Origin of the sequence: Delftia sp. WSY_16, from assembly GCF_043104415.1 — a bacterium.
Classification (GTDB): Bacteria; Pseudomonadota; Gammaproteobacteria; order Burkholderiales; family Burkholderiaceae_C; genus Comamonas; species Comamonas tsuruhatensis.
Genome location: NZ_JBICKS010000011.1, coordinates 55,156 through 110,585, shown reverse-complemented (window position 1 = coordinate 110,585; position 55,430 = coordinate 55,156). Strand labels below are relative to the sequence as shown.

General features: G+C 67.5%; 49 protein-coding genes and 1 pseudogene (1 of these 50 running past the window's edge). 24 read left to right on the top strand and 26 right to left on the bottom strand.

From position 1 onward, the window contains the following. The first annotated feature begins 148 nt into the window (after positions 1 to 148). The 5 genes from phnD to phnX are packed head-to-tail and all read left to right on the top strand — an operon-like array spanning position 149 to position 4,789. Positions 149 to 1,036, top strand: coding sequence for a phosphonate ABC transporter substrate-binding protein (phnD, locus tag ACF8O7_RS06890; protein WP_047325747.1), 888 nt, complete (start codon positions 149 to 151; stop codon positions 1,034 to 1,036). Further along, positions 1,033 to 1,911, top strand: coding sequence for a phosphonate ABC transporter ATP-binding protein (gene phnC / locus ACF8O7_RS06885; RefSeq protein WP_034391485.1), 879 nt, complete (start codon positions 1,033 to 1,035; stop codon positions 1,909 to 1,911). Before phnD ends, phnC begins: the two co-directional genes overlap by 4 nt. Beyond that, positions 1,911 to 2,756: a phosphonate ABC transporter, permease protein PhnE gene (gene phnE, locus ACF8O7_RS06880; RefSeq protein ID WP_126311711.1), complete on the top strand. Its 846-nt coding sequence runs from the start codon at positions 1,911 to 1,913 to the stop codon at positions 2,754 to 2,756. Before phnC ends, phnE begins: the two co-directional genes overlap by 1 nt. A gap of 47 nt (positions 2,757 to 2,803) precedes the next feature. Beyond that, on the top strand, positions 2,804 to 3,892 hold the full coding sequence (gene psrA, locus ACF8O7_RS06875) for an iron-containing alcohol dehydrogenase PsrA (protein WP_046240397.1): 1,089 nt from the start codon (positions 2,804 to 2,806) through the stop codon (positions 3,890 to 3,892). A 54-nt stretch (positions 3,893 to 3,946) separates the two neighbouring features. After that, positions 3,947 to 4,789 carry a phosphonoacetaldehyde hydrolase gene (gene phnX, locus ACF8O7_RS06870; protein WP_126311710.1) on the top strand — a complete coding sequence of 281 codons (843 nt, stop codon included), beginning with the start codon at positions 3,947 to 3,949 and terminating at the stop codon, positions 4,787 to 4,789. Positions 4,790 to 4,933: 144 nt separating this feature from the next. On the opposite strand, the gene fghA is transcribed toward phnX, so the two are convergent. Continuing rightward, positions 4,934 to 5,806 (bottom strand): S-formylglutathione hydrolase, encoded by an 873-nt coding sequence (gene fghA / locus ACF8O7_RS06865; protein WP_046240405.1) that lies wholly within the window; start codon positions 5,804 to 5,806, stop codon positions 4,934 to 4,936. A gap of 204 nt (positions 5,807 to 6,010) precedes the next feature. After that, entirely contained in the window at positions 6,011 to 7,120 is a 1,110-nt protein-coding gene (locus ACF8O7_RS06860) for an S-(hydroxymethyl)glutathione dehydrogenase/class III alcohol dehydrogenase (protein ID WP_012204334.1), read from the bottom strand. A 238-nt stretch (positions 7,121 to 7,358) separates the two neighbouring features. On the opposite strand from ACF8O7_RS06860, the gene ACF8O7_RS06855 reads away from it, so the two are divergent. Continuing rightward, complete coding sequence (locus ACF8O7_RS06855) at positions 7,359 to 8,396, top strand: GlxA family transcriptional regulator (protein ID WP_016450194.1); 1,038 nt, start codon at positions 7,359 to 7,361, stop codon at positions 8,394 to 8,396. Positions 8,397 to 8,407: 11 nt separating this feature from the next. On the opposite strand, the gene ACF8O7_RS06850 is transcribed toward ACF8O7_RS06855, so the two are convergent. The 10 genes from ACF8O7_RS06850 to ACF8O7_RS06805 form a co-directional block, all read right to left on the bottom strand. After that, positions 8,408 to 9,724, bottom strand: coding sequence for a DEAD/DEAH box helicase (locus tag ACF8O7_RS06850; RefSeq protein ID WP_151019452.1), 1,317 nt, complete (start codon positions 9,722 to 9,724; stop codon positions 8,408 to 8,410). 255 nt (positions 9,725 to 9,979) lie between these two features. Then, complete coding sequence (locus tag ACF8O7_RS06845) at positions 9,980 to 10,489, bottom strand: hypothetical protein (protein WP_016450196.1); 510 nt, start codon at positions 10,487 to 10,489, stop codon at positions 9,980 to 9,982. Beyond that, positions 10,486 to 11,139 (bottom strand): peptidoglycan recognition family protein, encoded by a 654-nt coding sequence (locus ACF8O7_RS06840; protein WP_223275249.1) that lies wholly within the window; start codon positions 11,137 to 11,139, stop codon positions 10,486 to 10,488. Before ACF8O7_RS06840 ends, ACF8O7_RS06845 begins: the two co-directional genes overlap by 4 nt. Positions 11,140 to 11,379: 240 nt before the next feature. Next, the gene (locus tag ACF8O7_RS06835; RefSeq protein ID WP_016450198.1) at positions 11,380 to 12,690 is read right to left on the bottom strand and encodes a citrate synthase; all 1,311 of its coding nucleotides are present in this window, start codon (positions 12,688 to 12,690) and stop codon (positions 11,380 to 11,382) included. Between the two features lie 25 nt (positions 12,691 to 12,715). Next, positions 12,716 to 13,015: a succinate dehydrogenase assembly factor 2 gene (locus ACF8O7_RS06830; RefSeq protein WP_012204343.1), complete on the bottom strand. Its 300-nt coding sequence runs from the start codon at positions 13,013 to 13,015 to the stop codon at positions 12,716 to 12,718. Continuing rightward, a complete protein-coding gene (locus tag ACF8O7_RS06825) occupies positions 13,015 to 13,719 on the bottom strand; it encodes a succinate dehydrogenase iron-sulfur subunit (protein ID WP_012204344.1) in 705 nt (234 codons plus the stop codon). Before ACF8O7_RS06825 ends, ACF8O7_RS06830 begins: the two co-directional genes overlap by 1 nt. Before the next feature lie 27 nt (positions 13,720 to 13,746). Next, positions 13,747 to 15,552, bottom strand: coding sequence for a succinate dehydrogenase flavoprotein subunit (gene sdhA, locus ACF8O7_RS06820; protein ID WP_016450199.1), 1,806 nt, complete (start codon positions 15,550 to 15,552; stop codon positions 13,747 to 13,749). 33 nt (positions 15,553 to 15,585) lie between these two features. Further along, complete coding sequence (gene sdhD / locus ACF8O7_RS06815) at positions 15,586 to 15,951, bottom strand: succinate dehydrogenase, hydrophobic membrane anchor protein (RefSeq protein ID WP_012204346.1); 366 nt, start codon at positions 15,949 to 15,951, stop codon at positions 15,586 to 15,588. A gap of 35 nt (positions 15,952 to 15,986) precedes the next feature. After that, entirely contained in the window at positions 15,987 to 16,409 is a 423-nt protein-coding gene (sdhC, locus tag ACF8O7_RS06810; RefSeq protein WP_016450200.1) for a succinate dehydrogenase, cytochrome b556 subunit, read from the bottom strand. A 134-nt stretch (positions 16,410 to 16,543) separates the two neighbouring features. Then, positions 16,544 to 17,332 carry a GntR family transcriptional regulator gene (locus tag ACF8O7_RS06805; RefSeq protein ID WP_016450201.1) on the bottom strand — a complete coding sequence of 263 codons (789 nt, stop codon included), beginning with the start codon at positions 17,330 to 17,332 and terminating at the stop codon, positions 16,544 to 16,546. A gap of 218 nt (positions 17,333 to 17,550) precedes the next feature. Here ACF8O7_RS06805 and ACF8O7_RS06800 point away from each other — a divergent pair, with 218 nt between their 5' ends. From ACF8O7_RS06800 to acnB, 5 genes are all read left to right on the top strand, one after another. Beyond that, entirely contained in the window at positions 17,551 to 18,537 is a 987-nt protein-coding gene (locus ACF8O7_RS06800) for a malate dehydrogenase (RefSeq protein ID WP_012204349.1), read from the top strand. Positions 18,538 to 18,551: 14 nt separating this feature from the next. After that, complete coding sequence (gene tam / locus ACF8O7_RS06795) at positions 18,552 to 19,358, top strand: trans-aconitate 2-methyltransferase (protein WP_013803434.1); 807 nt, start codon at positions 18,552 to 18,554, stop codon at positions 19,356 to 19,358. Continuing rightward, positions 19,355 to 20,374 carry a CoA ester lyase gene (locus ACF8O7_RS06790; RefSeq protein ID WP_012204351.1) on the top strand — a complete coding sequence of 340 codons (1,020 nt, stop codon included), beginning with the start codon at positions 19,355 to 19,357 and terminating at the stop codon, positions 20,372 to 20,374. Before tam ends, ACF8O7_RS06790 begins: the two co-directional genes overlap by 4 nt. Before the next feature lie 31 nt (positions 20,375 to 20,405). Continuing rightward, positions 20,406 to 20,987, top strand: a complete 582-nt coding sequence (locus ACF8O7_RS06785) for a hypothetical protein (RefSeq protein WP_016450203.1) — start codon at positions 20,406 to 20,408, stop codon at positions 20,985 to 20,987. 63 nt (positions 20,988 to 21,050) lie between these two features. After that, positions 21,051 to 23,642: a bifunctional aconitate hydratase 2/2-methylisocitrate dehydratase gene (acnB, locus tag ACF8O7_RS06780; RefSeq protein WP_016450204.1), complete on the top strand. Its 2,592-nt coding sequence runs from the start codon at positions 21,051 to 21,053 to the stop codon at positions 23,640 to 23,642. Positions 23,643 to 23,718: 76 nt separating this feature from the next. On the opposite strand, the gene ACF8O7_RS06775 is transcribed toward acnB, so the two are convergent. After that, positions 23,719 to 24,537, bottom strand: coding sequence for a helix-turn-helix domain-containing protein (locus ACF8O7_RS06775; protein WP_047218608.1), 819 nt, complete (start codon positions 24,535 to 24,537; stop codon positions 23,719 to 23,721). A gap of 131 nt (positions 24,538 to 24,668) precedes the next feature. Here ACF8O7_RS06775 and ACF8O7_RS06770 point away from each other — a divergent pair, with 131 nt between their 5' ends. Beyond that, positions 24,669 to 25,091, top strand: a complete 423-nt coding sequence (locus ACF8O7_RS06770) for a hypothetical protein (protein WP_392442836.1) — start codon at positions 24,669 to 24,671, stop codon at positions 25,089 to 25,091. On the opposite strand, the gene ACF8O7_RS06765 is transcribed toward ACF8O7_RS06770, so the two are convergent. Then, positions 24,995 to 25,540 (bottom strand): hypothetical protein, encoded by a 546-nt coding sequence (locus ACF8O7_RS06765; protein WP_392442834.1) that lies wholly within the window; start codon positions 25,538 to 25,540, stop codon positions 24,995 to 24,997. The two genes, ACF8O7_RS06770 and ACF8O7_RS06765, sit on opposite strands and share 97 nt — an antisense overlap. 456 nt (positions 25,541 to 25,996) lie before the next feature. On the opposite strand from ACF8O7_RS06765, the gene ACF8O7_RS06760 reads away from it, so the two are divergent. Next, positions 25,997 to 26,416, top strand: a complete 420-nt coding sequence (locus ACF8O7_RS06760) for a hypothetical protein (RefSeq protein WP_016450208.1) — start codon at positions 25,997 to 25,999, stop codon at positions 26,414 to 26,416. A gap of 177 nt (positions 26,417 to 26,593) precedes the next feature. Further along, positions 26,594 to 29,479 (top strand): aconitate hydratase, encoded by a 2,886-nt coding sequence (locus tag ACF8O7_RS06755; RefSeq protein WP_392442831.1) that lies wholly within the window; start codon positions 26,594 to 26,596, stop codon positions 29,477 to 29,479. A gap of 142 nt (positions 29,480 to 29,621) precedes the next feature. Here the strand turns inward: ACF8O7_RS06755 and ACF8O7_RS06750 are convergent, their stop codons facing one another. Next, positions 29,622 to 30,521: a LysR substrate-binding domain-containing protein gene (locus tag ACF8O7_RS06750; protein WP_392442828.1), complete on the bottom strand. Its 900-nt coding sequence runs from the start codon at positions 30,519 to 30,521 to the stop codon at positions 29,622 to 29,624. A gap of 136 nt (positions 30,522 to 30,657) precedes the next feature. Between ACF8O7_RS06750 and ACF8O7_RS06745 the strand changes: the two genes are divergently transcribed. From ACF8O7_RS06745 to ACF8O7_RS06735, 3 genes are all read left to right on the top strand, one after another. Beyond that, on the top strand, positions 30,658 to 32,361 hold the full coding sequence (locus tag ACF8O7_RS06745; protein WP_392442827.1) for an acyl-CoA dehydrogenase family protein: 1,704 nt from the start codon (positions 30,658 to 30,660) through the stop codon (positions 32,359 to 32,361). 75 nt (positions 32,362 to 32,436) lie between these two features. Then, entirely contained in the window at positions 32,437 to 33,441 is a 1,005-nt protein-coding gene (locus tag ACF8O7_RS06740) for a tripartite tricarboxylate transporter substrate binding protein (protein ID WP_198822213.1), read from the top strand. 13 nt (positions 33,442 to 33,454) lie between these two features. Continuing rightward, positions 33,455 to 34,576: a CaiB/BaiF CoA transferase family protein gene (locus ACF8O7_RS06735; protein ID WP_392442824.1), complete on the top strand. Its 1,122-nt coding sequence runs from the start codon at positions 33,455 to 33,457 to the stop codon at positions 34,574 to 34,576. 14 nt (positions 34,577 to 34,590) lie between these two features. Here ACF8O7_RS06735 and ACF8O7_RS06730 read toward each other — a convergent pair whose 3' ends face one another. Both ACF8O7_RS06730 and ACF8O7_RS06725 read right to left on the bottom strand, forming a co-directional pair. Further along, positions 34,591 to 36,246, bottom strand: a complete 1,656-nt coding sequence (locus ACF8O7_RS06730) for a GDYXXLXY domain-containing protein (protein ID WP_392442822.1) — start codon at positions 36,244 to 36,246, stop codon at positions 34,591 to 34,593. Then, positions 36,243 to 37,214: a DUF2157 domain-containing protein gene (locus tag ACF8O7_RS06725; protein WP_016453918.1), complete on the bottom strand. Its 972-nt coding sequence runs from the start codon at positions 37,212 to 37,214 to the stop codon at positions 36,243 to 36,245. Before ACF8O7_RS06725 ends, ACF8O7_RS06730 begins: the two co-directional genes overlap by 4 nt. Before the next feature lie 192 nt (positions 37,215 to 37,406). On the opposite strand from ACF8O7_RS06725, the gene ACF8O7_RS06720 reads away from it, so the two are divergent. The 6 genes and pseudogenes from ACF8O7_RS06720 (at position 37,407) to ACF8O7_RS06695 (ending at position 43,611) form a co-directional block, all read left to right on the top strand. After that, positions 37,407 to 37,982: a hypothetical protein gene (locus ACF8O7_RS06720; RefSeq protein WP_046239453.1), complete on the top strand. Its 576-nt coding sequence runs from the start codon at positions 37,407 to 37,409 to the stop codon at positions 37,980 to 37,982. Positions 37,983 to 38,118: 136 nt separating this feature from the next. Beyond that, on the top strand, positions 38,119 to 39,588 hold the full coding sequence (gene ccoG, locus ACF8O7_RS06715; RefSeq protein WP_392442819.1) for a cytochrome c oxidase accessory protein CcoG: 1,470 nt from the start codon (positions 38,119 to 38,121) through the stop codon (positions 39,586 to 39,588). Between the two features lie 297 nt (positions 39,589 to 39,885). Continuing rightward, positions 39,886 to 40,268, top strand: a pseudogene (locus ACF8O7_RS06710) (type II toxin-antitoxin system RelE/ParE family toxin). Beyond that, a complete protein-coding gene (locus ACF8O7_RS06705) occupies positions 40,252 to 40,554 on the top strand; it encodes a DNA-binding transcriptional regulator (RefSeq protein WP_016450218.1) in 303 nt (100 codons plus the stop codon). Before ACF8O7_RS06710 ends, ACF8O7_RS06705 begins: the two are co-directional and overlap by 17 nt. A 117-nt stretch (positions 40,555 to 40,671) precedes the next feature. Continuing rightward, complete coding sequence (gene ilvD / locus ACF8O7_RS06700) at positions 40,672 to 42,537, top strand: dihydroxy-acid dehydratase (protein WP_392442817.1); 1,866 nt, start codon at positions 40,672 to 40,674, stop codon at positions 42,535 to 42,537. Between the two features lie 81 nt (positions 42,538 to 42,618). Next, positions 42,619 to 43,611 (top strand): Bug family tripartite tricarboxylate transporter substrate binding protein, encoded by a 993-nt coding sequence (locus ACF8O7_RS06695; RefSeq protein WP_012204371.1) that lies wholly within the window; start codon positions 42,619 to 42,621, stop codon positions 43,609 to 43,611. Positions 43,612 to 43,849: 238 nt separating this feature from the next. Here ACF8O7_RS06695 and ACF8O7_RS06690 read toward each other — a convergent pair whose 3' ends face one another. From ACF8O7_RS06690 to ACF8O7_RS06670, 5 genes are all read right to left on the bottom strand, one after another. Next, positions 43,850 to 46,012 (bottom strand): TonB-dependent receptor family protein, encoded by a 2,163-nt coding sequence (locus tag ACF8O7_RS06690; protein WP_392442815.1) that lies wholly within the window; start codon positions 46,010 to 46,012, stop codon positions 43,850 to 43,852. 248 nt (positions 46,013 to 46,260) lie between these two features. After that, positions 46,261 to 47,706: a PLP-dependent aminotransferase family protein gene (locus tag ACF8O7_RS06685; RefSeq protein WP_279492921.1), complete on the bottom strand. Its 1,446-nt coding sequence runs from the start codon at positions 47,704 to 47,706 to the stop codon at positions 46,261 to 46,263. Between the two features lie 25 nt (positions 47,707 to 47,731). Beyond that, positions 47,732 to 48,604 carry a plasmid replication/partition related protein gene (locus ACF8O7_RS06680; protein ID WP_392442814.1) on the bottom strand — a complete coding sequence of 291 codons (873 nt, stop codon included), beginning with the start codon at positions 48,602 to 48,604 and terminating at the stop codon, positions 47,732 to 47,734. Between the two features lie 112 nt (positions 48,605 to 48,716). Continuing rightward, on the bottom strand, positions 48,717 to 50,105 hold the full coding sequence (yegQ, locus tag ACF8O7_RS06675; protein ID WP_016453913.1) for a tRNA 5-hydroxyuridine modification protein YegQ: 1,389 nt from the start codon (positions 50,103 to 50,105) through the stop codon (positions 48,717 to 48,719). A gap of 21 nt (positions 50,106 to 50,126) precedes the next feature. After that, entirely contained in the window at positions 50,127 to 51,038 is a 912-nt protein-coding gene (locus tag ACF8O7_RS06670) for a LysR family transcriptional regulator (protein ID WP_338497263.1), read from the bottom strand. Positions 51,039 to 51,183: 145 nt separating this feature from the next. Between ACF8O7_RS06670 and ACF8O7_RS06665 the strand changes: the two genes are divergently transcribed. After that, positions 51,184 to 51,954 carry a sulfite exporter TauE/SafE family protein gene (locus ACF8O7_RS06665; protein WP_392442856.1) on the top strand — a complete coding sequence of 257 codons (771 nt, stop codon included), beginning with the start codon at positions 51,184 to 51,186 and terminating at the stop codon, positions 51,952 to 51,954. Between the two features lie 10 nt (positions 51,955 to 51,964). On the opposite strand, the gene prfH is transcribed toward ACF8O7_RS06665, so the two are convergent. The 4 genes from prfH to ACF8O7_RS06645 all read right to left on the bottom strand — a co-directional run. Then, complete coding sequence (gene prfH / locus ACF8O7_RS06660) at positions 51,965 to 52,564, bottom strand: peptide chain release factor H (protein WP_043792355.1); 600 nt, start codon at positions 52,562 to 52,564, stop codon at positions 51,965 to 51,967. Then, positions 52,555 to 53,841 carry an RNA ligase RtcB family protein gene (locus ACF8O7_RS06655; protein ID WP_392442813.1) on the bottom strand — a complete coding sequence of 429 codons (1,287 nt, stop codon included), beginning with the start codon at positions 53,839 to 53,841 and terminating at the stop codon, positions 52,555 to 52,557. The genes prfH and ACF8O7_RS06655 overlap by 10 nt, the downstream gene beginning before the upstream one ends. Positions 53,842 to 54,240: 399 nt before the next feature. After that, positions 54,241 to 55,392 carry a cell envelope integrity protein TolA gene (gene tolA / locus ACF8O7_RS06650; RefSeq protein ID WP_070080547.1) on the bottom strand — a complete coding sequence of 384 codons (1,152 nt, stop codon included), beginning with the start codon at positions 55,390 to 55,392 and terminating at the stop codon, positions 54,241 to 54,243. A 24-nt stretch (positions 55,393 to 55,416) separates the two neighbouring features. Next, on the bottom strand, positions 55,417 to 55,430 hold the end of the coding sequence (locus ACF8O7_RS06645) for a biopolymer transporter ExbD (RefSeq protein WP_016453907.1). The gene runs 412 nt beyond the window's last position; the window shows 14 of its 426 coding nt (coding positions 413-426); its start codon lies beyond the right edge, outside the window; its stop codon occupies positions 55,417 to 55,419.

The window sequence follows — 55,430 nt, the reverse complement described above, 5'->3', positions numbered from 1 at the left end:
GCTGTCAAAACCGATTCTGAAACTTTCACATGGCAGAAATATGTCGCTCCTAGCATTCAGCCATCCCCACCCGCTTGGCGATTTGACCGGCGATTCACGGATCCACCGATCCGCCGATGTGCCTGACCTGATGCAAAGGAACACTCCCATGAAGATGAACCGCAAGACCTGGCTGCGCCATGCCGGCGCCGTGCTGGCCCTGGCCGCCACCGCCTCCACCGCTACCACTGCCGCCTTTGCCCAGAGCGCCGAGCTGCGCGTGGGCCTGATCCCCTCGGAGGACGCGCAGGCCATGATCCGCGCCAGCCAGCAGGTCATGGACCAGTTGGCCACCCGCACCGGCATGAAGGTGCGGCCCTTCGTGGCCAATGACTACAACGGCGTGATCGAGGCGCTGCGCTCCAACAAGATCGACATCGCCTTCCTCGGCCCGTTCTCGTACGTGCTGGCCAGCCAGGTGGCAGGCGCCGAGGCCTTTGCCGTGGCCGTGACCAAGAAGACGGGCAAGAGCGCGTACCACAGCATGGTGATCTCCCGCAAGGACAAGGGCCCGGCCAGCGTGGCCGATCTCAAGGGCCGCAGCTTTGCCTTTGTGGACCCGACCTCGGCGTCGGGCCACCTGTTTCCCAAGGCCGGGTTGATGGCCGAGGGCTTCGATGCGGACAAGGGCTTTTCGCGCGTGATCTTCTCGGGCTCGCACGACGCCAGCATCATGGCTGTGGCCAACGGCAAGGTGGATGCGGCGGCCGTGGCCGACCGCATCTTCGACTCCGCCGTGAACAAGGGCCTGGTCAAGCGCGAGGACTTCCAGATCGTCTGGCGCTCCCAGCCCATCCCCGAGTCGCCCATGACCTGGCGCAAGAACCTGGACGCCGGCACCAAGCAGAAGGTGGCTGCGGCCCTGGCCGAGGTCAAGGACCTGCCCTGGGGCGACCAGGGCGTGCTCGACGGCTTCGCGGCCACGGATGACAAGGCCTACGACGTGGTACGCCAGACGGCCAAGGCCCTGAAGCTGGACCTCGGGAGCATGAAATGATCCGCATCCGCCAATTGCGCAAGAGCTATGGCAGCAACCATGTGCTGCATGGCATCGACCTGGATGTGCAGCCCGGCGAGTTCGTCGTCATGCTGGGCCTGTCGGGGGCCGGCAAGTCCACGCTGCTGCGCTGCATGAACGGCCTGGCCCGCGCCGACAGCGGCACGCTGGAGGTGGGCGGCATGGACCTGATGCTGGGCGGCGGCAGGCACAGCCGGCGCGAGCTGGCTCGCCACGTGGCCATGGTCTTCCAGCACCACAACCTGGTGCCGCGCCTGTCGGTGCGCAAGAACGTGCTGACCGGGCGCCTGGGCCAGACCGGCACCCTGGCCTCGGTGCTGCAGCTGTTCCGCGAAAGCGATATCCGCCTGGCCGACCAGTGCCTGGAGCGCGTGGGCCTGGCCCACAAGGCGCTGGAGCGCACCGAGGCGCTGTCGGGCGGGCAGATGCAGCGCGTGGGCATTGCCCGCGCGCTGGCCCAGCAGCCCCAGGTCATCCTGGCCGACGAGCCCGTGGCCAGCCTGGACCCCAAGACCGCGCGCAGCGTGCTGCAGTACCTGCGCGATGCCACGCGCGAACTGGGCATTGCCGTGGTCTGCAACCTGCACCAGGTGGACTACGCGCGGGAGTTCGGCGACCGTGTGCTGGGCCTGGCCCAGGGCCGCATGGTCTTTGACGGATCGCCGCAGGCGCTGGACGAGGCCGCGCTGCAGGCCATCTACCATGCGCAGCCCACTGCAGGGCAAGGCGCAGGGCAGGGCGCAGAGCCGGACACACCTCCGGGCACGGCGGCCATAGGGCCTGCCGGCCTGCATGCGCAGGCGCCGGTGCCTGCCTCGTGGATGCGGGCCAGCGCGCCCGCAGGAGGACTGTGATGACCAGCGCCAGTTCCTGGAGCCCCGAGCCGCGCGACCGCTGGCAATGGACCGCGCCGCGCCCCCATGGCGCCCTGGGCTGGACCGGCTATGCGGCTGCGGCCCTGGCCATCGCCTGGGTGCTGCACTGGAGCGCGGGCGGCGCGCAGATGAGCTGGGGCGAACTGGCGGCAGGCATGCCCCAGATCGGGGATTTCGTGGCGCGCTCCGTGCCGCCGGACTGGAGCATGCTGCCGCGCCTGATGGCGCCCGCGCTGGAGACGGTGCAGATCGCCATCTGGGGCACGATGCTGTCCGTGGTGCTTGCGCTGCCGCTGTCTTTCATCGCCGCCAGCAACCTGCATGGCTGGCACTGGCTGCGGCGCATCACGCGGCAGTTCCTGAACGTGGTGCGCAGCATCAACGAGCTGATCCTGGCGCTGGTCTTTGTCTCGGCCGTGGGCCTGGGGCCGTTTCCCGGCGTGCTGGCCCTGGCGCTGCATGGCATGGGCATGCTGGGCAAGTTCTTCGCCGAGAGCATCGAAGAGATCGACGACGGCCCGCTGCAGGCCCTGCGCAGCGCAGGCGCCACGCAATTGCAGCTCATCGTCTTCGGTGTGATACCGCAGGCCATCACGGCCTGGATCGCGGTCGTGCTCTACCGCTTCGAGGTCAACCTGCGCTCGGCCACGGTGCTGGGCATGGTGGGCGCGGGCGGGCTGGGGTTCGAGCTGGTCGGCAGCCTCAAGCTGTTCCGCTACCAGGAGACGGCCACCTGCATCGTGGTCATCACCGTGATGGTGATCGCCGCCGATCTCATCTCCCACTGGCTGCGCCGCCGCATCCAGCAGGGCACCCGCCATTGAGGGCTGCGCTTTTCCCGGCGCCCCCGTTTCATTCAAAGGACCGATTTGTGTGGACCTATCACAACCCCGTTGCCATCCATGCCGGCCCCGGCCGCCTGGACCGCCTGCCCGAGCTGCTGGCCGGGCGCGACTGCCTGCTGGTGACGTTTCCCGAGGCCGAATCCCTGGGCCTGGTGCAGCAGCTGCGCCAACGGCTGGGCAGCCAGCTGCGCGGCGTGGTGGACGGCATTGCGCCCAATCCCGATGTGCAGTGGCTGGCCCCGCTGTATGACCGCGTGCACCGCGAATACGCCGAGGTCCCGTGCATCGTGGCCCTGGGCGGCGGCAGCGCCATCGACTCGGCCAAGGCGCTGATGTGCGCCACGCCCACGCGGCGTTTCGGCGAGCTGCTGCAGGCCCTGGAGCAGGGGCTGGCCCTGCCGGCCGCAGGCCACAAGGCGCTGATCGCCATTCCCACCACGGCCGGCACGGGCAGCGAGGTCACGCCCTGGGCCACGATCTGGGACCAGGCCGCTGGCCGCAAGCACTCGCTGCACCAGCACTGGACCTGGCCCGAGGCCGCCATCATCGACGCGCAGCTCATGCAAAGCCTGCCGGCCGGCGCCACGCTGGCATCGGGGCTGGATGCGCTGTCGCATGCGCTGGAGTCCATCTGGAACCGGCACCGCAATCCCGTCTCCACCACCTTGGCCGTGGGCGCCGCGCGTCGCACCCTGGCCACGCTGCCCGCGCTGATGCAGGACCTGGGCAGCCTGCCGCTGCGAAGCCGCATGGCCGAGGCCGCCCTGATGGCCGGCCTGGCCTTCTCCAACACCCGCACGGCGCTGGCGCATTCGCTGTCCTACGACATCACGCTGCGCCATGGCGTGGCCCACGGCATTGCCTGCTCGTTCAGCCTGCCGCTGGTGCTGGAGATGGCCCTGGGCGCCGATGACGAGGCCGACGCGGCCCTGCTGTCCATCTTCGATGCCGCCACGGGCGAGCTGGCCGTGCAGCGCCTGCGCAACTTCCTCGAAGGCCTGGGCGTGGCCACCGATCCCGCCCACTACGGCGTGCCCGGGGATGAGTGGCAGCAGCTGCTGCAGTCGGCCGCATCCGGCCCGCGCGGGCGCAATTTCATCCGCACGCTGGAATGAACAGGCGCGTGCGGCCCTCTTCTGTTTGAACCTCTTTCCTAGTCAAAAAGCACCATGAACCACACCACCGTCTCCACCGCCGCCGATCTGTCGCCGCTGCAGGCCGTCATCTTCGACTGGGCCGGCACCCTGGTCGATTTCGGCTCGCTGGCACCCACGCAGATCTTTGTCGAGGCCTTTGCCAGCTTCGGCATCACCATCACCCTGGCCCAGGCACGTGGCCCCATGGGCCTGTCCAAGTGGCAGCACATCCATGAACTGCTGCAAGACGAGGGCATCCGCGCGCAATGGCACAAGGCCTTCGGCCAGCCGCCTGGCGACGCCGACGTGGATGCCATCTACGCCCGCTTCATGCCCATGCAGATCGCCAAGGTGGGCGAGTTCTCGGCACCCATCGAAGGCGCGCCTGAATTGCTGGGCTGGCTGCGCGCGCAGGGCCTGAAGGTGGGCTCGTGCTCGGGCTATCCGCGTGAAGTCCTGAACCAGCTGCTGCCCCAGGCAGCGGCCAACGGCCTGGCTCCCGACCATGTGGTGGCGGGCGATGAAATGGCCGCAGGCGGCCGCCCCGGCCCCTTCATGGCGCTGGCCAATGTGCTGGCGCTGGGCATCGGCGACGTGCGTGCCTGCGTGAAGGTGGACGACACCGTGCCCGGCATCGAGGAAGGCCGCAACGCCGGCATGTGGACCGTGGGCCTGACCCTGTCCGGCAACGAAGTCGGCTACTCCCCGGCCGAACTGGCCGCCGCCCCCGCCGAAGAAGTGCGCGAGCGCGTGGCCCGTGCCGAAGCCAAGCTGCGCGCAGCCGGCGCCCACCACGTGATCGCCAGCGTGAAGGAGCTGCCGCAGGTACTGGAGCGTATTGCGCAGGACATGCGCGCTGGCCATAGGCCAGGTTGAGGCAAGCTGCCCTGCACCTGTTGGGCGCATCACCCTTTGAAACTGGCGCGGCCAAAAAAACAGGGACGCCGAGCAAGAGCCGCCTCGCGGCGATGGCGTCGTCCCTCTCCCGCGAAGCGAGAGAGGGAGAAGGCGCGAAGCGCCTCAGGGGGTACTCAACTGCTCTGCATGATGGCGCAGATGGTCATCAATGAAGCTCTGGATGAAGTAGTAGCCGTGGTCGTAGCCCCCGTGGCGGCGCAGCGTCAGCGGCTGGCCGGCCTGGGCGCAGGCGGCCTCGAAGGCTTCGGGCAGCAGCTGCTTTTCGATCAGGAACTTGTCGGCCAGGCCCTGGTCCACGAGGATGCCGGCCGGGTAGGGCGCCTGGGTCTGCGCGGCCATCAGGCAGCTGGCGTCATGCGCTTCCCAGGCCTTGCGGTCATCGCCCAGATAGCCTGAGAAGGCTTTCTGTCCCCAGGGGCAGTTGACGGGGTTGGCGATGGGCGCGAACGCCGACAGGCTCTTGAAGCGGCCCGGATGGCGCAGCGCCAGCGTGAGCGCGCCGTGGCCGCCCATGGAGTGGCCGAAGATGCCCAGCCGCTGCGCGTCAATGGGCAGGCGTGCGGCGATCAGCGGCAGCAGCTCGCCCAGCAGATAGCTTTCCATGCGCCAGTGCAGTGCCCAGGGCCTGGTGGTGGCGTCCAGGTAGAAGCCCGCGCCCACGCCGAAGTCCCAGGCATCGGCCTCGCCGGGCAGGCCTGCGCCGCGCGGGCTGGTGTCGGGCGCGATCAGGGCGATGCCCAGCTCGGCGGCCAGGCGCTGGGCGCCGGCCTTGGTCATGAAGGTCTCTTCGGTGCAGGTCAGCCCGGCCAGGTAGAGCACGGCGGGCACCTTCTCGCCGGCCACGGCCTTGGGCGGCAGGAAGACCGAGAACTTCATGTTCAGGCCGATCTCGGCGGAGAAATGCTCGTAGAAACGCTGTGCGCCGCCGAAGCATGCATGGGCGTTCTTGAGTTCCAGGGGCGGCAGTGCGGACATGGTGTTCCTCAAAAAAGAAAAATGCTACGAGCACCTTGGCAAGCGGTGCGTGCAGCATTCAAAGATGGGAGTTGATACGCTATACACGGTCAACGGCCCATGAAACTGGCGCTGCCCAGGCGAGGGCGCCGTCCTCCTCCCTCGCGTAGCGAGTAGAGAGGCGCCGTGCAACGGGGGAGGGCGCGCAGCGCCTCAGGGGGAGCTTCAGTACACGACGACGGAGCGGATGGACTTGCCTTCGTGCATCAGGTCAAAAGCCTCGTTGATCTCCGGCAGGCCCATGGTGTGCGTGACGAAGGGGGCCAGCTGGATCTCGCCGCTCATGGCCTGCTCGACCATGCCGGGCAGCTCGCTGCGGCCCTTGACGCCGCCGAAGGCCGTGCCCAGCCACTTGCGGCCCGTCACCAGCTGGAAGGGGCGTGTGGAGATTTCCTGGCCCGCGCCGGCCACGCCGATGATGACGGACTGGCCCCAGCCGCGGTGCGCGCATTCCAGGGCGGCACGCATCACGTTGACGTTGCCGATGCATTCGAAGCTGTGGTCCACGCCCCAGCCCGTCATCTCGACGATGACCTGCTGGATGGGCTTGTCGAAATCCTTGGGATTCACGCAGTCGGTGGCGCCGAAGGTGCGGGCCAGGTCGAACTTGGAGGGGTTGGTGTCCACGGCGATGATGCGGCCGGCCTTGGCCAGCTTGGCGCCCTGGATCACGGCCAGCCCGATGCCGCCCAGGCCGAACACGGCCACGGTGTCGCCTTCCTGGACCTTGGCGGTGTTCTTGACGGCACCCAGGCCCGTGGTCACGCCGCAGCCCAGCAGGCAGACCTGCTCGGGGTTGGCATCGGGGTGGATCTTGGCCAGCGAGACTTCGGCGACCACGGTGTATTCGCTGAAGGTGGAGCAGCCCATGTAGTGGTAGATGGGCTCGCCGTTGTACGAAAAGCGCGTGGTGCCGTCGGGCATCACGCCCTTGCCCTGGGTGGCACGCACGGAAACGCACAGGTTGGTCTTGCCGCTCTTGCAGAACAGGCATTCGCCGCATTCGGCGGTGTACAGCGGGATCACGTGGTCGCCGGGCTTGACGCTGGTCACGCCTTCGCCGACCTCGACGACGATGCCCGCGCCTTCATGGCCGAGCACGGCGGGGAAGATGCCTTCCGGGTCGTCGCCCGACAGCGTGAACGCGTCGGTGTGGCAGACGCCGGTGTGGGTGATCTTGATCAGGACCTCGCCCTTCTTCGGGGGGGCCACGTCGATCTCGACGATCTGCAGGGGTTCTCCAGCCTTGAAGGCGACGGCGGCTTTGGATTTCATGGGCGTGTCTTTCTGTCGGGGTGGCTCAGGAGCGGCAGTGCGCGCGCTCCGCGAAGCCTTGAATGTAGGCCATGGCCGCGCGGACCGGCCGCATCATGGCCGCAGCCTCAGGTGATATGTCCGAATCTGAGGGGTGTGGCCGGCGTCGGCCGGGCCTGCAGGCCGTGGGTGCTTGCGTCTTTTCGTATAGTCCGCCCCATTCTTTCCACCCTGACCGCCTCCGAGCCCGCCGTTTCCCATGGACCACCGCCACGCCAGCGCCCACCGCATCGATCTTGTCGTCTACCCCGGCTTCAAGGCGCTGGAGGCCATAGGACCCATGTCGGTGTTCGACTATGCCAACGTGCACCTGCGCGCGCGCGGCCAGAGCGACGGCTACGAGGTGCGCGTGGTCTCGCAGCGGCAAGGGCCCGTGCGCTCGGACACGCTGATGTCGCTGGAGGCCACCCACACGCTGGCCGGGCTGGAGGCTGCAGGCATGGGCTGCACCGTGGTCGTCGTGGGCTCGCGCCATATCGAGCAGGTGCTGGGCGGCTCGGCCGAGCTGGTCGCCTGGCTGGGCCGCGTGGCGCCACGCGTGCAGCGGCTGATTGCGCTGTGCTCGGGCAGCTTCTTCCTGGCCGAGGCGGGCTTGCTGGACGGCCGGCGCGCGGCCACGCACTGGAGCGTGACGGCGCAACTGGCCCAGCGCCATCCGCGCGTGCAGGTCGATGCCGATGCCATCTACCTGCGCGAGGAGATCCGCGATGGCGAAGGCAGCCGCCAACTGTGGACCTCGGCCGGCGTGACGGCCGGCATCGACCTGGCCCTGGCCGTGGTGGAAGAGGATTTCGGCCACGCGCTGGCGCTGGAGGTGGCGCGTGACCTGGTCATGTACCTCAAGCGTCCCGGTGGCCAGTCGCAGTTCAGCGTGCCGCTGGCGGCCCAGGCCGCGCAGCACGGCGGCGTGCAGGCCGTGCAGCAGTGGGTGATGGCCCATCTGGCCGAGCCTCTGACCCTTGCGCAGATGGCCGAGCAGGCCCATATGAGCGAGCGGCACCTGCGCCGCGTGTTCCAGCAGGAAACCGGGCAAAGCCCCACGGCCTTTGTGGAGAGCGCGCGGCTGGAGGCGGCCAAGCAACTGCTGGAAAGCCAGGCCCATCTGCCGCTCAAGACCGTGGCCGCGCGCGTGGGCCTGGGCTCGGAGCAGGCGCTGCGCCACCTGTTCGTGCGCCACCTGGGCATCACGCCCGTGGCGTACCGGGATCGCTTTGGCGGGCGAGGCGGCGCGGGCTGAACCGGAAACGCTCAGTTCTTTTTTGCGGTCTCGGCTGCTTCGGCGGCCGCAGCGCGCAGCTTGTCCTTCTTGCTGGGGCGGCGGCCCTTGATGCCGCCGTTGCCGTCCTGCGCCACCGGAGGCGGCGGCACGGGCTCGGTGGGCTCGAAGCCCGGCAACTGCTCCAGTTCAAGGTCCAGCTGGTTGCGCTTGCAGATCAGCGCCCAGTGCGCCTGGTCGGCCGGCGTCACGAAGCTGATGGCCGTGCCGTCCTCGCCCGCGCGGCCCGTGCGGCCGATGCGGTGCACATAGTCGGTGGCCGAGCGCGGCAGGTCGTAGTTGACGACCAGGGGCAGCTGGGTAATGTCGATGCCGCGCGCCGCCAGGTCGGTGGTGATCATCACCTGCCAGCGCCTGGCCTTGAAGTCGGCCAGCGCTTCCTTGCGTGCGCCCTGGCTCAGGTCGCCATGGAAGGCCGTGGCGAAGATGCCGGCCTTGTAGAGCTTTTCCGCCACCAGTTCGGCCGTGTGGCGCGTGGCCACGAAGACCAGGGCGCGCTCCAGCGTGGCGGGGTCGGTGCCGGGCGCCGTCTCCCCCTGTACCAGTGTGCGCAGCAGCTGGGTGCGGCGCGCACGGTCCACGGCAATGGCGCGCTGGGCAATGCTCTGGGGGCTGGCGGCATCCTGGCCTTCGGCGGCATCGACGCGGGCCTGAACGGGATCGTGCAGCAGGCCTGTGGCCAGCGATTGCACGGCATCGGGATAGGTGGCCGAGAACAGCAGGGTCTGGCGCTGCTTCGGCAGCAGGGCCAGCACACGCTGCAGCTCGTCCTGGAAGCCCAGGTCCAGCAGGCGGTCGGCCTCGTCCAGCACCAGATGGCGCACGGCGGACAGGCGCACGGCGTTGTGCTCCACCAGGTCCAGCAGGCGGCCCGGCGTGGCCACGAGGAAATCGGCACTGCCGCGCAGCATCATCATCTGCGGGTTGATGGACACGCCGCCATAGACCACGCCGATGCGCGGCGGCTGCCTGAGCGTGCGGCCCAGGTCGGACAGCGTCTCGCCCACCTGCTGGGCCAGCTCGCGCGTGGGCACCACGATCAGCGTGGTCAGGGTTCGCACAAAGCCGCCCTGGGCACCTTGGGCCTTGCCGCCATCCATCCAGCGCTGCAGCAGCGGCAGCAGGTAGGCGGCCGTCTTGCCCGAGCCCGTGGGCGCGCAGGCCCAGAGGTCGCGGCCCGCAAGCACGGGGGCGATGGACTGGGTCTGTATGGGCGTGGGATCGACCAGGCCCAGGTCTTGGAGGCTGGAGACCAGCGCCGGGCTCAGGCCGAGGGAGGCAAAGTTCATGGTGTGCAGGGAGTGGCTGGGGCCGGAACCCCGGCGCAAGAAAGGGCCGGCCACGAGGGCCGGGGGGGCATTGTCGGCGAAACCGCGCCGCTGCGTGAAGCAGGGGGCTTGGCCCGGGCGCTCAGGCCAGGCGGCGCTGCCGACCAGCAGGCTGTTCACCAGGCCGCCAGCCGTTGCAGCCGGGCCGGTGGCGCGTGCCTGTCCAGGGATCGGGCATCGCCGAAATGAGTGCCCAGAAGATCGAATGGAGGCGGCTCATGGAGGAAGTCGTCCCTGCCTCTTCAGCTCCTTGAGCCGTCGTTCGGTTGCGCGGTCCAGGGCGTCCTGCAGCAGGTCCATCTTGCGTTTGTTGCAGGGTTGGCAGTCGTAGAAGCTTCCAGGTACTCCAATAGGGTCCAGCTTTTTGTTGGCCTCGAAAAGATTAATACGTCCTGTGGGTTCGATTCCCATGACGATGATTTTTCCGCTCTTGAACTTGACGGACGCTCCTCCTGAACACCCTGTTCTTTCCATATATTCACCGAAGTAGTGCTTCTCTGAAATTTTGCGCATGTGCTGCAGCGCATATCGCACATCCTCTTCGGTCAATATCACATCGTTGCAATCAAGCCAGTTCTTGTCTTCCCAAGAAGAGCCGCCTGAGGGCTCGATGATGTCGATTTTCTGTACTTGCCTGACTGGGTATCTGGCATCGGCCGCATGGAGCATCGATGCCATGGCCATGGCCGAAATCACAGTCACAGTGCGAAAGAAAATGAAGCTCATGGTGCCATTTCCCAGTTTGCGCCTTCTGCCTCGGACAGGTTCTTCCGGCTTACTTCAGGGTGCTTGAAGATTTCACTGGGCGATAGTTGCATGGAATCTTGCAGTGCTTCAACCAGCCATGTCAGAGCACGGTTTTGTGCCTCAGTCGGTGTGGGGTAGACGCCAAATTCTCCCCGAATCCCTTCCGGACTCAGTTCCTTTCGTCGCTGAGGGGGCTTGAACCCTTTCGGCAGCACAGCCCTGCCAACCATCTCGATGCCTATGGCTTCCATGTTGCTCGGATAGCGATCGCCAGGGGCTTTCATCATCTCGATGCGGTGCATTCCCTTTACGCCTGCTCCTTCATAGTCCTTGGCCCTGCATTTCCCCACAAGCAGGCATCTTGCCTTCAGCGGCCCCACATGGTTGGTGCGCTGGTAGATGGCCGCCGTCTGGTAGATGGTGCCGTCCTTGTCGATGAGAAAGTGTGCCGCATTGGCCTTCGGGTTTTTGTAGCTGTTGAGCGAAGACTGGGCCGTGTTGGCATCGGTCTGGTGCACGACGATGCCGGTGATGGCGGCGGTCCGCTTTCCTCTCTCGATGGCGGGGCTGCGCGCATTCTTGACGCGCGCATGGATGAGCATTCCGTCCTTGGTGATTTCGACAAGCATGTGAGTCCCGGGGTTGCGTTGAACGGCAGCGGGCATTGCGCTGCGCCTCCATCCCGTTTCAGGGAGGGTCAACGGTCACCTTAGGGTAGATGTGATCAATCGAGGTCCATGCCACGATAGCCAGAATGGTGTTCCTAGGAGTGGCGTGGCCTTCTGGAACGGTGGACTCGCCCATGAAAAAAGCCCCATGCAAAGGCATGGGGCTTTTGGGTGCCGGGCCGCTGAGGCCCGGACCTGCGATCAGCGCTGGCCGATCGGCTTGACGTCGCGGGACACGGAGCCCGTGAACAGCTGGCGGGGACGGCCGATCTTGTACTCGGGGTCGGCCATCTGCTCGTTGAGCTGGGCGATCCAGCCCACGGTGCGGGCCAGGGCGAAGATGCCGGTGAACAGGTTCACGGGCACGCCGATGGCGCGCTGCACGATGCCGGAGTAGAAGTCCACGTTCGGGTAGAGCTTGCGCTGCACGAAGTAGTCGTCTTCCAGGGCGATCTTCTCGACTTCCTTGGCCAGGGCGAACAGGGGGTCCTTTTCCAGGCCCAGTTCGGCCAGCACTTCATTGCAGGTTTCCTGCATGAGCTTGGCGCGGGGGTCGTAGTTCTTGTAGACACGGTGGCCGAAGCCCATCAGCTTGACGCCGCTGTTCTTGTCCTTGACCTGTTCCATGAACTCGCCGACCTTGGCAACGCCGCCGTTGGCCTGCAGGTATTCCAGCATGTTCAGGCAGGCTTCGTTGGCGCCGCCGTGGGCAGGGCCCCACAGGCAGGCCACGCCGGCCGAGATGGCGGCGAAGGGGTTGGTGCCCGACGAGCCGCACAGGCGCACGGTGGAGGTGGAGGCGTTTTGCTCGTGGTCTGCGTGCAGGATGAAGATGCGGTCCAGCGCGCGCTCGACCACGGGGTTCACCTTGAACTCCTCGCAGGGGTTGCCGAACATCATGCGCATGAAGTTGCCGGCGTAGCTCAGGTCGTTCTTGGGGTACATGTACGGCGCACCGATGCCGTACTTGTAGGCCATGGAGACCAGCGTGGGCATCTTGGCGATCAGGCGGATCGCGGCGATGTCGCGGTGCTCGGCGTTGTTGATGTCCATGTTGTCGTGGTAGAAGGCCGACATGCCGCCGACCAGACCCGTCAGGACGGCCATGGGGTGGGCGTCACGGCGGAAACCACGCAGGAAGAACTGCATCTGCTCGTTGACCATGGTGTGCTTGGTCACTCGCTCGACGAAGTCGGCCTTCTGCGACTCGTTGGGCAGCTCGCCGTACAGCAGCAGGTAGCAGGTCTCGAGGTAGTCGCAGTTCTTGGCCAGCTGCTCGATGGGGTAGCCGCGGTACAGCAGCTCGCCCTTGTCGCCATCGATGTAGGTGATGGCGGACTGGCACGAGGCGGTAGAGAGGAAGCCCGGGTCATAGGTGAACATGCCGGTCTGCGCGTACAGCTTGCGGATGTCCACCACGTCGGGACCGACGTTGCCCTGGTAGACGGGCAGCTCGACGCTGGGGGCGCCGTTGCTGAAAGACAGCGTTGCTTTGTTGTCTGCGAGTTTCATTTCCAAACTTCCTTCTCTAGATTGCCTAGCCTACTAGCGGGAGAGAACCGGGCTTGCGCTTGCGCACCAGTTCCAGAACTTCCCTGATTTCTTGGGTATCGAGTTCACCTTCAGGCTCCTTGCGGCGCAAGAAGAGGTCCATCAGGTCGTTGTCTGCCAGGTCCATCAAGGCAGACAGACCGCTCGCGTGTCTCCGCGTGAGCTGGTCTCCGTAGGTGGCGAAGAACTGCGCGATGAACAGGTCGTTCTCGACCAGGCCGCGCCGGCAGCGCCAGCGCAGCAGGTCTCGCTCGCGTTCGTCGAGCAGAGTATTCGTCATGGTCATCAGATGGCCCGGCGGACCATCAGTTCCTTGATCTTGCCAATGGCCTGCGTGGGGTTCAGGTGCTTGGGGCACACGTCCACGCAGTTCATGATGGTGTGGCAACGGAAGAGGCGGTACGGATCTTCCAGGTTGTCAAGGCGGTCACCCGTGGCCTCGTCGCGGCTGTCCGCGATGAAGCGGTAGGCCTGCAGCAGGCCGGCCGGGCCCACGAACTTGTCGGGGTTCCACCAGAAGCTGGGGCAGCTGGTGGAGCAGCTGGCGCACAGAATGCACTCGTACAGGCCGTTGAGCTCTTCGCGCTCTTCAGGCGACTGCAGGCGTTCCTTGGTGGGAGACGCGAAGCTGTCGTTCTGCAGGTACGGCTTGATCGAGTGGTACTGCTTGAAGAACTGCGTCATGTCCACGATCAGGTCGCGGATCACGGGCAGGCCGGGCAGGGGCTTGAGAACGATGTCGCCCTGCAGGGTCTTCATGTTCGTCAGGCAGGCCAGGCCGTTCTTGCCATTGATGTTCATCGCGTCCGAGCCGCACACGCCTTCGCGGCAGGAGCGGCGGAACGAGATGGAGGGGTCCATCTCCTTGAGCTTGACCAGGGCGTCCAGCAGCATGCGCTCGTGGCCGTCCAGCTCGACCTCGACGGTCTGCATGTAGGGCTTGGCATCCTTGTCCGGGTCGTAGCGGTAGATCTTGAAAGTGCGCTTCATTTGTCTGTTCTCTCGTGGGCTGCTGGATTAGAACGTGCGGACCTTGGGCGGCACGCTGTCCACCGTGAGGGGCTTCAGGTTCACGGGCTTGTAGTCCAGGCTGTTGGTGGCGCTGTACCACAGGGTGTGCTTGAGCCATTCCTTGTCATTGCGGCCCAGCGGGAACTCGGCGTGGTCGGCAGGATGCTCGTAGTCGTACACGGTGTGGGCGCCGCGGCATTCGTGGCGGGCAGCGGCCGAGATCATGGTGGCCTGGGCCACTTCGATCAGGTTGTCCACTTCCAGCGCTTCCATGCGGGCGGTGTTCCAGACCTTGGACTTGTCCTTGAGGGTCACGGAGCCCACGCGTTCGCGAATGGCGTTGATCTTGACTTCGCCTTCGTCCATGCTCTTTTGCGTGCGGAACACGCCGGCATGCTGCTGCATGGTGGCGCGGATGTCGCCAGCCAGGTCCTGGGCGTAGGTGCCTTCCTTGGAGTCGTCGAGCTGGTTCAGGCGCGTGAGCGTGCGCTCCGAGCCATCGGCCGGCACGGGCTTGTGGTCGCCGAAGCCGTTGACGAACTGCACGATGTGCTTGCCGGCCGACTTGCCGAAGACCAGCAGGTCCAGCAGCGAGTTCGTGCCCAGGCGGTTGGCGCCGTGCACCGACACGCACGAGCATTCGCCCACGGCGTACAGGCCATTGACCACGTTGTTCTGCTGGCCGTCCCACACCACGACCTGGCCGTTGATGTTGGTGGGAATGCCGCCCATCTGGTAGTGGATGGTGGGCACCACGGGAATCGGTTCCTTGGTGATGTCCACGTTGGCGAAGTTGTGGCCGATCTCTTCCACCGAAGGCAGGCGCTTGCGGATGGTGTCGGCGCCCAGGTGGTCCAGCTTCATCAGGATGTAGTCCTTGTTGGGACCACAGCCACGGCCTTCCTTGATTTCCTGGTCCATGGAGCGGGACACGAAGTCGCGCGGTGCCAGATCCTTCAGCGTGGGAGCGTAGCGCTCCATGAAGCGTTCGCCTTCGCTGTTGAGCAGGATGGCGCCTTCGCCACGGCAGCCTTCGGTCAGCAGCACGCCCGCGCCGGCCACGCCGGTGGGGTGGAACTGCCAGAACTCCATGTCCTGCAGCGGGATGCCTGCGCGTGCAGCCATGCCCAGGCCGTCGCCGGTGTTGATGAAGGCATTGGTCGATGCCTGGAAGATGCGGCCAGCGCCACCCGTGGCCAGCAGCACGGCCTTGGCGTGCAGCTCGTACAGGTCGCCGGTTTCCAGTTCGATGGCGGTCACGCCGACCACGTCGCCCTGGGTATTGCGGATCAGGTCCAGCGCCATCCACTCCACGAAGAAGTTGGTCTTGGACTTGACGTTCTGCTGGTACAGCGTGTGCAGCATGGCGTGGCCGGTACGGTCGGCCGCGGCGCAGGCGCGCTGCACGGGCTTTTCACCGTAGTTGGCCGTGTGGCCGCCGAAGGGGCGCTGGTAGATGGTGCCGTCGGGGTTGCGGTCGAACGGCATGCCGAAGTGTTCCAGCTCGATCACGACGTTGGGCGCTTCGCGGCACATGAACTCGATCGCATCCTGGTCGCCGAGCCAGTCGGAGCCCTTGATGGTGTCGTAGAAGTGGTAGTGCCAGTTGTCTTCGCTCATGTTGCCCAGCGAAGCGGACACGCCGCCTTGCGCGGCCACGGTGTGCGAGCGCGTGGGGAAGACCTTGGACAGCGAGGCCACGGACAGGCCGGCGCGCGACAGTTCCAGCGCGGCACGCAGGCCGGAGCCGCCAGCGCCGACGATGACGACGTCAAACTTGCGCTTGGTGATGTTTGCTTTGGAGTAGCTCATTCTTAACCTTCAATCGTGGAGACCGCGTCTCTATCAGATACGCCACAGGATCTGGATGCCCCAGCCGGCGCAGCCGACCAGCCAGACCAGGGTGAAAACGTTCAGCACCAGGCGCAGGCCCACGGGCTTGACGTAGTCCATCCAGATGTCGCGCACGCCGACCCAGACGTGCCAGGCCAGCGAGACGATCACGGCGAAGGTCAGGAACTTCATCCACTGCGGGGCAAAGATGCCGGCCCACAGGTCATAGCCGACGGAGCCGGTGCTGAAGATCAGCTTGGCCAGCAGCACGATGGTGAACAGTGCCATCAGCACGCCGGTGACGCGCTGCACCATCCAGTCGCGGATGCCGTAGTGCGCACCGACCACGGTGCGCTTGGAGCCGTAATTCACGGACATGGTTCTTTTTCCTTATCGTGAGGGGAGATCGTCTATCAGTACAGGCCGAACAGCTTGGCGCCCAGGATCAGGGTCAGGCCCACGCTCAGCACCAGCACCACCAGGGCGGAGGTCTTGCCGAACTGCTTGTTGACCGCATGGTGGTTCACGTCCATGAACAGGTGGCGCAGGCCGGCGCAGAAGTGGTGCAGGTAGGCCCAGATCAATGCCAGGCACACGAGCTTGAGGAACCATCCGAAGGGACCCGCGAAAACCGAGGTGAAGCCGTCGAAGGAGATCTCCGAGGTCAGCGACATGTCCATCATCCACAGGATGAAAGGCAGCAGGATGAACATCAGCAGGCCGCTGATGCGGTGCAGGATGGACACGATGCCGGCCGGCGGCAACCGGTAGGTGGGGAGGTCCTTGAAGAAGTTGATGTTGCGGAACTCTGGCCGCTTTTTGGCTTGCTCAGTCATGGCAGGGTACTTTCGTGGATGTAACTGCTTCGTAATCGCTCAGGGGCGGCGATGCAAAATTCTATTGCAATGCAATAAAAACAGCTTTGCTGGGAATTGCGTATTTTCGCCCGCTTCTCTGGGGAACGGATCGTTCAGCTCAACGCGTTGCGGTAGTGATGGGTGTCGGTGCGGTACAGGCCACGGCGTAACTCCATGGGAACATCGTTGTATGTGTAAGCGGTGCGCTCCACGCTCAGCAGGGGCGTGGTGCTGGGCACGTCCAGCAGCAGGGCCTGTTCGGCCTCGGGCAGGACGGCGCGGATCTTTTCGTCGGCGCGCACCATGCGCACGCCGTAGTCCAGCTCGAACATGGCGTAGGTGGGGCCCTGGTACGCGGACATCTGCTCGGCGGTCAGGCCCTTGAAGGCGTGGCCCGGCAGCCAGATGTCTTCCAAAATGGTCGGGATTGCGGAGAACGACAGCACGCGGCGCACGTGCATCACGGCATCGCCGCTGCGCAGCGCCAGGCCGCGCGCCACGTCGGCCGATGCGCGCAGGCGCCGGCAGTCGATGATGCGGCGCTCGGCACGGCCCTCGCCCTGCTGGTCGCCGGCGTCGGGCTGCAGCTTGAGGAAGCGGTACTGCACATGCTGGGCCGCGTGGGTGGCCACGAAGGTGCCCTTGCCCTGGCGGCGCATCACCAGGTTCTCCGCGGCCAGCTCGTCGATGGCCTTGCGCACCGTGCCCTGGCTCACGCGAAAGCGCGCCGCCAGCTCCATCTCGCTGGGGATCAGCTCGCCGGGCCGCCATTCGCCTGCTTCAAGGCTTTGCAGTATCAGTCCCTTGATCTGCTGGTACAGCGGGCTGAAGGCCGGGGTCGATGCGCCCGCGCCGATGGTGGCAGCGGCGGTTTCAGAGGCGAGGGGAGGCAGGGCTGGCATGGGAAAGTTCGGGGTGGGGAGGCTCCCGGCGACGCAGATGAAAGACTTGGAAACAGACGTCGATCATATCTTATATAAGACATAAGACAAATTGACCGGGCTCCGAAATCGGGAGTACACTTTCGCGTTGTTTGCGGAGCACGGGCTGCTGGTTTCTGACGCTGGTGCGACCTGGCGCCGATAACACCTGATTTTTTCCCCATCCCTGGAGTTTCATCATGAGCAAGAAGCCCGTTCGTGTCGCCGTCACCGGTGCCGCCGGTCAAATTGGTTACGCCCTGCTGTTTCGCATCGCCTCCGGCGAAATGCTGGGTAAGGACCAGCCCGTCATTCTGCAACTGCTGGAGATTCCCGACGAGAAGGCCCAGAACGCGCTCAAGGGCGTGATCATGGAACTCGAAGACTGCGCCTTCCCCCTGCTGGCCGGCATCGAAGCCCACTCCGACCCCCTGCAAGCCTTCAAGGACACCGACTACGCCCTGCTGGTCGGCGCGCGTCCCCGCGGCCCCGGCATGGAACGTGCCGACCTGCTGGCTGCCAACGCACAGATCTTCACGGCCCAGGGCAAGGCGCTGAACGCCGTGGCCTCGCGCAACGTGAAGGTGCTGGTCGTCGGCAACCCCGCCAACACCAACGCCTACATCGCCATGAAGTCGGCTCCGGACCTGCCGGCCAAGAACTTCACCGCCATGCTGCGCCTGGACCACAACCGCGCTGCATCGCAGCTGGCTGCCAAGGCCGGTTTCAAGGTCGGCGACATCCGCAAGCTGACCGTCTGGGGCAACCACTCGCCCACGATGTACGCCGACTACCGCTTCGCCACCGTCAACGGTGAAAGCGTCAAGGCCAAGATCAACGACCAGGCCTGGAACAAGGACGTGTTCCTGCCCACCGTCGGCAAGCGTGGCGCCGCCATCATTGCAGCGCGCGGCCTGTCCTCGGCTGCCTCGGCTGCCAACGCCGCCATCGACCACATGCGCGACTGGGCCCTGGGCTCGGGCGGCGAATGGGTCACCATGGGCGTGCCCTCCAACGGCGAATACGGCATCCCCGCCGGCATCGTCTTCGGCTTCCCGGTCACCACCGAGAACGGCGAGTACAAGATCGTCGAAGGCCTGGAAATCGACGCCTTCTCGCAAGAGTGCATCGACAAGACCCTGGCCGAGCTGCAAGGCGAACAGGACGGCGTCAAGCACCTGCTGTAAGCCGCCGGCAAGCCATGCTCGACTGGAATCCCGCGCTTTACCTGCGTTTCGCCAATGAGCGTACGCGCCCCGCAGCCGAGCTGCTGGCGCGTGTGCCCTTGGCCCAGGCCCGCCATGTGGTGGACCTGGGATGCGGGCCGGGCAATTCCACCGAGCTGCTTGCACAGCGCTATGCCGGTGCCACGATCACCGGCATAGACAACTCCCAGGCGATGCTGGCCACCGCGCGCCAGCATCTGCCTGAGGCCCGCTTCGCGCTGGCCGACATTGCTTCCTGGACGCCCGCCCCCGGCGAGAGCGCTCCCGACCTGATTTATGCCAATGCCTCCCTCCAGTGGGTGGGGGAGCATGAAACGCTGATACCCCGCCTGTTCGCCCAACTGGCGCCAGGGGGCGTGCTGGCGATACAGATGCCCGACAACCGGCAGGAAGCCACGCACCGCGTGATGCGCGAGATCGCCAGCCTGCCCAAGTTTGCCGCCTACATCGGCGATGCCGCCAAGGTGCGGGCCGACATCCTGCCCATCCGCAGCTACTACGACCTGCTGGCCGGACCGCAGGAGCAGGCCGGCGTCGAGGCCGGCGCCGTCGATGTCTGGCACACCGTCTACCAGCATCCCATGGACTCGGCCGGCGCCATCGTCCAGTGGCTGCGCGGCACCGGCCTCAAGCCCTTCGTCGAAGGCCTGCCCGAAGCCCTGCAGGCCGACTTTCTCACCGAATACGAAAACCGCGTGGACGCCGCCTACGGCGTGCGCGCCGACGGCCGGCGCCTGCTGGCCTTCCCCCGCCTGTTCATCGTCGCCCAGCGCAAGCCATGACCGCCGCCACGTCCACACCCTCTCGCGCACACCCGGCCCAGGTGCTGCTCGATGCGCAGGGCGGTGCCCTGCACCTGCCCGTCTGCGACCACTACAGCGGCGTGGAAGTGCGCATGCGCAAGAGCCTGCAGCTGCAGGCCGAGATGATGGCCGAGTTCGGCACCTGCGTGTTCGACGTCACGCTGGACTGCGAGGATGGCGCCCCCGTGGGCCAGGAGGCGGCCCATGCGCGCCTGGTGGCCTCGCTGGCGCGCGATGCCGCGCCCGGTGCCCGCGTGGCTGCGCGCGTGCATGCCGTGGACCACGCCAGTTTCGCGCAGGACCTGGACATCATCGTCGGCGAGGCCGGCGACCGCCTGTGTCACCTCATGCTGCCCAAGGTGGAAAGCGTGGACGACGTGCTGCTGGCCGAGCGGCATCTGGGCCGACTGGGCTGCCGCGAACTACCGCTGCATGTGCTCATCGAGTCGCCCGCCGCCGTGCACCGTGCCTTCGACATCGCCGCACACCCGCGCGTGCAGAGCATTTCCTTCGGCCTGATGGACTTCGTCTCGGCCCATGGCGGCGCGATTCCCGCCTCGGCCATGGGCTCGGCCGGCCAGTTCGACCATCCGCTGGTCGTGCGCGCCAAGCTGGAGATCGCAGCTGCCTGCCACGCGCACGGAAAGGTGCCTTCGCACTGCGTGGTCACCGAGTTCAGGAATCCACAGGCGCTGCAGGCCGCTGCCACACAGGCGTCACGGCGGCTCGGCTATACCCGCATGTGGAGCATCCACCCGGACCAGATCCGTCCCATCCTCGCCGCGTTCGCGCCCCAGGCCGACGAAGTGGCGCAGGCCGCACAAATACTTACCGCCGCCGAGGCCGCCGACTGGGCGCCCGTCAGCGTGGATGGTGTATTACATGACCGGGCGAGCTACCGCTATTTCTGGCAGTTGCTCACACGTGCCCACCAGACCGGCCAGGCGCTGCCCCCGCAGGTGCAGCCCTGGTTTGCATCAGAATCACTTGCTTAGCCCACACCGGGAATTTGCAGGAGCCCAACGTATGAAGACAGCTATCGCCTCCATCCTGATCGCAGCCCCCTTGCTGGCCATGGGCCTGGGCGCCAGCGCCGCCGAACCTGCCAAGAAGGCTCCGGCCAAGGCCGCCGCCAAGCCTGCGGTCAAGAAGGCTCCCGCCAAGAAGGCCACCGCGGCCAAGGCCGCTGCCGGCGCTGCCGCAGTCGGCGGTGCGGCGGCCGTGGCAGCTGCTGCCCAGCAGCCGCTGTCCGCCGAAGACCTGGCCATCTCGGAGCGCGTGCACACCGGCCGCATTCCCTGCGAGCTGGGCGCCTTCGTCAATGTGACGGCCGACCAGTCCAACCCCGGCTACTTCAACATCGACGGCAAGGGCTTCAAGTACCACATGGCGCCCGTCAAGACCTCGACCGGCACCGTGCGCCTGGAAGACAAGCATGCCGGCGCCGTCTGGCTGCAGATCGCCAACAAGTCCATGCTCATGAACCAGAAGGTCGGCCAGCGCCTGGCCGACGAATGCATGAGCCCTGACCAGCTTCAGGTGGCCGAGGCCATCAAGAAGAACCCGCCTCCCAGCCTGCTGGAAGCACCCAAGCCCGCCGGCCAGTAATCCAGGCCCGGACCTGAGCGTCCCGCAAGCAGCCCCACTTTAGAAAACCATGGAGAGAGAATCATGTTGAAAGCCTACCGTGACCACGTGGCCGAACGCGCCGCGCTCGGTATCCCCCCGCTGCCGCTGGATGCCAAGCAGGTTGCCGAACTGATCGAGCTGATCAAGAACCCGCCCGCTGGCGAGGACGCCTTCCTGCTCGACCTGCTCACGCACCGCGTTCCTCCGGGCGTGGACGATGCCGCCAAGGTCAAGGCCAGCTTCCTGGCGGCCGTGGCCCACGGTGACATCCAGGTGGCTCTCATCTCCAAGGCCAAGGCCACCGAGCTGCTGGGCACCATGGTGGGCGGCTACAACGTGCATCCCCTGATCGAGCTGCTGGACGACGCCGAAGTCGCCGGCGTCGCTGCCGATGCGCTGAAGAAGACGCTGCTGATGTTCGACTTCTTCAACGACGTGGCCACCAAGGCCAAGGCCGGCAACGCCAAGGCCCAGGAAGTCATGCAGAGCTGGGCTGACGCCGAGTGGTTCACCTCGCGCCCCGAAGTGGACAAGAAGATCACCGTCACCGTCTTCAAGGTGCCCGGCGAGACCAACACCGACGACCTGTCGCCCGCACCCGATGCCTGGAGCCGTCCGGACATCCCGCTGCACTACCTGGCCATGCTCAAGAACACCCGTCCCGACGCGGCCTTCAAGCCCGAGGAAGACGGCAAGCGCGGCCCGATGCAGTTCATCGACGACCTCAAGAAGAAGGGCCACCTGGTCGCCTACGTGGGCGACGTGGTCGGCACCGGCTCCTCGCGCAAGTCGGCCACCAACTCCATCGTCTGGGCCACGGGCCAGGACATCCCCTTCGTGCCCAACAAGCGCTTCGGCGGCGTGACCCTGGGCGGCAAGATCGCCCCCATCTTCTTCAACACGCAGGAAGACTCCGGCTCGCTGCCCATCGAAGTGGACGTCTCCAAGCTGGAGATGGGCGACGTCATCGACGTGCTGCCCTATGACGGCAAGCTGGTCAAGAACGGCGAGACCGTCGCCGAGTTCCAGCTCAAGAGCGACGTGCTGTTCGACGAAGTGCGCGCCGGCGGCCGCATCAACCTGATCATCGGCCGTTCGCTGACCGCCAAGGCCCGCGAATTCCTGGGCCTGTCTGCCTCCACCGTGTTCCGTCTGCCCCAGGCGCCCGCTGCTTCGAACGCCGGCTTCACGCTGGCCCAGAAGATGGTCGGCCGCGCCGTCGGCCTGCCGGAAGGCCAGGGCGTGCGCCCCGGTACCTACTGCGAGCCGCGCATGACCACCGTGGGTTCGCAGGACACCACCGGCCCCATGACCCGCGACGAGCTCAAGGACCTGGCCTGCCTGGGCTTCTCGGCCGACATGGTCATGCAGTCCTTCTGCCACACGGCCGCCTACCCCAAGCCCGTGGACGTCAAGACCCACCGCGAGCTGCCCGCCTTCATCAGCAACCGCGGCGGCGTGGCCCTGCGTCCCGGTGACGGCGTGATCCACTCCTGGCTCAACCGCCTGCTGCTGCCCGACACCGTGGGCACGGGCGGCGACTCGCACACCCGCTTCCCCATCGGCATCTCCTTCCCCGCAGGTTCCGGCCTGGTGGCCTTCGGCGCCGCCACGGGCGTGATGCCCCTGGACATGCCCGAGTCCGTGCTCGTGCGCTTCAAGGGCGAAATGCAGCCCGGCGTCACCCTGCGTGACCTGGTGCATGCCATTCCCCTGTACGCCATCAAGGCAGGCGCGCTGACCGTGGCCAAGGCCGGCAAGAAGAACATCTTCTCGGGCCGCATCCTGGAAATCGAAGGCCTGCCCGACCTCAAGGTCGAGCAAGCTTTCGAGCTGTCCGACGCCTCGGCCGAGCGCTCGGCTGCCGGCTGCACGATCAAGCTCAACCCCGAGCCGATCAAGGAGTACCTGACCTCGAACATCGTTCTGATGAAGAACATGATCGCCGACGGCTACGCCGACGCCAAGACGCTGCAGCGCCGCATCGAGAAGGTCGAAGCCTGGCTGGCCAAGCCCGACCTGCTCGAAGCCGACAAGGACGCCGAATACGCTGCCGTGTTCGAGATCGACCTGGCCGACATCAAGGAACCCATCGTCTGCTGCCCCAACGATCCCGATGACGCCAAGTTCCTGTCCGAAGTGGCCGGCACCAAGATCGATGAAGCCTTCATCGGTTCGTGCATGACCAACATCGGCCACTTCCGCGCAGCAGCCAAGCTGCTGGGCGGCCAGCGCGACATCCCCGTCAAGCTGTGGGTGGCTCCGCCCACCAAGATGGACCAGAACGAGCTGATCAAGGAAGGCCACTACGCCGCCTTCGGCACGGCCGGTGCCCGCACCGAAATGCCGGGCTGCTCGCTGTGCATGGGCAACCAGGCCCAGGTCCGCGAAGGCGCGACGGTGATCTCCACCTCGACCCGCAACTTCCCCAACCGCCTGGGCAAGAACACCAACGTGTTCCTGGGCTCGGCCGAGCTGGCCGCCATCGCATCGCGCCTGGGCAAGCTGCCCACCAAGGAGGAATACCTCAAGGAAATGGGCGTGATCGATGCCGACAAGTCCAGCGTCTACCGCTACATGAACTTCGACCAGATCGAAGAGTACGCGGACGTGGCCAAGGGCGTGAGCGCCTGAGTCCGGCCTGATCCGGCTCCATGAGCAAAGCCCGCTTCGGCGGGCTTTGCTGCTTTCTGGCTCTGTACTTTCCGGTTTACGCAGCCTGCCTCAACCGCCCCAGCACCTCCTGCGTCTGCGCATCCGCCGGAAAGAACGACTCCACGGCCAGCTCCTGCAGTGTCACATCCACCGGCGTGCCGAAGATGGTGATGGTGCTGATGAAGTTCAGCCGGCCATGGTCGGTGTCCAGCGCGAAGGGCACGGCAATGTGGCTGGCAGGTGCTGCGCCATGTGAGTCCGCTTCATCTTCCTTGAACGGGTAGGCGGCAATCTCGTCGTGCAGCGCCTGCAACTGCGCATCCGACGTGGCGGCAATCTGCTGCTGCAGGCGGTGCAGCAGATGCGCGCGCCAATGGGCTGCATTGGCCAGGCGCGGGCCCAGGCCTTCGGGGTGCAGGCTCAGGCGCAGCACATTGACGGGCGGCTCCAGCAGCCAGGGCGCCACGCCGGCCAGCAGCAGTGGCACGATGGCGTTGGCGGCCACCAGGTTCCAGTGACGGTCCACGGCCAGGGCCGGATTGGGTTCGTGGCCCTTGAGCACCAGGTCCACGGCCTGGCGCGCGGCGGCCAGGTCCGGGTGGTCCAGCGGCCGGGCCTGGTACATGGGGGCGTAGCCTGCGGCCACCAGCAGGGCATTGCGCTCGCGCAGCGGCACGCCCAGGCGCTCGACCAGGCGCAGCACCATCTCGCGGCTGGGCTGGGCGCGGCCGGTTTCCACATAGCTCAGGTGGCGCGTGGAGATCTCGGCCTCCAGCGCCAGGCCCTGCTGGCTCAGGCGGCGGTGCTGGCGCCAGTGGCGCAGATGGTCGCCGAAGGGCGAGCGCGCGGACGGTGGATGGGCGGTGGAGGTCATGGTCCGCATCGTAGCGGCGGGGCCGGCGTGGCGGCCATGACCTGCGAGGTTATCGACCCTGTGCAGCCTGCGGCGGACCATGCAGTCCATGGCATGCACGGTGTGTGCCTGTTGCTCTCAAGGAGTTCGCCATGTCGATGTTCGCTTCCCCCCGTTTCCTGCCCCGCGTGATGTGGGCCGATGCTGCTTCCTGCGCCGCCTCGGGCGCCTTGCAACTGGTGGCGGGGCAGCCGCTGGCGGATGTGACGGGGTTGCCTCTGGCGCTGCTGCAGTCCACAGGCTGGTTTTTGCTGGGCTATGCGCTGCTGGCTGCGTGGATGGCGGCGCGCTCGCCTGTGCCGCGGCGGTTGATCGGGCTGGTGGTTGTGGGGAATTTGGGGTGGGCTGTGGGCTGTGTTGCGCTGTTGGCGTTTGGTGGGTTGGGGTTGTCTGCCTGGGGGGTGGCGTGGGTGTTGGCTCAGGCGGTGGTGGTTGTGGTGTTGGCTGAGTTGCAGTGGACTGGGTTGAGGCGCACGCGCGCTGTGGTTGGCGGTGCGCGTGTTGCCATGTCATGACTACAGCGGGCTTGTTTTGACCCAGCCGGGCCGTTGTTTTTCGAGGCCGGGTCTCGGCCCGGCAGCCGACGGCCCTTTCTTGATTCGCCAAGAAAGGTCAGATCAAAGAAGGCGGCCCGACGCAGGCGCTGGCATACGGGGGGCTGGTGCGGGCCTTTGCTGCGCTCGGCCGGGTTCAGGGGGCTGCGCTGCTTTTTGACGTGGTGGGAGCAGCCCACGGCGACGACTTCGCCGCTGGTTTCGCTGGCCAGCATGTCGGCGCTGTTGCGGATGGTGCGCAGGGCGCTGGCGAGCACCTCCAGGCGGTTGCTGGTCTCGGGCGTTTCCAGCCACAGCAGGGCCATGCGGGAGAGTGCCGAGATCTCGGCACAGCCTTGCTGCACCAGGCGGTCCACCTCGGTCACGACCTGGGTGAAATGCTCGGCGCTGGGTGGGGGGCTGGGTGTCATGGCTCGGCTCTCCATGCAAGGTTGAGAGAGGCCGTGGAAAGGCAAACGTTGCGCATGCTTCCGTGCTCCTAGTCGAGGCTTGAGACCACCGGGTTGCGTTTTCAAGCGCAGGCAGGTGGGCGGGATGTTGAAAACACGAGACTAGTCGTGCGGGCAGCCTTGCGGTGAGCCCCATCCCGCCCGAAATCGCACAGACGTGGACAAGCGCCCACGAATACAGGATTCAGACGTGACAAAGCCTCGCTGACGGGGAGGCTGCACCGCTAGTCTTGGAAAAGGTGTTTTCAAGCACCGGCCCCGTGACAGGGGGCTGGTGCGGATTGTGGCATAGCGACTGGAGTTGCTCCAGCGGGGCTGGCATGACCTGGCAGGTCATGGACGCGGGGGGCGGTGGCGGCGGAGCATCGGCGGGGCCGGCTTGCGAGGTGCATGCCCGGCAATCCACAAGGAGTGCTGATGCCGATGTTTTCCCATGCCCGTTTCCTGCCCCGCACTCTGTGGGCCGACGCCATCTGCTGCGCTGCCGCGGGTGCGGTGCAACTGGCCTTTGCGCAGCCGCTGGCCGTTGTCACGGGGTTGCCGCAGGCGCTGCTGCTGGGCACGGGGTGCTTCTTGCTGGCCTGGGCCTGCGTGGCTGGCTGGGGCGCGTGCCGCATGCCGCGCAGCCGGGGGCTGGTGGCCATTGCCGTGTTCGGCAACTTCGGCTGGGCCCTGGCCTGCGGGGTTGTGCTGTACAGCGGCGTGCTGGAGCCTGCGCCCGCAGGCTGGGCATGGGTGCTGGGCCAGGCGGCCATCGGCGTGGCGCTGGGCGATCTGCAGTGCGCGGGGTTGTGGCGCAGCAGGGCTTCGCTGGCCGGTTCGATGACAGCCCTGTGAAAGCCTGCCGCTTTTTCCGCGCGGACAGCGTTGTCCGCGTGTGACTATCGCCAATGGACCACAGCATCCGCGGGCACTTCTGGGCACAATGGAAATCAGAGTCTTGGTGCATGCCCAGCAGCCCGGAAAAAGGCGGCGCGCATGTGCCTTCCCAGAGTTTCATCCAGGAGTCTCACGATGCGCCACGAATATGAAAACACCCTCAAGACCTTTGCTGCGGCGGGGGGCAAGAAGGGCAAGTTCTTCTCCCTGCCTGAGCTGGCAAGGCAATATCCACAGGTCCGGCGATTGCCCGTGTCGCTGCGCATCGTGCTGGAGTCCGTGCTGCGCAACTGCGATGGCAACAAGGTGACGCGCGAGCATGTGGAGCAACTGGCGAACTGGAAGCCCCAGGCCGAGCGCGTGGACGAGATCCCCTTCGTGGTATCGCGCGTGGTGCTGCAGGATTTCACGGGCGTGCCGCTGCTGGCCGACCTGGCCGCCATGCGCAGCACGGCCGCCAGGCTGGGCAAGAAGCCCAAGTCCATCGAGCCGCTGGTGCCCGTGGATCTGGTGGTGGACCACTCCATCATGGTGGACTACTTCGGCACCAAGAAGGCGCTGGACCTGAACATGAAGCTGGAGTTCCAGCGCAACAAGGAGCGCTACCAGTTCATGAAGTGGGGCATGCAGGCCTTCGACACCTTCGGCGTGGTGCCGCCGGGCTTCGGCATCGTCCACCAGGTGAACCTGGAGTACCTGGCGCGCGGCGTGCACAAGACCAAGGACGGCGTGCATTACCCCGACACCCTGGTGGGCACGGACAGCCACACGACCATGATCAACGGCATCGGCGTGGTGGGCTGGGGCGTGGGCGGCATCGAGGCCGAGGCGGCCATGCTGGGCCAGCCCGTGTACTTCCTCACGCCCGATGTGGTGGGCTTCGAGCTGTCGGGCCAGCTGCGCGAGGGCGTGACGGCCACCGACCTGGTGCTGTCGGTGACCGAGATCCTGCGCCGCGAGAAGGTGGTGGGCAAGTTCGTGGAGTTCTTCGGCGAAGGCACGCGCACCCTGGCGCTGCCCGACCGCGCCACCATCGGCAACATGGCGCCCGAGTACGGCGCCACCATGGGCTTTTTCCCCGTCGATGAAAAGACCATCGACTACTTCAGGGGCACGGGCCGCAGCAAGGCCGAGATCGAGGCCTTCGAGGGCTATTTCCGCGCGCAGGAACTGTTCGGCGTGCCGGCCGCCGGCGAGATCGACTACTCGCATGTGGTGCGCCTGGACCTGGGCACGGTGGCGCCCAGCCTGGCCGGACCCAAGCGCCCGCAGGACCGCATCGAGCTGGGCAATGTGTCGTCCAAGTTCGATGAGCTGTTCAGTGCCCCTGCGGCGCACAACGGGTTCAACCAGCCGATCGAACGGCTGGGTCGGAGCTTTCCCGTAGGCGGTGGCGGCGAGGGCGAGGTGGCTCCCGAGACGCCGGCCCATCCGCCCGGCGCGCAGCGCTCGCTGGCCGAGATGGAGGCCAACAAGCCCAAGCTGGAGGCCGCCCACAGCGAGGCGCCGGTCGATGCCCCCACGCCGCCCAAGCGCCTGAGCATCGCCAACGGCGACGTGCTGATTGCCGCCATCACCAGCTGCACCAACACCTCCAACCCCAGCGTGATGCTGGCCGCCGGCCTGCTGGCCAAGAAGGCGGTGAAGGCCGGGCTCACGGTGCAGCCGCACATCAAGACCTCTCTGGCGCCGGGCTCGCGCGTGGTGACCGAGTATTTGACCGAAGCCGGCCTGCTGCCCTACCTGGAAAAGCTGGGCTTTGCGCTGGCCGGCTACGGCTGCACCACCTGCATCGGCAACGCGGGCGACCTCACGCCGGAGCTCAACGAGGCCATCACCAGCAACGACCTGGTCTGCGCGGCCGTGCTGTCGGGCAACCGCAACTTCGAGGCGCGCATCCACCCCAACATCAAGGCCAACTTCCTGGCCAGCCCGCCCCTGGTCGTGGCCTATGCCATTGCCGGCACGGTGCGCCGCGACCTGATGACCGAGCCCGTGGGCCAGGGCAAGAACGGCCGTGACATCTACCTGGGCGACATCTGGCCGACCAGCGAAGAGATCCACGCGCTGATGAAGTACGCCATGAACGGCAAGGCCTTCCGCGAGAACTACGAGAAGGTGCGTTCCGAGCCCGGCAAGCTCTGGGAAAAGATCCACGGCGTGACGGGCGCCACCTATACCTGGCCCGAGAGCACCTACATTGCCGAGCCGCCGTTCTTCGATGATTTCCGGCTCCAGCTGGACGCGCCCGCCGCCGGTGCTGCCGGCGCCGAAGGCTCCAACCCCTACGTGGTGCACGGCGCGCGCGTGATGGCGCTGTTCGGCGACTCCATCACCACCGACCACATCTCGCCGGCCGGCTCCATCAAGGAAAGCTCGCCCGCAGGCCAGTGGCTGCTGGCCCACGGCGTGCAAAAGGCCGACTTCAACAGCTACGGCTCGCGGCGCGGCAACCATGAGGTGATGATGCGCGGCACCTTTGCCAACGTGCGCATCAAGAACCTGATGATTCCCGCGCAGCCCGATGGCTCGCGCGAGGAGGGCGGCCTGACGCTGTACCGCGACGGCACGGGCCAGGTCACCAAGATGCCCATCTACGACGCGGCCATGAAGTACCAGGCCGAGGGCCGTGCCACCGTGATCTTCGCGGGCGAGGAATACGGCACGGGATCGAGCCGCGACTGGGCCGCCAAGGGCACGCAGCTGCTGGGCATCAAGGCCGTGGTGGCGCGCAGCTTCGAGCGCATCCACCGTTCCAACCTGGTGGGCATGGGCGTGCTGCCGCTGCAGTTCCTGGGCACGGACAGCTGGCAGACCCTGGGCCTGACGGGCGAGGAGTTCGTGGAAGTGGTTCCCGCCGCCGACCTGGCACCGCAAAGCGAGGCCCAGCTGGTGATCACGCGTGCCGATGGCAGCAAGCAGACCGTGGTGGTCAAGCTGCGCATCGACACGCCCATCGAGGTGGACTATTACAAGCACGGCGGCATCCTGCCGTACGTTCTCAGGCAGCTCCTGGAATGAAGTTGGAAACCCCCTGAGCCGCTATGCGGCTTCCCCCTGCAAGGGGGACGACACCCTGGCGGCGGGGCGGCCCTTGCTCGGTGTCCCTCGCTTCTGGGTCACGCCGGTTTTGGACAGAGTGAACTGAGCAAGGGTGTGGCGTTTAGGGCTGCTGTCCCAGCCTGCCCACGCTGTCGCGCAGGTGGGCCAGCAGCGATTCGACCAGGGGCTGCACATGGCCCGGGTGCCACATGGCCTGCATCTGCGACTGCGGGTGCCGGCCCTGGATGGGCACGAAGGCCAGCCCCGGGAAGCCCACGCGCTGCAGGCAGGCCGGCACCAGGGACACGCCCTGACGCAGCGAAACCATGGACAGCACGGACAGCCAGTGCCTCACCTCATGGTGAAGGTCGGGCGTGAAGCCTTCGCTCTGGCAGATCTGCCATATCTGCTGGTGGTAGTCGGGCGAGACCTGGCGCGAGAACAGCACCATGCGTTCGCCCGCCAGCTGGCGCACCTGCAGCCTGCGCTGGCCGGCCAGCGCGTGGCTGTCCGGCAGGCAGGCCATGAACGGCTCGCTCACCAGGGTGTGTGATTGCAGGCCTGGCGCGGGGCGCGTGGCGTGCAGCAGGCCCAGGTCCAGCCGCTCCTGCTGCAGGGAGGCGATCTGCTCTGCGCTGTTGAGCTCCAGCATGTCGATGCGCACCAGCGGGTGCCGGGCGCGAAAGCTCTCCAGCGCCTCGGGCAGCCCGCGGTAGATGGCCGAACCCACAAAGCCCAGCCGGATGCGGCCCTGCACGCCGTCGGCGATGGCGCGCATGTCCTGGCGCACGCGCTGGGCCTGTTCCATGATGTCCTGGGCCTGCACGCGCAGGTGCTTGCCGGCGGCCGTGAGCCGCACCTCCTTGCTGGTGCGCTCGAACAGCTGGGCGCCCAACTCTTCCTCCAGCTGGCGGATGGCCACGCTCAGCGGCGGCTGGGAGATGGACAGGCGCTGGGCTGCGCGGCTGAAGTGCAGCTCCTCGGCCAGCACCAGAAAGTACCTCAGTTGTCTCAGCTCCATGGTGTTCTATCCGGTTTGACTATTGATCAATACGTTATCGATATTTGACTCGAATAGGACTGTTTCCAAGAATGGGGGCATCCCCAAGACCCGGAGCCCATGCGCCCGGGCCAGGTTCCCGCACAGGAGACAGACCATGAACCCCGAACCGCAGGCGCTGGCCGCCATGCAGTCTTCCCCCGCCCAGGCTTTCCAGGCCGTGCCCGACCGCCACGGCAGCAACCTGTACACCACCGATTCGCAGTTGCAGCCGCTGCTGGCGCTGTACCTGCCGCCCGAGGTGAACGATCATCTGCAGCCCTATCTGGAGCGCATGGGCGCGCTGGCCGGCCGCGAGATCGATGAATGGGCGCTGACCGCCGACCGCAACCCGCCCGAGCTGGAGCACCGCGACCGCACGGGGCGCGATGCGCAGCGCATCGTCAAGCATCCGGCCTATGTGGAGATGGAGCGCATTGCCTATGGCGAGTTCGGCCTGGCCGTCATGTCGCACCGCACGGGCGTGCTGGGCTGGGATGGCAAGCTGCCGCCGCTGGCCAAGTACGCGCTGACCTATCTGTTCGTGCAGGCCGAGTTCGGCCTGTGCTGCCCGCTGTCCATGACGGACTCGCTGGCGCGCACGCTGCGCAAGTACGGCGAGCCGGCCCTGGTCGAGAAGTACTGGCCGCGCATGACGCAGCTGCGCTTCGAGGACCAGGCCCAGGGCGCCATGTTCATGACCGAGCAGGCGGCCGGCTCGGACATCTCCAACACCCAGACGCTGGCACGCCCGGCCGCCGACGGCAGCTGGCGCCTGTCCGGCGACAAGTGGTTCTGCTCCAACCCCGATGCCGACTTCGCCATGGTGCTGGCGCGCGTGGAAGGCGCGCCAGCGGGCATGAAGGGCATCTCGCTGTTCCTGCTGCCGCGCCGGCTGGACGATGGCTCGGCCAACCACTACCGCATCGTGCGCCTCAAGCACAAGCTGGGCACGCGCTCCATGGCCAGCGGCGAGATCGTGCTCGACGGCGCCGTCGCCTACCTGGTGGGCGAGCAGGGCCGGGGCTTCGTGCAGATGGCCGACATGGTGAACAACTCGCGCCTGTCCAACGGCGTGCGCTCGGCCGGGCTGATGCGCCGTGCCGTGGCCGAGGCCGAGTACGTGGCGCGCGAGCGCCGCGCCTTCGGCAAGGCCCTGCAGGACATGCCGCTGATGCAGCGCCAGCTCGACAAGCTGCGCATCTACTCCGAGCAGGCCCGCACCATGGTGCTGCAGACGGCCCAGGCGCTGCAGCGTTCGGACGCAGGCGAAGACGGCGCCTACGCGCTGCTGCGCATCCTCACGCCCATGATCAAGTTCCGCGCCTGCCGCGACGCGCGCAAGGTCACGGGCGACGCCATGGAAGTGCGCGGCGGATGCGGCTACATCGAGGAGTGGAGCGACCCGCGCCTGGTGCGCGACTCCCACCTGGGATCGATCTGGGAAGGCACCAGCAACATCGTGGCGCTGGACGTGATCCGCGCCATCAAGCGCGAAGGCTCGCTGCCCGTGCTGCGCGACCACGCGGCCCAGCTGCTGGCCCAGACCGAGGCGGCCACGGAATTCAAGGCCGCGCTGTCGGCCAGCATGGACAAGGCTGCGGCCCTGGCCCTGCGCGCGGCCGAGGAGGGCGGTGACCGCCTGGCGCGCGCCGCCGCCTCGGGCCTGTACCACTGCTTCACGGCCACGGCCATGGCCTGGGAGGCCTCTTGCACACGCAGTGCCGAACGCATGCGCTGGGCCCAGCTGGTGCTGCTGCACCGCGTGCTGCCGCGCGACCCGCTGGCGGCAGGCGACCTGCCCGAAGGCTGGACACGCTGAGCCCATCGACCGCACCGACCCAGAACACACATCCCGTCCACAGGGATGACCGCACAAGTACCGGAGACAAACACCATGCCTTGCACTGACCCGAAGCCGTCCTTCCAGAAACGCCGATTCCTGTGGGCCTGTGCGCTCGCCGCCACCGCCGCGCTGCCGGCCGCCGCCCTGGCCGAGCGCTTTCCCGAGCGGCCCATCAGCTTTGTCGTTCCCTTCCCGCCCGGCGGGCCCACGGACGCCATGGCACGCGTGCTGGCCACGGCGCTGACCGAGACGCTGGGCCAGAGCGTGATCGTGGAGAACAAGGCCGGCGCAGGCGGCAACATCGGCGCCGACTTCGTGGCCCGCGCCAGGCCGGACGGCTACACCATCATGTTCGGCACCTCGGGGCCGCTGGCCATCAACAAGCACCTGTACCGCAAGATCAACTACGACCCGCAGACCAGCTTCGCGCCCATCATCCGCGTGGGCCACCTGCCCAATGTGCTGGTGGTCAATCCGGCGACCAAGGCCACCACCGTGCAGGAGCTGATTGCCCAGGACAAGGCCAAGCCGGGCAGCCTGGACTATGCGTCCTCGGGCAACGGCGCCTCCTCGCACCTGGCCGGCGTGCTGTTCAACAAGATGGCCGGCACCTCGCTGCAGCACATCCCGTACAAGGGCACGGGCCCGGCGCTCAACGACCTGCTGGCGGGGCAGGTGAACATGACCTTCACCGACATCCTCACGGCCATGCCCTACATCAAGGCCGGCAAGTTCAAGGCCATTGGCGTGGCCACGGAAAAGCGCTCCCAGGCCATGCCCGACATCCCCACCATCGCCGAGCAGGGCCTGCCCGGCTACGACGTGAGCGTGTTCTTCGGCGTGGTGGCACCGGCCGGCACGCCGGCCGACCGCATCGAGACGCTGAACGCGGCCTTCCGCAAGGCCCTGGGCAGCGAGCGCATCCGCAAGACCTTTGCCGACCAGGGGCTGGAGCCGGCATCGGATCTGTCGCCAGCAGGGCTGTCGACCTTCATCGCGCAGGAAGTGACCAAGTGGAAGGCCGTGGTCGATGCCTCCGGCGCGAAGCTCGACTGACGAGAGTATCCCCATGAACACAAATAGACGCGCGGGAGCGCTCCAGGGCATCCGTGTCCTCGACCTCTCCCGCATTCTTGGCGGCCCGCTGTGCGGCCAGATCCTGGGTGACCACGGCGCCGACGTGCTCAAGGTGGAGCCGCCGCAGGGCGACGATACGCGCGCCTGGGGGCCGCCGTTCCAGGACGGAGTGTCCTCCTACTACCGGGGCCTGAACCGCAACAAGCGGCTGCAGTTCCTGGACCTGTCCCTGCCCGAAGGCCAGCAGGCCGTGGTGGCGCTGATGGAGCAGGCCGACGTGGTGGTGGAGAACTTCAAGATCGGCACCATGGAGAAATGGGGCATTGGCTGGGAGCAGCTGCGCGAGCGCTTTCCGCGCCTCATCTGGTGCCGCGTCAGCGGCTTCGGCGCCGATGGTCCGCTGGGTGCCTGGCCCGGCTATGACGCGGCCATCCAGGCCATGACGGGGCTGATGAGCGTCAACGGCGAGGCCGGCGGCGATCCGCTGCGCGTGGGCCTGCCCGTGGTGGACATGGTCACGGGCATGAACGGCGTCATCGGCGTGCTGCTGGCGCTGCAGGAGCGCCAGCGCAGCGGCCTGGGCCAGCTGGTCGATGTCTCGCTGTACGACAGCGGCATCTCGCTGCTGCACCCGCATGCGGGCAACTGGTTCATGAGCGGCAGGACGCCAGGGCGCTCGGGCAACGCCCATCCCAACATCTATCCCTACGACAGCTTTGCCACGGGCACCACGCCGGTCTTCCTGGCAGTGGGCAACGACCGCCAGTTCCGCCTGCTGTGCGAGCATCTGGGATGCCCGCAACTGGTGGCCGACGAGCGCTTTGCCACGGCCGGCCAGCGCTCGCACCACCGTGATGCGCTCAAGCCGCTGCTGGAGCAGGCCCTGCAGTCCTGCGACGGCCCCGCGCTGGCCGATGCGCTGATGGCCATCGGCGTGCCCGCCGCACCCGTACTGGGCGTGGACGCGGCGCTCAACCACCCGCATACCCTGCACCGCGAGATGGTGGTGGAGATGGAGGGCGGCTACCGGGGCCTGGGCGCGCCCGTCAAGCTCAGCCGCACGCCGGCCAGCTACCGGCATGCGCCGCTGGCCGAGGGTGACAGTTTCGAGTGATTTGCCTGGTGCGCTCAGGGCACGATGGGGCGCAGTTGTGCATCGGCCATGCCCACCAGCAGCGCACGCCCGTCGGGCTCCACGCGGAACTCGCCGTAGCGGGCCTGCTCCCAGCGCTGGCCATCGCCTTCGCGGAAGTACCAGGCATCGGTCACCAGCGTCCACCGGCCGCCGCGCGGGGTGAGTTCAAAGCGCTGCTCGCCGGGCGCCAGCGGCTCGCTGGCCGTGCCGGTGCGCAGCCACTGCACCACGCCCTGCTCATCGAGCTTGCCGATGGCGTAGAGGCGTCCGCTGCGCAGGTTTTCTTTCTCCACGTCCCTGTCCTCGGAAGGCAGGCGGAAGTTCAGGCGCATGTAGTCGCCCTGCATCAGGGAGCGCGGGTCCACCGGCGCCAATTCCACGAACACCTTGCGGCCCTGGGCGATGGTGCGCTCCTTCTGCGCAATGCCGATATTGGCCACCGCCAGCGTGCAGGCCGCCGTCAGCACCACCAGCCACGGCGCCCAGCGCTGCAGGGGCGCCGCGCCCGATGCGGCGGCGGTCTCCGCGCTGCCTGGCAGGGCTGCGGCGCGCGGCCCTGCCCAGGCCAGCAGGCCCAGCAAGGCGCCGCAGCCGGCCAGCACCAGGGCCTTGGTGGCCAGTGGCCAGGCCAGCTGGTAGTAGAAGCTGCCCACGATCCAGGCCGCAGCCAGGGCGGCCGCTGCGGCCTGCCGCCAGCGGCCGCTGGTGCCGGTCACCGCCAGCGCCAGCAGGCAGGCGCCCAGCCAGGGCAGGAAGGCACTCAGCACGGCCAGCACCACGGCAGCCACGGCGGCGCGCGGCTGCCGCAGCGTGGGCCATGCGCGCTGGGCGAACCAGGCGGCTGCCAGGGCCAGCACGGCCGAGCCGGCCTGCGTCAGTACGCCCATGGAGATGTTCGGGGCGGCTTCCTGCGCCAGCTCGCCCGCCAGGCCGCCGCCCAGCACGCCGGCCACCATGAAGCTCCTGCCGGACAGAAAGGCCAGGCCAGCCAGCACCGCCAGCAGCCAGCCCGTGGCAAAGGGCTCCAGCGCCGCCGCCATGCGGGTCTGTGCCGCAGACTGCCCCAGCGCGCGCCACTGGGCTGCCAGCAGCAGCATCCAGAGCAGCAGCGCCGCATGCACGATGACCCAGGTCGGCAGGCCTGCGTACAGGGTGGATGGATCGTTGTCCGGCCAGAGCATGGTGCAAAACAGCAGCGCGCAGGCGGCGCCCAGCAGCACGCGCAGCCAGGGCCTTGCAATGGCGGCCGTGCAGGCCAGCGCAATGGCCAGGCCTATCGCGGCCGCAGCCTGCCCCGACAGGTCGCGCGCCAGGCCAAAGCCCAGCAGGCCGGCGCCGGTCAGCATGGCAGGCAGGGCCAGCTGCTCCAGGAAGACGGGCAGCTCCTCGGCGCGCAGCACGGCCACGGCTGCGGCCAGCATCATGGCGCCGATCACATAGGTGCCGGCGCCGCGCTCTATCCAGTCGGACAGGGCAAACGCAAACAGAATCAGCAAGGGAAGAAGGGCCAGCCAGGCGCCCAGCGCCGTGAGCAGCACCACCGCCCAATGGCGGTCGTTGGCGGCAGGGCGGCGGTCCTGCAAGGCGGCAGGCGGCAGGATGCCCTGGTCCACGGCCTGGCGCAGCAGGGTGTCGTGTTCGTGGCTCATTGAAGGCCTCCTTCCGCGTTGCGTGACATTCGAAGCACCAGGCTGACCGTGGCCGCCAGCAGGCACGCAGCGCCCAGGCCGACGAGCAGCAGCATGCCCGTGAAGTCCGCCCCCAGTTTTTCCAGCAGCAGGTAGACCAGGCCGCACACCAGCAGCACGTTCAGGCCCAGCGCCGCACCGCTGAGCAGGAAGATGTCGAAATGCCTGCGCAGGCCCGCCAGCGCCGCCGCGCCTGCCAGCAGCACCAGCCCCAGCGGGTACTGCGGCGCCACCGTGCTGTGGAACAGCCCGCTGATGGCGGTGGAGGTGATCATCGCCAGCGCCAGCGCGCCCGCGCCGCGCAAGGCCCACAGCCCCGCGCCCGTGAAGCGCCGCAGGGCCGGTGCCATGACCGCGGTGACGGCAAGGGCGGCGCCCAGGGCCACGGCATGCACGCCCAGGTCGCGCGACTCCACCTCCCAGAACTGCGGCGTATGGGCCTGCGCCCACAGCGCGATGCCCGTCATGGCAACCACCACCCAGGGCACCCAGACGCCATCGCTGCGCGCCGCCAGGGCCAGCGGCAGGGTCAGCGCTGCCCACAGCGCAAACAGCTGCCAGGGGTCCGCTCCCGTCTGGTAGGTCTGCCCGAAAAAGGCGAACAGCGCACCCGTGCCCAGCAACGCCAGCACGGACAGCGGCACGCGCGCTGCCGCGCGCCATGCCGCGCCAAGACACATCACGAGCACGAAGCCCTGCAGCAGGGCAAAGCGCTGCATGCGGCCCATGCTCTCCCAATTGGCGGCAATCCACAGCACGATGCCCAGCCCGCCCAGCGCCGCGCCCAGCAAGGCCACCACGGGCCACAGGCGGGTTCTGAGGGCGGCCGGCTCCTGCTCGAATCCCGCCAGTGCAAACAGCTGCACGGCGGCCTTGCGGTCCAGGCCATGCTGGCGGACAAGCTCATGCAATAAGGGGCGCAGGTTCATGGTGTGGATGTTCCTTGGCTTGAAGATGCGGATGCCCGACTTTGCCAGAACCTGTCCGGGATGGATTGCAACGCGGCAGCCCGGTGCCGGTGCAACCTGCTATCTTCCTCCCACTCTCCGGAACACTGCCGCCATGCATCCTGCGCCTGCCCCTTTTTGCCGACCTCGCATGTACCCCGCCAAGCCGCTGGCATGCCCTCTGAACGCAACGGCGTTGCTGGCGCCATGAAGCGCGGCGCCGACCTCGACGATTTCGACGACCCGGTCGAATGGACGCCGGTCACACGCCCTGCCGCCATCGCGCTGACGGCTTTCGGCGCCTGGATCATCTGGGGCCACTTCTTCAGCGAGGACCGCTGGCTGATGCTGCTGGACAACGCCAACCTCGCGCTGCACGAGGCCGGGCACCCGCTGGTGGCCCTGTTCTCGCAGCATCTCTCGGTCTACGGCGGCACGCTGTTCCAGTTGCTGTTCCCCGCCCTGTTCATGCGCCATTTCCGCAGGCAGGGCCAGCGCACGGGCTGGATCGCCTCGCTGATGTGGCTGGGCGAGAACCTGATGAACGTGGCCCGCTACATGAAGGACGCGCGCGCCCAGGTCCTGCCGCTGGTGGGCGGCGGCGACCATGACTGGACGGAGATCTTCAGCCGCTGGGGCGTGCTCCAGGCCGATGTGCGCATCGGCACGCTGACGTCGCTGCTGGGGCTGTGCCTGGTGGCGTGGGGGTTGCGGCTGGCGGTGCCGCGTCTTCGTGCTCCCCAGGCCTGAAGCTCCATCTGATACGGTCGAATTCACCGCATCTGCTGCTACCCGCGGAGCAGGGCGCTGGGCATAGTCCAGGCAGTCCCCGGCAATTCATGACAAGCCCGCATCACGGGCGCACCGGCCGGGGCGAAGGCCCCGCATGTCAGAACGACCGAAACCGCTTCCCGATGAAACCGCCGCAGCCCCCCGGCCGCGGCCCGCGCCGCGCAAGGTGATTCCCATCGCCGACGCCAGCGCGGATTCCCCGCTGTTCGAGTCACGCCGCAAGATCCAGCCGCGCTCCATCTCGGGGCGCTTCGCCAACTGGCGCTGGGCCATGGTCTGGCTCACGCAGCTGTTCTTCTACGGCATACCCTGGCTGCAGATCCACGGCCGGCAGGCCCTGCTGTTCGACCTGGAGCAGCGGCGCTTCTACATCTTCGGCTGGCTGCTGTATCCGCAGGATTTCATCTACCTGGCCGTGCTGCTCATCGTCTCGGCGCTGGCGCTGTTCCTGTTCACCACGGTGGCGGGGAGGCTGTGGTGCGGATTTTCCTGCCCGCAGACGGTCTACACCGAGCTGTTCATGTGGGTGGAGCGCCGGCTCGAAGGCGACCGCAGCGCACGCCTGCGCCTGGATGCCAGCGGCTGGGGTCCGGAGAAGATCGCGCGGCGCGGTGGCAAGCATGCGCTGTGGCTGCTGATTGCGCTGTGGACGGGGCTGACCTTCGTGGGCTACTTCGTGCCCATCCGCAGCCTGCTGCCCGAGGTGCTGGCGCTGACCGGCGCATGGCAGATCTTCTGGGTGCTGTTCTATGCGCTGGCCACCTACGGCAACGCGGGCTTCCTGCGCGAGCAGGTCTGCAAGCACATGTGCCCCTATGCGCGCTTCCAGAGCGCCATGTTCGACAAGGACACCCTGGTCGTCACCTACGACACTGCACGCGGCGAATCGCGCGGCCCGCGCCACAAGGGCGTGGACTACCGGGCCCAGGGCCTGGGCGACTGCATCGACTGCACGCTGTGCGTGCAGGTCTGCCCCGTGGGCATCGACATACGCGACGGCCTGCAGTACGAGTGCATCGGCTGCGGCCTGTGCATCGACGCCTGCAACAGCGTCATGGACCGCATGCACTACCCGCGCGGGCTGATCCGCCTGTCCACGCAGAACGGCGTGGCCTGGGGCTGGCGCCAGAGCGAGCTGGTGCGCCGCATCTTCCGCCCGCGCGTGCTCATCTACGGCACGGCGCTGGTGGCCATCTCCACGGCCATGGTGGCCAGCCTGGCGCTGCGCACGCCGCTGAAGGTGGACGTGGTGCGCGACCGGGGCACGCTGTCGCGCATCGTGGCCGGCGGCCAGATCGAGAACATCTACCGCGTGCAGATCGGCAATGCCACGGAGCAGGACCAGCGCTATGTGCTGTCGGCCTCGGGCATCGAAGGCCTGCGCGTGGCTTCGGAGACCGAGGTGGACGTGGGCGCGGCCCAGGACCGCTGGGTCGTGGTGCGGCTGCAGGCGCCCTATGGCGCGGCCGGCCCTGGCTCGCACGGCGTGGAGATCACGGCCACGGCGGTGGGTGATCCGGCGCTTACCAAGCAGGCGCACAGCACGTTCCTGGTGCCGCGCTGAAGGGCCGGTTTGTTGGATTGATTCACGAGTACAGCGCAGTTGTTGTGCACGATGCCTGGTCCGCTGCAGCGCGGGCTGGCATCGGTTTTGAGGCCCCGGAAGTTTGTTCCGGGGCCTTTTTTTATCGTGTCTTCCCGACAAGGCGGACAAGCGGGCTGGCAGTCAGGCCAAGGAGAAACGACAGGGGCTTGAATGAGGCAGGCACGAGGCAGCACTTCAAATTCGCAGGCTCTACCCTGTGGTGATATGTATGAAGGTGAAATACATACCCGTAACGGGTATAGTTGGGAGGCTGGCATGGCGCGCGTTCTCAAACGCAAGGACTTTTCCCGATGGCAGGCGAGCGAGAAACTGCCCGATACCGCGCTGTGCAAGGCGGTCAGGGAGATGGAAAGAGGGCTGATCGACGCGGACCTGGGGGCTTTCTCTACAAGAAGCGGGTGGCGCGTCCAGGCGCGGGCAAGAGTGGGGGTTATCGAACGCTGTTGTCGGCACGAATCGGCAACCGATACTTCTTCCTGCATGGTTTCACCAAGAACGACAAGGCGAACATCACACAGGAAGAACAGAGGGCTTTGAGGTTTGCAGGCAAGCTGTTTCTGGACCTGTCCACCCAGGCCTTGTCGGCGGCCTTGCAGTCAGGCGTTTTGTTGGAGGTGCATTGTGAGCAAGATCATTGAATCCCTGCGCGGCGATCTGGCTGCGCTGTACGAAGCGGGCGCCATCGACAAGGTGACGATGCGCGAGTTCGACGCGATCTGTCCTCCCCCGGTGCGGGAGTTCGAGGCGGCCGACATCAAACAGCTGCGCGAGACTTTGAAGTTCAGCCAACCGGTGTTTGCGCTGCATTTGCACACCACGGCTTCCACGGTGCGCAAATGGGAGCAGGGCGAAACCCGTCCCGCCGGACCGGCGCTCAAGCTGCTCAACGTCATCGCCGACAAAGGCCTTCAGGCCATCCTCTAAGCCGGGGCGACACAAGGGTGGTATGCGGGCGACTCCCGGGCGACACGATCTGGTGTAAATGCTCATAGGGAAATCCGCAGACCCCGCTATGGTGGGCGGCTGTTTTCCGTCCCGCGTATGAACAAGAAACCTGCCTCCCCCGATAACGTCTTTTCCGAGTCCAGCGCCTCCGCATCGCTGGCCGCCTCCACCACCACAACCACCACAACCACCACAACCAGCACCACCGGCAGCAGCCCGGCAGCGGCCACGCCCACGCCCTTTCGCTCCGCCCTGATCCGCTCCGGCACCATCCGTGCCACCACGCGCAGCTTCCTGCATGCCCTGGGCCAGGACGACGAAGACATAGAGCGCCCGCACATCGGCGTGTTCCACACGGGCGGGGAGATGAGCCCCTGCAACCTCAACCTGCGCGACCAGGCCCAGCATGCCAAGACCGGCATCTATGCCGGGGGCGGTACGCCGCATGAATGCCCGGTGGTGTCGGTCAGCGACGGGCTGACCATGGCGCATTCGGGCATGCGGTTCTCGCTGGTCTCGCGCGAGCTGATCGCCGACAGCGTGGAGGCCTCGGTGCGCGGCCACCAGTGGGATGGCATCTTCGCCATCGGCGCCTGCGACAAGAACCTGCCGGGGCTGATGATGGGCATGGTGCGCTGCAATGTGCCCAGCGTCTTCGTGCATGGCGGCTCGGCCCTGCCGGGACAGGCGCCCGGCGTGCACGGGCGCGACCTGAACGTGGTCGATACCTACGAGACCATCGGCCAGGTGCTGGCCGGCACCGCCACGGCGCAGGACCTGGAGGCCATGAGCCGCGCCTGCCTGCCCACGGCCGGCGCCTGCGCTGGCCAGTTCACGGCCAACACCATGGGCATGGTGAGCGAGGCGCTGGGCCTGGCGCCCATCGGCTCCAGCATGGTGCCCGCCGTGTTCAGCGAGCGCGCACCGCTGATGCGCCGCGCCGCGCGCCAGCTCATGCAGGCCGTGTGGGCCAGCGCCGAAGGCGGCGGCCCGCTGCCGCGCGACATCATCACGCGCCGGGCGCTGGAGAATGCCTGCGCCGTGGTCAGCGCCACGGGCGGATCGACCAATGCCGCCCTGCACCTGCCGGCCATCGCGCACGAGGCCGGCATCCGCTTCCACCTGGACGACGTGGCCGAGATCTTCGCGCGCACGCCGCTGATCGCCGACCTGCGCCCCGGCGGGCGCTTCCTGGCGCGCGACGTGTACTACATCGGCGGTGCCGGCGTGATCCTGCGCACGCTGATGGAGCAGGGCTTTGTCCACGGCGATGCGCTCACCTTCACGGGCCGCACCCTGGCCGAAGAACTGGCCGATGCCGCGCCGCCCGATGGCGAGGTGGTGCGCACGCCCGGCAATCCCATCACGCGCGACGGTGGCCTGACCGTGCTCAAGGGCAACCTCTGCCCAGATGGCGCGTTGCTGAAGACGGCCGGCCTCAAGACCCTGGTGCACCGGGGCCCCGCGCGCGTCTTCGAGTCCGAGGAACAGGCCCAGGCCGCCGTGCAGGCCATGCAGTACGCGGCCGGCGATGTCATCGTCATCCGCAACGAAGGCCCGCGCGGCAGCCCCGGCATGCGCGAGATGCTGGGCATCACGGCGCTGCTCTATGGCCAGGGCATGGGCGACAAGGTGGCCCTGCTGACCGATGGGCGCTTCTCCGGCGCCACGCGCGGCCTGTGCATCGGCTATGCAGGCCCCGAGGCCGCCGACAACGGCCCCATTGCCGCGCTGCGCGACGGCGACCTCATTGCCATCGACGCCCGCGCCGATGCGCGCAGCATCACGGTGGAAATCGGCGAGGCCGAACTGGCCGCACGTCTGGAACAATCAGCCGCCGCGCGCCGCCAGATGCCGCCGCTGGGCGGCGTGCTGGAAAAATACGCGCTCACCGTGCGCCCGGCCCACCAGGGAGCGGTCACGCATTCGGGCCAGGTGGTCTGGCTGCGCGACGACAGTTGAAGCCGCCGGGCTGGCACGCATTTCCCCCGCTGTTCCCCCACTGTTTTTTTCAGAGATTCAATTTCAACCGGAGACATACGCATGAACATCGACCGCCGCCAATGGCTGGGCACCGCTGGAGCGGGTGCGCTGCTGGCCAGCCTGGGCCAGCAGGCCTGGGCGCAGGCCCAGGGCCCCATCGAGACCCTGAACATCATCACCGGCTTCGCGGCCGGAGGCACCTCTGACGCCATCTGCCGCCGCGTGGGCACCAAGCTGTCGGGCTATGCCAAGACCGCCGTGGTGGAGAACCGCACCGGCGCGGGCGGGCAGATCGCCATCAGCTACGTCAAGGGCCGGCCCGCAGACGGTGCCACCCTGCTGCAGACGCCCACGTCCATGCTGTCCATCTACCCGCACATCTACAAGAAGCTGCCCTATGACCCGGTGGCCGACCTGGCGCCAGTCACCGTGGGCTGCATCTTCGACTTCGGCTTTGCCGTCGGCCCCGCCGTGCCCGCCAGCGTGACCACCGTGCCCGAATTCTTCGCCTGGGCCAAGGCCAACCCCGCAGGCGCCAACTTCGGCTCGCCTGCGCCCGGCTCCACGCCGCACTTCATCGGCGCCCTGCTGGGCCAGCATGCCGGCGTGGACTTCAAGCACGCCGGCTACCGCGGCACCCAGCCGGCGCTGCTGGACATGCTGGGCGGCAACGTCTCCGCCGTCTGCGGCCCCGTGGGCGACATGCTGCAGCACCTGGCCGGCGGCAAGATGCGCATCCTGGGCGTCAGCGGCGCCAAGCGCAGCCGCTTCGCACCCCAGGTGCCCACGCTGGTGGAGCAGGGCTACAAGGACATGGCGCACAGCGAATGGTTCGCCTTCTTCGTGCCCGCCAAGACCCCCGCCGAGACCGTGCAGCGCCTGAACGGCCACATGCGCAAGGCCCTGGCCACGCCCGACGTGGTGGACAGCCTGGCCACCTTCGGCCTGGACGCCCAATCCTCCACCCCCGCCGAACTGGCCGCGCTGCTGCAGTCCGAACTCGCCAAATGGGGACCCATCGTCAAGCGCGTGGGATTCACAGCAGAGGGCTAAAAAGAACAAAACGGGCCGAGCGAAGCGAAGGCCCGCTCCATGCCCACTCCCCACTCCCCGTATGTCAGCGCAGGTTGCCCGCAGCGAAGCGGAGGGTCGCGGACATTCGGGTCGCCTTCTTTGATCTGACCTTTCTTGGCGAATCAAGAAAGGGCAGTCGGCTGCCGGGCCGAGACCCGGCCTCGAAAAACAACCCCCCGGCAGGGACCAAAAAGTTCAGGCCCCTGCAATAGCAGCCTCAGAACGGCAACGTCCCCTGCACATACAACGTCCGAGGCATCCCCACATACTTGCCCCCGTTGTTGTCCGTAGACCGCGTGTAGTACCTGCGATCAAACAGATTCTTGACCCCCACGGCCACCCGCAGATTGCTCAGCGACTTGCCAAAGTCATAGCCCGCACGCAGGCCCACGGTCGCAAACCCGGGAATATCACCCAGCCGCCCCGCAGCATCTTCCTGCGTCACATACTGCGTGCCCGACCCCGGAGAGCGCTGCTTCGATTGCGCGGCCAGGTCCGCATTCAGCGTCCACTGCCCCAGCGCATAGCGCGCCCACAGCTGGCCCGTGTGGCGCGAGTACAGCGGCAGGTCGCGCCCCGCGAAATCGCCGGCGCGCGAGACGGCCTCGGTATAGGTATAGGACACACCCGCCGTCAGCCCCTTGAGCGCGGCATTCCACTGGCCCAGGTCGTAGCGCAGCGAGGACTCGATGCCGCGGTGGCGCGTGGCGCCCAGGTCGGTCCAGATGCCGTCCACGCCCACGCGGGTCAGCAGCAGTTCCTTGTCGAAGTCGATGTTGAACAGCGTCAGCTCGGCGTTCAGCGCCGGGCTGTTGTAGTGCGTGCCCACCTCATAGGTCTTGGCCGATTCGGGATGCAGGCCGCGCTCGGTCTGGGCCAGCTGCGCATACTGCTGCGGTCCGAAGGACTTGCCCGCGTTGGCGAACAGCGACCACTGCGCATTCATGCGGTAGAGCACGGACAGCGTGGGCAGGAGCTCGCGTGCCTCGGCCTTGGGGAACAGCTGGCTGGTGACGGTGCTGCCGTCGGCGCCCAGGTTGCTGACGTTGTTGAACGAGTTGATGCGTTCGTAGCGCACGCCGGGGGTGATGGTCCAGTTGCCGATGTCGATGCGGTCATCGATGTAGAAGGCATGGGCCGTGGTGCCGCCCTGGCTGGTCTGGTAGGGCGTGATCGGCAGGGCCATGGCGTTGGCCATGGTGGCGGGGTTGTAGTAGGCGGTGCGCAGCGCGACCTCGGAACTGCTTTCCTTGAGGTAGCGGTAGCCCACGCTGACTTCCTGCACCACGGAGCCGGTCTCGAACAGGCGCGAGTAGCGCGGCTCGATGCCGAAGTAGTGGTAGCTGCGCGGCGCGGCCGTCAGGCGGCGCTGGTTGGCGTTGTCCTGCTCGATGTGGCTGCCGCGGAACGAGTCCACGTAGTAGCCCAGCACCTCGAAGTTGTTGCGCCCGTCCTTGTGGTTGTACTTGAACGAGGCATCGGTGCGGCGGCCGTCGAAGCTGTCGTAGGAGCGCGTGGACTGGAACGGGTCGGCCGCGTACTGCGCCGTGGTCAGGCCGCCGGGCATGCGGCCCGAGCCCTCGAAGTGGTGCAGCGAGACGGCGATGTCGTCCTGGGCCGAGATGCGGTAGGCGCCCTTGAGCAGGATGTCGTCGATATCGGTCTTGTCATTGCCTGCACGCCATCCGTCGCCATGCGTGCCCGAGTACAGCAGGGCCAGGCCCAGGCCGGATTCGTTGGTGCCGCCCACGAACAGGCTGGGCGTGGTCTTGGCATTGCCGCCGTGGCTGTAGATCTCGGTGCCTACCGAGGCCTCGGCCGCGAAGGTCTTGGGAATGGCGCGCGTGACGAAGTTGATGATGCCGCCCACGTTCTGGGGGCCATAGCGCACCGAGCCCGCGCCGCGGATCACGTCCACCGACTCCAGGTTGCCCAGCGAGACGGGCGCCAGCGACAGCTGGGGCTGGCCGTAGGGCGCGTAGGAGACGGGCACGCCGTCCATCAGCACATAGGAGCGCGGCGACAGGCGTGCCGTCAGGCCGCGCACGCCGATGTTCAGGGACACATCGCTGCCGCCCGTGCCGTTGCTGTCCTGCACCTGCACGCCGGGCACCAGGCGCAGCACGTCGCGCAGGCTGGAGGAGCCGGTTTCCTCGATGCGCGCCCGCTCGACGATGGTGCGCGCGCCGGCATGGTCCAGCACTTTTTCCTCGCTGGGGTTGTCCAGCCAGTTGCCCGTGACGGTGATGGTGGACAGGCCGGCCTCGGGTGCGGTGGTGGTGGGCGATGGTGCCTGTGCCGACGCCTGCAGCGACAGCAGGGCGGCGGCGACAGCGGCCGCGCAGCGTGTGAGCGTGGCGCAGTGATTGCTGGAAACCATGGAAAACTTCCTTTGTGCCTCTGGGAATGGTGCAGCGCTGAAGGGTCGGCTGGCAGGCTGCAGGACGCGTGGCGGCGGGCGAGGCGGAAGCAGGAGACAAGGACCGGTCAGCATGCATGGCGGCAATGCCGGTTCGGTGCGCGAGTCTAAATGAGAATCATCCAGCCGGCACCAGGCTGGCAGCAACTGCGCGGGGTCGCGTTGCCCGGGCGCTACAGCGCAGCAGGTGCCGCCAGCGCAGCGGGCGCTTACCCTGCTGCTTTTGCTGCGGGAAGGGACTGCATTGTGCGGGCCAGCTCGCCCAGCGTGGCCAGGGCCTGCCCGGTCTCGTCGCTCCAGTCATGGCCGTAGTTCAGCCGCAGGCAATGGCCGAAGGCCTGCGAGGCCGAGAAGATCGGCCCCGGCGCCACGCTGATGCCGCGCGCCAGCGCTGCGCGGTGCAGGGCCAGCGCATCGCAGTACGGCGGCAGCTCTATCCACATGAAGTAGCCGCCCTCGGGCCGCGTGGCCCGCGTGCCTTGCGGAAAGTGGCGGGCAATGGCCGATGCCATGTGGTCCCGCTGCAGGGCCAGGCTCTGGCGCAGGCGGCGCAGGTGACGGTCCACGCCACCGCTTTCCAGGTAGTCGGCCAGCGCCTGCTGGCTGGGGGCATTGGTGGCCAGCGTGGTGGTGAGCTTTTGCCGCGCCACGGCGCGCGTGAAGCGGCCCGGAGCGGTCCAGCCCACGCGCCAGCCGGGCGCCAGGCACTTGGAGAACGAGGCGCAGTGCAGCACCCAGCCCTCGGTGTCGAAGGCCTTGGCCGGTGGCGGGCGGTGTTCGCCAAAGTACAGCTCGCCGTAGACATCGTCCTCGATCAGCGGCAGCTGGTGGCGCGTGGCCAGTTCCACCAGGGCCTTCTTGCGAGCCTCGGGCATCAGGCTGCCCAGCGGATTCTGGAAGCTGGTCATCAACCAGATGGCCTGGGGCCGGTGACGCTGCACGGCGGTCTCCAGCGCGGCCAGGTCCATGCCTTCGCCGGGATGCGTGGGCACCTCGATGGCGGACAGCCCCATGCGCTCCAGAGCCTGCAGCGCGCCGTAGAAGCAGGGCGATTCGATGACCACGGCGCCACCGGGCCGCGTGACGGCGGCCAGACACAGGTTCAGTGCCTCCAGCGCGCCATTGGTGATGACCAGGTCGGACGGTGACAGTGCCAGACCGTCGGCCAGGTAGCGCCGCGCGATCTGGCGTCGCAATGCCATGCTGCCGGGCGTGAGGTCATCAAGGGCGCTGCGCGGATCGGCCTGGCGCGCGGCGCGGGCCAGGGCCTGGCCCAGGCGCTGCAGCGGGAACAGGCGTGGCGAGGGAAAGGCCGAGCCCAGCGGCACGACATCGCGGTCCATGGACGATTCCAGAACCTCGAACACCCGCTCGCTCACATCGACCACGGCAAAGCGCTCGCCCGGGGGGGCCGACAGCTGCGTGGGCTCGGGTGGGGCGCTGTGCGGCCGCGCCGCGACGAAGTAGCCCGAGCGCTCGCGCGCGCGCACCAGGCCACGTGCCTCCAGCAGGTAGTAGGCCTGGAACACCGTGGAGGCGCTGACGCCACGCCGCTCGCTGGTGTGACGCACGGAGGGCAGCTTGTCGCCCGCGCGCAGCACGCCTGCGGCGATGGAGGCCTCGATATCGTCGGCCAGTTCCTGGTAGCGCGTCATGCCTGGGGAGGTCGCGGCCCGGGGATCAGCCCTGTTCGGCCAGCAGTTCCTGCAAGGCCTTGATCTGCTGGCGCAGGCGCTCGTTCTCGGCTTCAAGTTCGTTCACGCGCTGCTGCAGTTCCTCGGGCGAGGCGGTCACGGCCGCACCTTCGCCGTCGGCAGCGTCGGATTCGGGCTTGGCGGCCTTGGGCTTTTTCTTGGCATCGCGCACGCGCTTGGCGGCCTGCTTGAGTTCGTCGGCGCCGGCGGCGGCCACGGCCTGCTGCTCATCCACGGGCAGGCTGGCGACCACGGCGGCGGTGCTCAGCGAGATGTCGCCCGAGCGCACGGCGGCCACCACTTCGGGCGCGGCCTTTTGCTGGATGGTCTCGATCAGCTTGACCTGGCTGCTGGACAGGCGGGCCACGCGGGCCAGGGCCTCGCGCGTGTCCAGGGCCTCATCGGGCACCTTGGCCACGCTGGCCAGGGCGGCGGCGACCACGGGGTCGGTCTCGCCTTCCCAGGGCGCTTCGCCTTCGGGCTGGGCCGGCGCCTCGGCCTTGGCCGCCATCACGGCGGCGGCAGCGGCCGAGCGGCGGGCCGCAATGATCTCGCGCTTGCGCAGCGCCAGCACGCCGCGCTGGAAGTCGGACACGCTGCGGCGGCCCAGGTGCTGGTCGATCATCCACAGGTGCACGTCGTCCATGTTCTTGAACTGCGTGGCCTGGATGGTGTTGAAGGGCAGGCCGTGCTTTTGGCAGATGGCGTAGCGGTTGTGGCCGTCGATGAGCAGGTCGTTCCAGAGCACGAGCGCATCGCGGCAGCCCTCGGCCAGGATGCTGCGCTCCAGCGCGTCGAGTTCATCGGGGGTCAGCGGGTCGATGTAGGCCTTGAGTTCTTCGTTGACGACGATGTCCATGGCAGTGCAGAAATGAGGAATGAAAGAAAAAGGCGCCCGCTCCAGGCCATTGCGGCAATGGACCTGGACGGCCGCCAAGAAGAAAAACTGGAAGCAGGGGCGAAGCCCGCCCTCAGAGCAGGCGCGAGATCAGCGCGCCTTCAGCCGGGCCTTCCAGGGGGATGCGCACGCGCACCGGGTTGCCCTGGGCCACCTGCACGGGCTCGCCGTCGAGGTTGAACATCTTCTCCAGCAGCACCTGGCGGTTGCCCTGGGGGTGGATGATCTCCAGCGTGTCGCCCACCGAGAAGCGGTTCTTGGTCTCCACCTCGGCCATGCCGTCGGCATAGCTGCGCACTTCGCCCACGAAGTGGCTGCGCTGCAGCACCGAGTGGCCGGTCTCGTAGTTCTGGTAGTCCTGCGAGGGACGGCGCTCCAGCAGGCCGCCCGTGTAGCCCCGGTTGGCCAAGCCTTCGAGCTCGGTGATCAGGTGCGGGTTGAAGGGGCGGCCGGCCACGGCATCGTCGATGGCGCGGCGGTAGACCTGGGCCGTGCGTGCCACGTAGTACAGGCTCTTGGTGCGGCCCTCGATCTTGAGCGAGTCCACGCCGATCTTCACCAGGCGCTCCACATGCTCCACGGCGCGCAGGTCCTTGGAGTTCATGATGTAGGTGCCGTGCTCGTCTTCCATGATGGGCATCAGCTCGCCGGGGCGGCCCTTTTCCTCCAGCAGGTAGACCTGCTCGGCCTTGGGGTGGCGCGCGCCGTCGCCGCAGGTGCTGGTGAACTGGCTGTCGGCTTCCTCGCGGGCCTTCTCGAAGCTGAAGTCCTGCTCCATGGTCTGGGCCAGGGCCTCGCCGGTATTGGGGTCCACGGCCGCGTCATGCGTCTTGTAGTCCCAGCGGCAGGCATTGGTGCAGGTGCCCTGGTTGGGATCGCGCCGGTTGAAGTAGCCCGACAGCAGGCAGCGGCCCGAGTAGGCGATGCACAGCGCGCCGTGCACGAAGACCTCGATCTCCATGTCCGGGCATTCCTGGCGGATCTTCTCGATCTCGTCCAGCGACAGCTCGCGCGACAGGATGATGCGCGAGACGCCGGCCTTCTGCCAGAACTTCACCGTGGCCCAGTTGGTGGTGTTGGCCTGCACCGAGAGATGGACCTCGGTCTCGGGCCACTTTTCCTTGACCATCATGATCAGGCCGGGGTCGGCCATGATCAGCGCGTCGGGCTTGCACTCGATCACGGGCTCGATGTCGCGGATATAGGTGCGCACCTTGTCGTTGTGGGCGATCAGGTTGCTGGTGACGAAGAATTTCTTGCCCCGCGCATGCGCCTCGGAGATGCCCTGGGCGATCTGTTCGAGGCGGAATTCGTTGTTGCGTGCGCGCAGGCTGTAGCGGGGTTGCCCGGCGTAGATGGCGTCGGCGCCAAAGTCGTAGGCCGCGCGCATCTTGTCGAGCGAGCCGGCCGGCAGCAGCAGTTCGGGGGCTTTGAGGGTCATGATCCCCGTATTGTCCTGCATAGCGCTTTCCAACATGGTTCGCTAAGGCTCAGGCGAGCCAAGCCCTTGCAGATGCTCCAGCAACTGCCTGGCATGGGCGGGCAACTGGTCTTCCCGGACGGTGCACAGCAGCAGCTGGCGCCGGGCCCAGGCATCGCTCAAGGGCACGGCGCGGGCGCCGCTGGCCGGGGCCAGGCGCTGCGCGGCGGCGGCGGGCATGACGGCCACGCCCACGCCCTGGCCCACCAGCTGGCAGATGCTGTCCAGGTGCTGCAGCTGGGCGCGCCAGCGCAACTGCCCTTCCGACGGCCCCCCCAGCAAGGCGGCCTGCTGGCGCACCAGCATCTGCAGGGCGGCATCGTGCGGCAGGCCCACCCAGTCTTCGGCCAGCAGCTCCTGCAAGGCCAGGCGCGTGCGCCGGGCCAGGCGGTGGCCGCGCGGCAGCACGGCCACCAGCGGGTCGGGGCGCCAGGGCGTGGCCTGCAGGCCGGTGGTGTCCTGCGCATCGCTGGCCACGCCGATGTCGCACAGGCCCTGGCGCAGCCGGTCCAGCACTTCGGCGCTGCCGCATTCCTGCAGCTCCAGCGCCACGCGCGGGTGGCTGCGCAGAAAGCCCGCCACGGCCAGGGGCAGGTGCTCGCCCACGGCCGAGGTGTTGCCGCAGACGCGCACATGGCCGGCCAGCCCCGCGCCGTACTCGGCCATGTCGCCGCGCAGGCGCTGCATCCGGGCCAGAACGTCACGCGCATGCTGGCCCAGCGTGTGGCCGGCCGCCGTGGGCCGCACGCCGCGCGCCTGGCGCGCGAGCAGGGCGCAGCCCAGTTGCGCCTCCATGCCGCGCACGCGCTCGCTGGCCGAGGCCAGCGTCATGTGCGAGCGCCCGGCCGCCGCGGTGAGCGTGCCGCAGTCGAGGATGTGGACGAACAGCTGCAGGTCGGTGAGGTCGAATCGCATGGCCTGTGGTGCTGAAGGATCAGGCCATGCCTGAGCCTTGGTTTGAAGATTCCCGATTGTGATCCCTTTGTTGGTGCACGAGCATGGCGCCATGAGGTTCAGGAAGGGCCTGAGCCAAGTCGGTGGAAAGTGCAGGGTGGCCGTGATGTGGGATGCGTGGTGGGTGCTGGCGGCGGCGGTGGCCGTGTTCGGGCTGGCCGGTGTCGTCAAGGGAGTGGTGGGCCTGGGCTTGCCCACGGTGTCCATGGCGCTGCTGGCGCTGTTCATGCCGGCCGGGCAGGCGGCGGCCTGGCTGCTGCTGCCGTCCCTGGTGACCAATGTGGTGCAGATGCGGCCCCTGCCATCGCTGCGGCCGCTGCTGCGGCGCCTGGGCTGGATGCAGCTGGGCATTGTCGCGGGCACGGTGGGCGGCATGCTGTGGTGGGGCCCGGTGGGCGAGGCCGCCGTGGCGCGCACGGCGCTGGGCGTGGCCCTGGTTGTGTATGCCCTGTGGGGCCTGTGGGGGCCGGGCCTGCAGTTGCCGCAGAGGCATCAGGCCTGGCTGGGCCTGTTGTGTGGTCTGTTGACGGGCGGGATCACGGCGCTGACCGGCGTGTTCGTGGTGCCGGCCGTGGCCTTTTTGCAATCGCTGGCGCTGGGCCGGCAGGCGCTGATGCAGGCCATGGGCCTGTGCTTCACGGTGTCCACGCTGGCGCTGGGCGCGGGCATGGCGCTGGCGCAGGGGCAGGGCCATGCCGCCTCGTCCTGGACGGGCTGGGGGGCCACGGCCCTGGTTTCCGCACTGATGCTGCTGCCCGCCCTGGCCGGCATGGCCTGGGGCGAGCGGCTGCGCCAGTCGCTGTCGCCCCAGGTCTTCAAGCGCGTGCTGATGCTGGGCCTGCTGGCCCTGGGCATCTACATGTGCGCCCGGGGCTAGCCCCGGGCGTTCAGGCGCGGAACACCTTCACGGGGCTGCCGCGCTCCACCTCCCAGTGCTGCTGGCTGCGCGTGCGCCGGGCCTGGCCCTCGCCCTGCGCGTTGAGGCGCGCCAGCTTCAGGGCCAGCAGCTCGCGCGCCAGCCGCTTGTTGGCGTGCTGGCTGCGCTCGCTCATGACCTTCACCGAGATCCCGCTGGGCACATGCAGGGCATGGACGGCGGAGTCCGTGGTGTTGACATGCTGGCCGCCCTTGCCCGAGGCCTTGCAGGCCTGGAAGACGATTTCGCCGTCTGCCGGCAATTGCCGGGGCGGCTCGCACTTCTGCACGGCAACAAACCAGTTCCTGCGCGGATGGTGGGGCCGCAGGGGACTGTCGAAGACCCACTGGATGGTGCCCAGCCAGGCGCCCAGCGTGCCGTGGAGCAGGCCGGTGTCGCCCTCGCAGCGCAGCAGCACGGACCTGTAGCCGGCCGGCGTGGGCGTTTCTTCCAGCACGTCCACGGTGATGCCGCTGGCGGCGCAGTCGCGCAGCAGCTCGCGCAGGGTCAGGCGCACGGCATGCTCGCACTCGGCGGGGCCGTGGGATGCGGTCAGCTGGATCAGCAGCATTGCATGGCTCCCTTCTTGTAGGTCAGCAGGGGGCGCAGCCGCGCCACCAGCTGCACCAGGCCGGCTTCCTGCAGGCTGGCGACGACGGAGTCCACGTCCTTGTAGGCCTGGGGGGCCTCCTCGTAGACCAGTTCGCGGTCGGCGCAGACCACGGCGCTGCCGAATTTTGTGCGCAGCAGTTCGTCCAGCGTGAAGCGCGGGCGCAGGCGGCCCATGCAATCGGTGCGTGCCCACTTGCGGCCCGCGCCGTGCGCCAGCGAGTGCAGTGCCTCGTCACGCCCGGCCACGGGCCGCACAAGGTAGCTGTAGTCGCCGCGCGAACCCGGGATCACCACCAGACCCTGGTCGGCCGGCGTGGCGCCCTTGCGGTGCAAAAAGCCGTCTTCGCCGCGCCAGTGGTGGGCGATCACGTGGTTGTGGGTGATGTCCAGCAGGGCCTGGCCGCGCGTGCGCAGGGCGCGCAGCAGGCGTGCCGCAATGCTGGCGCGGTTCAGTTGGGCGAAGGCGATGGCGGCCGCGTGCTGGCGCAGGTACTGCGTGGCGTCATCGCTGCTGGCGGCCAGGCCGTCGTGGCTGAAGGCCTCCACATGGGCGCGCAGGATGGCGCCGCCCAGCCCGCGCGAGCCGCTGTGCACCATGAGGTGCACGCGTTTCCTGTCGAGCGCGCCGTCCTCGTACAGCGTGTCCACCACTTGCAGTTCGGCAAAGTGGTTGCCGCCGCCAATGGTGCCCAGGCTGTCCTGCAGATACGCCAGGTCGGCCACGCCGCTGGCCTGGGCGATGTGCTCCAGCTGCTGCATGTCCACGGCGTCCAGCAGTTCCTGGGGCAGGGGGCCGTCGATGTTGCCCACCGCCTTTTCCAGCTTGGGGGCCGAGGTCTTGTGCGCCGCCAGCTCCGTGCTGTACAGCGACATGCCGCAGCCGATGTCGCCGCCGACCAGGGCCGGGTAGAAGCGGCCCACGGAAAAGAAGGCTGCCCCTACCGGGTAGCCCCGGCCCGGGTGCAGGTCCGGCAGGCCCACGGCTGCGCGCATGCCGGCCAGGTTGCGGGCCGTCGTTTGAAGTTGTTGGATGGCGGTGTCTTCAATCCAGACGCCGCGGTTGGCGAACACCTGAAGATGGATGTCCGGCCCCCCTGAGTCGCTGCGCGCCTTCCCCCCTCTCGCTTCGCGGGGGGAGACGACACCCTCGGTGCGGGGCGGCCCTTCCTCGGTGTCTCTGGCTTGAGTGATTGCGGGTGCCGCGTTTGCGCCACGGAATACTATGGAATTGCCCATGAATGGCTTTCGATCGAGTGCTTGGGGCACATTCCGGCAGATGCGGAATGCGCAATGGGCAGTCGCCGCAAGCTCGATGGACAGGCATCAGGAAAAGCGCACGCGCAGCCGAAAGCCGGGCCTCTTGCGGGGCCGGGAATCAGGTCTGCAGCGTGGCCTGGAGGCGCTAGGGCTTCAAGCGTGCACGACTGCAAAGGGACGTGTCGAATGGGACATGGGTTCTCTCCTTTGCGATGGTGGACGGGTGCCGCGAATGCGGCAAAGACGGGGATGCTAGGGACAAGCGGCCGGTGCCGCAAGCGAAGTCGCAGGCGCGTGGCGGATTGCATACAACGCAAGATGGAAAAAGCCCCGCCGGCAGGTACCGGCGGGGCTTTTTGATGAAGGGCCCGTGTCCGTTCAGTCCTGCGGGCGGAATCCGATGACCAGGTCCGAGGGCACGCGGCCATCGATGTCGCGCGGCAGCGTCTCGGTCTTTTGCAGCGCGCGGATGACGGCATCGTCCCAGGCCTTGTTGCCGCTGGACTTGGCGATGGTGGCGCCGGTGATGGTGCCATCGGGTGCGGTGCGCACGCGCACCTCGGCCCGCGGGTTGCCGCTGATGGCGTCCGGGTAGACGATGTTGGGCTTGACGCGCGCGGCCACCTTGGCGCCATAGCCGGCCGAGGGGCCTCCGGCGGAGCTGCCCGAGCCGCCGCTCTTGCTGCCACCGGCGCCTTCGCCGGCCGAGCCGCCGCTGCCGGCCAGGCCCTGCATGCGGCGGATGTTCTCCAGGCGGCGTGCCTCGGCTTCCTTGGCCTCGCGCGCTTCCTTGGCGGCCTGTTCCTTCTTGCGCTTGTCCTCGGCGGCCTTCTTCTCGGCTTCTGCCTTGGCGGCCTTTTCGGCCTTTTCTTTCTCCGCCTTCTCGGCTTTCTCGCGCTCGGCCTTGTCCTTGGCAGCTTTTTCCTTGTCCGCCTTTTCCTTTTCGGCCTTGTCCTTCTTTTGCTGCTCCAGGCGTTCCTTGCGGTCCTGCTCGGCCTTGTCCTTTTTCTGCTGCTCGAGCTTGTCGCGGCGGTCCTTCTCGGCTTTTTCCGCCTTCTCGCGCTCGGCCTTGTCCTTGGCCGCCTTCTCGGCCTTTTCCTTGTCCAGGCGCTCCTGGCGTTCCTTTTCGCGCTGCTCGCGGGCGGCCTGTTCGGCGCGCTCCTTCTTTTGCTGCTCGATCTTGCGCTTCTTCTCCAGCGCGATCTCGGCCTCGCGGTCGTCGTCCACGGCCTGCGGCTTGGGAGGTGGGGGCGGCGCAATCACCGGCGCGGGCGGCGGCGGTGGCGGCTGGGGAACGGGCTCGGGCGCAGGTGGCGGGGGCGGCGCGGGCACGGGCAGGGCAGGGGCCGGTGCGGCCGTGGACCAGAACTCGGCCTCGACCATGGGCTCGTCGGCCTGCTTCGGGGGGCGCACGGTCCACAGCATGGCGGCCACGAGCAGCCCGTGCGCGGCCACGGCCAGGGCCCACGAACGGGTGCGGCCGCGCGTGCGCGGCGGTGCGAACTGGTCGTGGTCTTGCAGGTTGGGCATGGAGTCGAAGGCGGGCGGCGCTGCTTACTGGGAGGACT

What these genes read in the sequence shown, in the direction of transcription:
- ACF8O7_RS06765 (WP_392442834.1), bottom strand. Translation starts at nt 25,540, where the DNA reads ATGACACCCAGCCCCCCACCCAGCGCCGAGCATTTCACCCAGGTCGTG.
- ACF8O7_RS06690 (WP_392442815.1), bottom strand. Translation starts at nt 46,012, where the DNA reads ATGGTTTCCAGCAATCACTGCGCCACGCTCACACGCTGCGCGGCCGCT.
- prfH (WP_043792355.1), bottom strand. Translation starts at nt 52,564, where the DNA reads ATGCTGCTGATCCAGCTGACCGCATCCCACGGCCCCGCCGAGTGCGAG.
- ACF8O7_RS06685 (WP_279492921.1), bottom strand. Translation starts at nt 47,706, where the DNA reads ATGACGCGCTACCAGGAACTGGCCGACGATATCGAGGCCTCCATCGCC.
- ilvD (WP_392442817.1), top strand. Translation starts at nt 40,672, where the DNA reads ATGAACAAGAAACCTGCCTCCCCCGATAACGTCTTTTCCGAGTCCAGC.
- ACF8O7_RS06835 (WP_016450198.1), bottom strand. Translation starts at nt 12,690, where the DNA reads ATGAAACTCGCAGACAACAAAGCAACGCTGTCTTTCAGCAACGGCGCC.
- ACF8O7_RS06735 (WP_392442824.1), top strand. Translation starts at nt 33,455, where the DNA reads ATGAACACAAATAGACGCGCGGGAGCGCTCCAGGGCATCCGTGTCCTC.
- ccoG (WP_392442819.1), top strand. Translation starts at nt 38,119, where the DNA reads ATGTCAGAACGACCGAAACCGCTTCCCGATGAAACCGCCGCAGCCCCC.
- ACF8O7_RS06670 (WP_338497263.1), bottom strand. Translation starts at nt 51,038, where the DNA reads ATGCGATTCGACCTCACCGACCTGCAGCTGTTCGTCCACATCCTCGAC.
- ACF8O7_RS06825 (WP_012204344.1), bottom strand. Translation starts at nt 13,719, where the DNA reads ATGAAGCGCACTTTCAAGATCTACCGCTACGACCCGGACAAGGATGCC.
- sdhD (WP_012204346.1), bottom strand. Translation starts at nt 15,951, where the DNA reads ATGTCCGTGAATTACGGCTCCAAGCGCACCGTGGTCGGTGCGCACTAC.
- ACF8O7_RS06770 (WP_392442836.1), top strand. Translation starts at nt 24,669, where the DNA reads ATGTCGATGTTCGCTTCCCCCCGTTTCCTGCCCCGCGTGATGTGGGCC.
- phnE (WP_126311711.1), top strand. Translation starts at nt 1,911, where the DNA reads ATGACCAGCGCCAGTTCCTGGAGCCCCGAGCCGCGCGACCGCTGGCAA.
- acnB (WP_016450204.1), top strand. Translation starts at nt 21,051, where the DNA reads ATGTTGAAAGCCTACCGTGACCACGTGGCCGAACGCGCCGCGCTCGGT.
- yegQ (WP_016453913.1), bottom strand. Translation starts at nt 50,105, where the DNA reads ATGCAGGACAATACGGGGATCATGACCCTCAAAGCCCCCGAACTGCTG.
- ACF8O7_RS06745 (WP_392442827.1), top strand. Translation starts at nt 30,658, where the DNA reads ATGAACCCCGAACCGCAGGCGCTGGCCGCCATGCAGTCTTCCCCCGCC.
- sdhA (WP_016450199.1), bottom strand. Translation starts at nt 15,552, where the DNA reads ATGAGCTACTCCAAAGCAAACATCACCAAGCGCAAGTTTGACGTCGTC.
- ACF8O7_RS06750 (WP_392442828.1), bottom strand. Translation starts at nt 30,521, where the DNA reads ATGGAGCTGAGACAACTGAGGTACTTTCTGGTGCTGGCCGAGGAGCTG.
- sdhC (WP_016450200.1), bottom strand. Translation starts at nt 16,409, where the DNA reads ATGACTGAGCAAGCCAAAAAGCGGCCAGAGTTCCGCAACATCAACTTC.
- ACF8O7_RS06830 (WP_012204343.1), bottom strand. Translation starts at nt 13,015, where the DNA reads ATGACCATGACGAATACTCTGCTCGACGAACGCGAGCGAGACCTGCTG.
- ACF8O7_RS06840 (WP_223275249.1), bottom strand. Translation starts at nt 11,139, where the DNA reads ATGCTTGTCGAAATCACCAAGGACGGAATGCTCATCCATGCGCGCGTC.
- tolA (WP_070080547.1), bottom strand. Translation starts at nt 55,392, where the DNA reads ATGCCCAACCTGCAAGACCACGACCAGTTCGCACCGCCGCGCACGCGC.
- tam (WP_013803434.1), top strand. Translation starts at nt 18,552, where the DNA reads ATGCTCGACTGGAATCCCGCGCTTTACCTGCGTTTCGCCAATGAGCGT.
- phnX (WP_126311710.1), top strand. Translation starts at nt 3,947, where the DNA reads ATGAACCACACCACCGTCTCCACCGCCGCCGATCTGTCGCCGCTGCAG.
- ACF8O7_RS06790 (WP_012204351.1), top strand. Translation starts at nt 19,355, where the DNA reads ATGACCGCCGCCACGTCCACACCCTCTCGCGCACACCCGGCCCAGGTG.
- ACF8O7_RS06725 (WP_016453918.1), bottom strand. Translation starts at nt 37,214, where the DNA reads ATGAACCTGCGCCCCTTATTGCATGAGCTTGTCCGCCAGCATGGCCTG.
- ACF8O7_RS06805 (WP_016450201.1), bottom strand. Translation starts at nt 17,332, where the DNA reads ATGCCAGCCCTGCCTCCCCTCGCCTCTGAAACCGCCGCTGCCACCATC.
- ACF8O7_RS06730 (WP_392442822.1), bottom strand. Translation starts at nt 36,246, where the DNA reads ATGAGCCACGAACACGACACCCTGCTGCGCCAGGCCGTGGACCAGGGC.
- ACF8O7_RS06655 (WP_392442813.1), bottom strand. Translation starts at nt 53,841, where the DNA reads ATGGGCAATTCCATAGTATTCCGTGGCGCAAACGCGGCACCCGCAATC.
- ACF8O7_RS06850 (WP_151019452.1), bottom strand. Translation starts at nt 9,724, where the DNA reads ATGAACTTTGCCTCCCTCGGCCTGAGCCCGGCGCTGGTCTCCAGCCTC.
- fghA (WP_046240405.1), bottom strand. Translation starts at nt 5,806, where the DNA reads ATGTCCGCACTGCCGCCCCTGGAACTCAAGAACGCCCATGCATGCTTC.
- ACF8O7_RS06785 (WP_016450203.1), top strand. Translation starts at nt 20,406, where the DNA reads ATGAAGACAGCTATCGCCTCCATCCTGATCGCAGCCCCCTTGCTGGCC.
- ACF8O7_RS06665 (WP_392442856.1), top strand. Translation starts at nt 51,184, where the DNA reads ATGTGGGATGCGTGGTGGGTGCTGGCGGCGGCGGTGGCCGTGTTCGGG.
- phnC (WP_034391485.1), top strand. Translation starts at nt 1,033, where the DNA reads ATGATCCGCATCCGCCAATTGCGCAAGAGCTATGGCAGCAACCATGTG.
- phnD (WP_047325747.1), top strand. Translation starts at nt 149, where the DNA reads ATGAAGATGAACCGCAAGACCTGGCTGCGCCATGCCGGCGCCGTGCTG.
- ACF8O7_RS06680 (WP_392442814.1), bottom strand. Translation starts at nt 48,604, where the DNA reads ATGGACATCGTCGTCAACGAAGAACTCAAGGCCTACATCGACCCGCTG.
- ACF8O7_RS06855 (WP_016450194.1), top strand. Translation starts at nt 7,359, where the DNA reads ATGGACCACCGCCACGCCAGCGCCCACCGCATCGATCTTGTCGTCTAC.
- ACF8O7_RS06695 (WP_012204371.1), top strand. Translation starts at nt 42,619, where the DNA reads ATGAACATCGACCGCCGCCAATGGCTGGGCACCGCTGGAGCGGGTGCG.
- ACF8O7_RS06775 (WP_047218608.1), bottom strand. Translation starts at nt 24,537, where the DNA reads ATGACCTCCACCGCCCATCCACCGTCCGCGCGCTCGCCCTTCGGCGAC.
- ACF8O7_RS06845 (WP_016450196.1), bottom strand. Translation starts at nt 10,489, where the DNA reads ATGAGCTTCATTTTCTTTCGCACTGTGACTGTGATTTCGGCCATGGCC.
- ACF8O7_RS06720 (WP_046239453.1), top strand. Translation starts at nt 37,407, where the DNA reads ATGCCCTCTGAACGCAACGGCGTTGCTGGCGCCATGAAGCGCGGCGCC.
- ACF8O7_RS06760 (WP_016450208.1), top strand. Translation starts at nt 25,997, where the DNA reads ATGCCGATGTTTTCCCATGCCCGTTTCCTGCCCCGCACTCTGTGGGCC.
- ACF8O7_RS06740 (WP_198822213.1), top strand. Translation starts at nt 32,437, where the DNA reads ATGCCTTGCACTGACCCGAAGCCGTCCTTCCAGAAACGCCGATTCCTG.
- ACF8O7_RS06755 (WP_392442831.1), top strand. Translation starts at nt 26,594, where the DNA reads ATGCGCCACGAATATGAAAACACCCTCAAGACCTTTGCTGCGGCGGGG.
- ACF8O7_RS06860 (WP_012204334.1), bottom strand. Translation starts at nt 7,120, where the DNA reads ATGAAATCCAAAGCCGCCGTCGCCTTCAAGGCTGGAGAACCCCTGCAG.
- ACF8O7_RS06800 (WP_012204349.1), top strand. Translation starts at nt 17,551, where the DNA reads ATGAGCAAGAAGCCCGTTCGTGTCGCCGTCACCGGTGCCGCCGGTCAA.